General features: G+C 66.0%; 51 protein-coding genes and 2 riboswitches (2 of these 53 running past the window's edge). Of the genes, 37 read left to right on the forward strand and 14 right to left on the reverse strand.

Going from position 1 to position 56,677, the window contains the following annotated elements:
* On the forward strand, positions 1–155 hold the final stretch of the coding sequence (gene cobJ / locus I6F36_RS26365; protein WP_036005370.1) for a precorrin-3B C(17)-methyltransferase. 580 nt of this gene lie to the left of the window's left edge; only the last 155 of its 735 coding nucleotides appear in the window; its start codon lies off the left edge, out of view; its stop codon occupies positions 153–155.
* On the opposite strand, the gene I6F36_RS26370 is transcribed toward cobJ, so the two are convergent.
* The gene (locus I6F36_RS26370) at positions 131–877 is read right to left on the reverse strand and encodes a cobalt-precorrin-6A reductase (RefSeq protein ID WP_225172470.1); all 747 of its coding nucleotides are present in this window, start codon (positions 875–877) and stop codon (positions 131–133) included. The two genes, cobJ and I6F36_RS26370, sit on opposite strands and share 25 nt — an antisense overlap.
* Between I6F36_RS26370 and cbiE the strand changes: the two genes are divergently transcribed.
* The 8 genes from cbiE (at position 876) to cobT (ending at position 8,071) form a co-directional block, all read left to right on the forward strand.
* A complete protein-coding gene (gene cbiE / locus I6F36_RS26375; RefSeq protein WP_225172471.1) occupies positions 876–2,057 on the forward strand; it encodes a precorrin-6y C5,15-methyltransferase (decarboxylating) subunit CbiE in 1,182 nt (393 codons plus the stop codon). The genes I6F36_RS26370 and cbiE overlap by 2 nt on opposite strands.
* Positions 2,054–2,422: a cobalamin biosynthesis protein gene (locus tag I6F36_RS26380; protein ID WP_192893258.1), complete on the forward strand. Its 369-nt coding sequence runs from the start codon at positions 2,054–2,056 to the stop codon at positions 2,420–2,422. Before cbiE ends, I6F36_RS26380 begins: the two co-directional genes overlap by 4 nt.
* Positions 2,419–3,201, forward strand: coding sequence for a precorrin-4 C(11)-methyltransferase (cobM, locus tag I6F36_RS26385; protein ID WP_036023536.1), 783 nt, complete (start codon positions 2,419–2,421; stop codon positions 3,199–3,201). Before I6F36_RS26380 ends, cobM begins: the two co-directional genes overlap by 4 nt.
* A complete protein-coding gene (locus tag I6F36_RS26390; RefSeq protein WP_225172472.1) occupies positions 3,201–4,511 on the forward strand; it encodes a cobyrinate a,c-diamide synthase in 1,311 nt (436 codons plus the stop codon). Before cobM ends, I6F36_RS26390 begins: the two co-directional genes overlap by 1 nt.
* Complete coding sequence (gene cobA / locus I6F36_RS26395; protein ID WP_225172473.1) at positions 4,508–5,239, forward strand: uroporphyrinogen-III C-methyltransferase; 732 nt, start codon at positions 4,508–4,510, stop codon at positions 5,237–5,239. Before I6F36_RS26390 ends, cobA begins: the two co-directional genes overlap by 4 nt.
* A gap of 45 nt (positions 5,240–5,284) precedes the next feature.
* A riboswitch (cobalamin riboswitch) is annotated at positions 5,285–5,504 on the forward strand.
* A gap of 36 nt (positions 5,505–5,540) precedes the next feature.
* Positions 5,541–6,218 (forward strand): energy-coupling factor ABC transporter permease, encoded by a 678-nt coding sequence (locus tag I6F36_RS26400; protein ID WP_225111828.1) that lies wholly within the window; start codon positions 5,541–5,543, stop codon positions 6,216–6,218.
* 45 nt (positions 6,219–6,263) lie between these two features.
* A complete protein-coding gene (gene cobF, locus I6F36_RS26405; RefSeq protein ID WP_225141387.1) occupies positions 6,264–7,013 on the forward strand; it encodes a precorrin-6A synthase (deacetylating) in 750 nt (249 codons plus the stop codon).
* Between the two features lie 5 nt (positions 7,014–7,018).
* Positions 7,019–8,071 (forward strand): nicotinate-nucleotide--dimethylbenzimidazole phosphoribosyltransferase, encoded by a 1,053-nt coding sequence (gene cobT / locus I6F36_RS26410; protein ID WP_225172474.1) that lies wholly within the window; start codon positions 7,019–7,021, stop codon positions 8,069–8,071.
* A gap of 6 nt (positions 8,072–8,077) precedes the next feature.
* Here cobT and I6F36_RS26415 read toward each other — a convergent pair whose 3' ends face one another.
* On the reverse strand, positions 8,078–8,650 hold the full coding sequence (locus tag I6F36_RS26415; protein WP_225172475.1) for a histidine phosphatase family protein: 573 nt from the start codon (positions 8,648–8,650) through the stop codon (positions 8,078–8,080).
* A gap of 72 nt (positions 8,651–8,722) precedes the next feature.
* Positions 8,723–8,926: riboswitch (cobalamin riboswitch) on the forward strand.
* A gap of 112 nt (positions 8,927–9,038) precedes the next feature.
* Here I6F36_RS26415 and I6F36_RS26420 point away from each other — a divergent pair.
* The 8 genes from I6F36_RS26420 to I6F36_RS26455 all read left to right on the forward strand — a co-directional run bounded on the left by I6F36_RS26420 (position 9,039) and on the right by I6F36_RS26455 (position 21,581).
* Complete coding sequence (locus tag I6F36_RS26420; RefSeq protein WP_225172476.1) at positions 9,039–11,396, forward strand: TonB-dependent receptor; 2,358 nt, start codon at positions 9,039–9,041, stop codon at positions 11,394–11,396.
* Between the two features lie 12 nt (positions 11,397–11,408).
* Positions 11,409–12,845, forward strand: coding sequence for a PepSY domain-containing protein (locus I6F36_RS26425; RefSeq protein WP_225172477.1), 1,437 nt, complete (start codon positions 11,409–11,411; stop codon positions 12,843–12,845).
* A 463-nt stretch (positions 12,846–13,308) separates the two neighbouring features.
* The gene (locus I6F36_RS26430; protein ID WP_225143898.1) at positions 13,309–15,318 is read left to right on the forward strand and encodes a hydantoinase/oxoprolinase family protein; all 2,010 of its coding nucleotides are present in this window, start codon (positions 13,309–13,311) and stop codon (positions 15,316–15,318) included.
* Positions 15,315–16,895 (forward strand): hydantoinase B/oxoprolinase family protein, encoded by a 1,581-nt coding sequence (locus tag I6F36_RS26435; RefSeq protein WP_225143896.1) that lies wholly within the window; start codon positions 15,315–15,317, stop codon positions 16,893–16,895. Before I6F36_RS26430 ends, I6F36_RS26435 begins: the two co-directional genes overlap by 4 nt.
* A 10-nt stretch (positions 16,896–16,905) precedes the next feature.
* Positions 16,906–18,201, forward strand: coding sequence for an aminotransferase class III-fold pyridoxal phosphate-dependent enzyme (locus tag I6F36_RS26440; protein WP_225143894.1), 1,296 nt, complete (start codon positions 16,906–16,908; stop codon positions 18,199–18,201).
* Positions 18,198–19,880: a long-chain-fatty-acid--CoA ligase gene (locus tag I6F36_RS26445; RefSeq protein ID WP_225143892.1), complete on the forward strand. Its 1,683-nt coding sequence runs from the start codon at positions 18,198–18,200 to the stop codon at positions 19,878–19,880. The genes I6F36_RS26440 and I6F36_RS26445 overlap by 4 nt, the downstream gene beginning before the upstream one ends.
* A gap of 103 nt (positions 19,881–19,983) precedes the next feature.
* Entirely contained in the window at positions 19,984–20,916 is a 933-nt protein-coding gene (locus I6F36_RS26450; protein WP_225143890.1) for an N-carbamoyl-D-amino-acid hydrolase, read from the forward strand.
* A gap of 5 nt (positions 20,917–20,921) precedes the next feature.
* The gene (locus I6F36_RS26455) at positions 20,922–21,581 is read left to right on the forward strand and encodes a flavin reductase family protein (RefSeq protein WP_225143888.1); all 660 of its coding nucleotides are present in this window, start codon (positions 20,922–20,924) and stop codon (positions 21,579–21,581) included.
* Here the strand turns inward: I6F36_RS26455 and I6F36_RS26460 are convergent.
* A complete protein-coding gene (locus tag I6F36_RS26460; protein ID WP_036023560.1) occupies positions 21,578–22,240 on the reverse strand; it encodes an aspartate/glutamate racemase family protein in 663 nt (220 codons plus the stop codon). The two genes, I6F36_RS26455 and I6F36_RS26460, sit on opposite strands and share 4 nt — an antisense overlap.
* Positions 22,241–22,296: 56 nt before the next feature.
* On the opposite strand from I6F36_RS26460, the gene hydA reads away from it, so the two are divergent.
* The 13 genes from hydA (at position 22,297) to I6F36_RS26525 (ending at position 37,899) form a co-directional block, all read left to right on the forward strand.
* Positions 22,297–23,766, forward strand: coding sequence for a dihydropyrimidinase (gene hydA / locus I6F36_RS26465; RefSeq protein ID WP_225143886.1), 1,470 nt, complete (start codon positions 22,297–22,299; stop codon positions 23,764–23,766).
* Between the two features lie 16 nt (positions 23,767–23,782).
* Positions 23,783–24,757, forward strand: coding sequence for an NAD(P)-dependent oxidoreductase (locus tag I6F36_RS26470; protein WP_225172478.1), 975 nt, complete (start codon positions 23,783–23,785; stop codon positions 24,755–24,757).
* Position 24,758: 1 nt separating this feature from the next.
* Complete coding sequence (locus I6F36_RS26475; RefSeq protein WP_225128932.1) at positions 24,759–25,508, forward strand: SDR family oxidoreductase; 750 nt, start codon at positions 24,759–24,761, stop codon at positions 25,506–25,508.
* Positions 25,505–26,941, forward strand: a complete 1,437-nt coding sequence (locus I6F36_RS26480; RefSeq protein ID WP_225172479.1) for an NAD(P)-binding domain-containing protein — start codon at positions 25,505–25,507, stop codon at positions 26,939–26,941. Before I6F36_RS26475 ends, I6F36_RS26480 begins: the two co-directional genes overlap by 4 nt.
* 119 nt (positions 26,942–27,060) lie before the next feature.
* Positions 27,061–28,680, forward strand: a complete 1,620-nt coding sequence (locus tag I6F36_RS26485; protein WP_225172480.1) for an ABC transporter substrate-binding protein — start codon at positions 27,061–27,063, stop codon at positions 28,678–28,680.
* Between the two features lie 28 nt (positions 28,681–28,708).
* Complete coding sequence (locus I6F36_RS26490; RefSeq protein WP_036005288.1) at positions 28,709–29,743, forward strand: ABC transporter permease; 1,035 nt, start codon at positions 28,709–28,711, stop codon at positions 29,741–29,743.
* The gene (locus I6F36_RS26495) at positions 29,740–30,588 is read left to right on the forward strand and encodes an ABC transporter permease (RefSeq protein ID WP_225172481.1); all 849 of its coding nucleotides are present in this window, start codon (positions 29,740–29,742) and stop codon (positions 30,586–30,588) included. Before I6F36_RS26490 ends, I6F36_RS26495 begins: the two co-directional genes overlap by 4 nt.
* Entirely contained in the window at positions 30,585–32,255 is a 1,671-nt protein-coding gene (gene nikE, locus I6F36_RS26500) for an ABC transporter ATP-binding protein (protein WP_225172482.1), read from the forward strand. Before I6F36_RS26495 ends, nikE begins: the two co-directional genes overlap by 4 nt.
* A 150-nt stretch (positions 32,256–32,405) precedes the next feature.
* Positions 32,406–34,010: an ABC transporter substrate-binding protein gene (locus I6F36_RS26505; protein WP_225127728.1), complete on the forward strand. Its 1,605-nt coding sequence runs from the start codon at positions 32,406–32,408 to the stop codon at positions 34,008–34,010.
* A gap of 17 nt (positions 34,011–34,027) precedes the next feature.
* Positions 34,028–34,969 (forward strand): ABC transporter permease, encoded by a 942-nt coding sequence (locus I6F36_RS26510; RefSeq protein WP_036023577.1) that lies wholly within the window; start codon positions 34,028–34,030, stop codon positions 34,967–34,969.
* On the forward strand, positions 34,966–35,889 hold the full coding sequence (locus tag I6F36_RS26515) for an ABC transporter permease (RefSeq protein ID WP_036005259.1): 924 nt from the start codon (positions 34,966–34,968) through the stop codon (positions 35,887–35,889). Before I6F36_RS26510 ends, I6F36_RS26515 begins: the two co-directional genes overlap by 4 nt.
* A gap of 31 nt (positions 35,890–35,920) precedes the next feature.
* Positions 35,921–36,910, forward strand: coding sequence for an ABC transporter ATP-binding protein (locus tag I6F36_RS26520; protein WP_225128938.1), 990 nt, complete (start codon positions 35,921–35,923; stop codon positions 36,908–36,910).
* Positions 36,907–37,899 carry an ABC transporter ATP-binding protein gene (locus I6F36_RS26525; protein ID WP_225172483.1) on the forward strand — a complete coding sequence of 331 codons (993 nt, stop codon included), beginning with the start codon at positions 36,907–36,909 and terminating at the stop codon, positions 37,897–37,899. The genes I6F36_RS26520 and I6F36_RS26525 overlap by 4 nt, the downstream gene beginning before the upstream one ends.
* Before the next feature lie 249 nt (positions 37,900–38,148).
* Here the strand turns inward: I6F36_RS26525 and I6F36_RS26530 are convergent, their stop codons facing one another.
* The 11 genes from I6F36_RS26530 to I6F36_RS26580 form a co-directional block, all read right to left on the reverse strand.
* Positions 38,149–38,436, reverse strand: coding sequence for a YciI family protein (locus I6F36_RS26530; protein WP_036005205.1), 288 nt, complete (start codon positions 38,434–38,436; stop codon positions 38,149–38,151).
* Between the two features lie 76 nt (positions 38,437–38,512).
* Entirely contained in the window at positions 38,513–39,487 is a 975-nt protein-coding gene (locus tag I6F36_RS26535; protein WP_036005202.1) for a sugar ABC transporter substrate-binding protein, read from the reverse strand.
* Positions 39,488–39,528: 41 nt separating this feature from the next.
* A complete protein-coding gene (locus tag I6F36_RS26540; protein ID WP_225172484.1) occupies positions 39,529–40,506 on the reverse strand; it encodes an ABC transporter permease in 978 nt (325 codons plus the stop codon).
* Positions 40,503–41,453 (reverse strand): ABC transporter permease, encoded by a 951-nt coding sequence (locus I6F36_RS26545; RefSeq protein ID WP_036023591.1) that lies wholly within the window; start codon positions 41,451–41,453, stop codon positions 40,503–40,505. The genes I6F36_RS26540 and I6F36_RS26545 overlap by 4 nt, the downstream gene beginning before the upstream one ends.
* Entirely contained in the window at positions 41,446–42,969 is a 1,524-nt protein-coding gene (locus I6F36_RS26550; protein WP_225172485.1) for a sugar ABC transporter ATP-binding protein, read from the reverse strand. The genes I6F36_RS26545 and I6F36_RS26550 overlap by 8 nt, the downstream gene beginning before the upstream one ends.
* Positions 42,970–42,979: 10 nt before the next feature.
* A complete protein-coding gene (locus tag I6F36_RS26555; RefSeq protein ID WP_225143868.1) occupies positions 42,980–44,374 on the reverse strand; it encodes an FAD-linked oxidase C-terminal domain-containing protein in 1,395 nt (464 codons plus the stop codon).
* 55 nt (positions 44,375–44,429) lie between these two features.
* Positions 44,430–45,314: an intradiol ring-cleavage dioxygenase gene (locus I6F36_RS26560; RefSeq protein WP_225143867.1), complete on the reverse strand. Its 885-nt coding sequence runs from the start codon at positions 45,312–45,314 to the stop codon at positions 44,430–44,432.
* Positions 45,315–45,328: 14 nt separating this feature from the next.
* Positions 45,329–46,231, reverse strand: coding sequence for an NAD(P)-dependent oxidoreductase (locus I6F36_RS26565; RefSeq protein WP_225172486.1), 903 nt, complete (start codon positions 46,229–46,231; stop codon positions 45,329–45,331).
* Positions 46,232–46,251: 20 nt separating this feature from the next.
* A complete protein-coding gene (locus tag I6F36_RS26570; RefSeq protein WP_036023601.1) occupies positions 46,252–47,616 on the reverse strand; it encodes an amidohydrolase family protein in 1,365 nt (454 codons plus the stop codon).
* A 4-nt stretch (positions 47,617–47,620) separates the two neighbouring features.
* On the reverse strand, positions 47,621–48,700 hold the full coding sequence (locus I6F36_RS26575; protein WP_036005176.1) for a maleylacetate reductase: 1,080 nt from the start codon (positions 48,698–48,700) through the stop codon (positions 47,621–47,623).
* Positions 48,697–49,020, reverse strand: coding sequence for a Dabb family protein (locus tag I6F36_RS26580; RefSeq protein WP_036005173.1), 324 nt, complete (start codon positions 49,018–49,020; stop codon positions 48,697–48,699). The genes I6F36_RS26575 and I6F36_RS26580 overlap by 4 nt, the downstream gene beginning before the upstream one ends.
* A 107-nt stretch (positions 49,021–49,127) precedes the next feature.
* Here I6F36_RS26580 and I6F36_RS26585 point away from each other — a divergent pair, with 107 nt between their 5' ends.
* The 7 genes from I6F36_RS26585 to I6F36_RS26615 all read left to right on the forward strand — a co-directional run.
* Positions 49,128–50,051 carry a LysR family transcriptional regulator gene (locus I6F36_RS26585; RefSeq protein ID WP_036023604.1) on the forward strand — a complete coding sequence of 308 codons (924 nt, stop codon included), beginning with the start codon at positions 49,128–49,130 and terminating at the stop codon, positions 50,049–50,051.
* Positions 50,052–50,062: 11 nt separating this feature from the next.
* Positions 50,063–51,508, forward strand: a complete 1,446-nt coding sequence (gene xylB, locus I6F36_RS26590) for a xylulokinase (RefSeq protein WP_036023606.1) — start codon at positions 50,063–50,065, stop codon at positions 51,506–51,508.
* 138 nt (positions 51,509–51,646) lie between these two features.
* The gene (locus I6F36_RS26595; protein WP_036023608.1) at positions 51,647–53,170 is read left to right on the forward strand and encodes a sugar ABC transporter ATP-binding protein; all 1,524 of its coding nucleotides are present in this window, start codon (positions 51,647–51,649) and stop codon (positions 53,168–53,170) included.
* Positions 53,163–54,203 carry a ribose ABC transporter permease gene (locus I6F36_RS26600; protein WP_225128960.1) on the forward strand — a complete coding sequence of 347 codons (1,041 nt, stop codon included), beginning with the start codon at positions 53,163–53,165 and terminating at the stop codon, positions 54,201–54,203. The genes I6F36_RS26595 and I6F36_RS26600 overlap by 8 nt, the downstream gene beginning before the upstream one ends.
* 101 nt (positions 54,204–54,304) lie before the next feature.
* Entirely contained in the window at positions 54,305–55,252 is a 948-nt protein-coding gene (locus tag I6F36_RS26605) for an ABC transporter substrate-binding protein (RefSeq protein ID WP_036023609.1), read from the forward strand.
* Positions 55,253–55,402: 150 nt separating this feature from the next.
* Positions 55,403–55,870: a MarR family transcriptional regulator gene (locus I6F36_RS26610; protein ID WP_225172487.1), complete on the forward strand. Its 468-nt coding sequence runs from the start codon at positions 55,403–55,405 to the stop codon at positions 55,868–55,870.
* A 67-nt stretch (positions 55,871–55,937) separates the two neighbouring features.
* A protein-coding gene (locus tag I6F36_RS26615; RefSeq protein WP_225172488.1) for an FAD-dependent oxidoreductase crosses the window boundary here: on the forward strand, positions 55,938–56,677 show its 5' portion. Its footprint extends 967 nt past the window's final position; the window shows 740 of its 1,707 coding nt (coding positions 1–740); its start codon is at positions 55,938–55,940; the stop codon falls past the right edge of the window.

Below are 56,677 nucleotides of genomic sequence, written 5' to 3' on the forward strand. Positions count from 1 at the left end.
CGCGCGCGATCAGCGCGGCTGATGAAAAGATCGAGATCGTGACGCTGAACCAGGCGACGCCCGAGATGGCCGACATGCGCACGCTTGTCATCGTCGGCAATTCGCAGACGCGCCGCATCGGCCGCTGGGTCTATGCGCCGAGGCGCGCAGAATGACCGAGCCATTGCATCACGTCAGTGACACTCTCGACCCTTTGGCGCTCGGGCAGCTCTGGTCGCGAGATCATGATTACGGGAAGGCCGAGCATGCGCGCCGCGTCGATCTTGGAGCGCGCGCCGTCGCCGCCGGAATTGCGGGCGACGATCCAGGCGATGCCGCGCGTGTGCAGCATCTCCAACTCGCCGTCGAGGGTGAAGGGGCCACGCGATACGATCACATCGGCCGCGAAGGGCAGCGACGCTTCGGGCGGATCGACGAAACGCAGCGTGTAGGCATGTTGCGGCTTGGCCGCGAACGGCGCGATGTGCTGACGGCCGATGGCGAGGAACACGTTTGTCGGCACCTCGGGCAGGGCCGCAACGGCGGCGTTGACGTCGGCGACCTCGATCCAGTTGTCGCCGGACACCCTGGTCCAGGGCGCGCGCTCCAGCGCGATCAGCGGCGCATTGGTGTCCGCGCAGGCCTCGACCGCATGACGGCTCATTTCGGCAGCGAACGGATGCGTCGCGTCGATGACATGCGTGATGCCTTCGCGGCGGATGTAGTCGGCCAGCCCGCTCACGCCGCCAAACCCGCCGATGCGCGTCGGCAGCGGCTGATCGGCGGGCGCGCGGGTGCGGCCGCCATAGGAATAGACGGCATCGATGCCGGCGCGCGCGATCTCCGCGGCGAGCAGGCTCGCATCGGCCGTTCCGCCCAGAATGAGGGCGCGAATCATGTCTGATCCCTGGCTGACTATCATCGGTATCGGCGAAGATGGCCTTGCCGGGCTGTCGGAGGCAAGCCGAAAGGCGCTTGCCAAGGCCGAAACCGTGTTCGGCGGCGAGCGCCATCTTGCGCTTGCCGAAATTGGCAGCCGCGGTCGTCCATGGCCGGTGCCGTTCGATGCGGATGTCGTGCTGAGCTGCCGCGATCGGCCGACGGTGGTGCTCGCCTCCGGCGATCCGTTCTGGCATGGCGCCGGCGCAAGCCTCGCCGAGAAGCTCGATAGCGGCGAATGGATCGCGCATCCCGCACCTTCGACCTTCTCGCTTGCGGCCGCGCAGCTGGGGTGGCGACTCGAATCCACCGTCTGCCTCGGGCTTCACGCCGCACCGTTCGAACGTCTCGTTCCGTATCTGACGCGCGGTGCGCGCATCATTTGCCTGGTACGCGATGGCAAGGCCGGCAGCGATCTTGCGAAATGGCTGACGGAACGCGGCTGGGGCTCCTCGACATTCTGGATTCTCGCCGCGCTCGGCGGGCCGCGCGAAAGTGTCCAGGAGTATCGCGCCAAGGATTTTTCTGATGATCTCACTGGAAACCCAGTGGCAGTAGCCGTGGAGGCGAGGGGCGCACATGGCATTGCTCGCAGCTCGGGCCTGCCGGACGACGTCTTCGTTCACGACGGCCAGATCACCAAGCGGCCGGTGCGCGCGCTTGCGCTCTCGGCGCTGGCGCCGCGTGCCGGCGAGCGGCTGTGGGATATCGGCGCTGGTTCAGGCTCGATCTCCGTGGAGTGGGCGCTGGATGGTGGGACGGCGATTGCGGTCGAGGCGCGCGAGGATCGCGTCGCGAACATTCGCAAGAATGCAGCCGCCTTCGGTCTGGCACATCGGATCACAATCGTCACGGGCAGGGCACCGGAAGCTCTTGCCGGCTTGGAAGCGCCGGATGCCGTCTTCATTGGCGGTGGTCTCGACGAAGTGTTATTTGATGCGATCTGGCCGCGGTTCTCGCCGGGTGCGCGGCTCGTGGCGCATGCTGTGACGCTGGAGACGGAAGCTCTGCTCGGCGAGCTGCATCGGCGTCACGGCGGCGAACTGATGCGGGCCGAAATTTCGCATGCCGCCCCGCTCGGCCGCTATCGGTCGTGGGAGGCAGCACGCCCCGTGGTGCAGTGGAGTGTGGTGCGATGAAGGTCGCCGGACTCGGCTTCAAGCGCGATGTGACGCTGGCTTCGTTGCGCGAAGCGTTGCTCGCTGCGGGCGGTGCGGAAGGGCTTGCGGCGATGGCAACCGTCAGCGACAAGGCCGATACCGAGGCGCTGAAGCAGCTCGCACGCGAATGCGGCGTGCCGATCAGGGCCGTTCCGGTCGCGACACTGGCCGGCATCGACACGCCCACGCAATCGAAGCTCATCGCGGAGAAATTTGGCACCGGATCTGTAGCCGAGGCTGCTGCGCTCGCGGTCGCCGGTCCGCGCGCGCGGTTGATTGCAGCACGGGTTGTCTCGCAGGATCGCACCGCGACCGCCGCGATTGCCGAAGGAGACGGCCCATGACGGTGCATTTCATCGGTGCCGGGCCGGGCGCACCCGATCTGTTGACGTTGCGCGGCCGCGATCTGATCGCGGCCAGTCCGGTTTGTCTCTATGCCGGCTCGCTGGTGCCGGAGGGCGTGCTGGCGCATTGCCCGCCCGGCGCACGTATCGTCAACACCGCGCCAATGTCGCTCGACGAGATCATCGCCGAGATCGCAGGCGCGCATGCGGCAGGCCTGGATGTCGCGCGGCTGCATTCCGGTGATCTCTCAATCTGGTCGGCGATGGGCGAGCAGCTCCGCCGTTTGCGTGCGCTCGGGATTCCCTACTCGGTGACACCCGGCGTTCCCTCGTTCTCGGCTGCCGCGGCCGCGCTGGAGGCTGAGCTGACGCTGCCCGGTCTTGCTCAGACGGTCGTGCTGACGCGCACGCCGGGCCGTGCCAGCGCGATGCCCGAGGGCGAGAAGCTCGCCGCGTTCGCTGCGACCGGCGCGGTGCTCGCGATCCACCTGTCGATCCATCTGCTCGACCAGGTCGTCGCCGAGCTGACGCCGCATTACGGCGCGGATTGCCCGGTCGCGATCGTCTGGCGCGCGAGCTGGCCGGAGCAGCGCATCGTGCGCGCGACGCTTGCAACGCTCGGTGCGTTCGTGGGTGGCGAGATGGAGCGCACGGCGCTGATCCTGGTCGGCAAGACGCTTGGCGCTGCCGATTTTGACGAGAGCCGCCTCTATGCCGCCGATTACGACCGCCGCTACCGGCCGGTCGGTGCCGAGCCGCGCTTTCCGGAGGCGTCGTGATGCCGGCGAGCCTCGTCATCTCCGCGCCGGCCTCCGGCGTCGGCAAGACCACGCTGACGCTGGCGCTCGCCCGCGCCTGGCGCAATCGCGGCTTGAACGTGCAGTGCTTCAAGAGCGGCCCCGACTATATCGATCCCGCCTTCCACGCCGCAGCCACGGGACGCGCCTCCGTCAACGTCGATAGCTGGACGATGGATCATAGCACCATCGCGCATCTCGTCAGCCGTGCTGCCGATGCCGATGTCGTGCTCGCCGAGGGATCGATGGGCCTGTTCGACGGTGTCGCTGCGCGCGGCGTCTCCGGCACGGGAGCGACCGCCGACATCGCGGAAATGCTGGGCTGGCCCGTGGTTCTGGTGATCGATCCCTCCGGCCAGGCGCAGACTGCGGCAGCAATCGCCGCTGGCCTTCGCGATTACCGCGCCGGCGTGCGCTTCGCTGGCGTCGTGCTCAATCGAGTCGCCAGCCCGCGCCATGAGGATCTGGTGCGACGCGCGCTGAACGAGGCCGGCATCGAAGTGTTCGGCGCACTGCCGCGCCATGCCGAGATCAGTCTGCCGAAGCGGCATCTCGGCCTCGTGCAGGCCGAGGAGCAGGCGGAGATCGGCAAGCTGATCGACGAGGCCGCGCGCTTTGTCGCCGAGCACGTCGATCTCGATGCGGTGCTCCACGCGGCAGGCAAATGGTCGCCGCAAGCTGCGGCGAACGGCTTGAACGTGACGCCGCCAGGCCAGCGCATCGCGCTCGCCCGCGATGCGGCGTTCTCGTTCGTCTATCCGCATATGCTGGAAGCCTGGCGCGCGGCGGGCGCCGAGATCGTGCCGTTCTCGCCGCTGGCCGATGAAGTGCCCGACGCGAGCGCCGACGTGTGCTGGCTGCCCGGCGGCTATCCCGAGCTTCATGCAGGAAAGATCGCGGCCAATGCGCGCTTTCGCAGCGGCTTGCGCGCTTTCGCCGAGACGCGGCCCGTGCATGGTGAATGCGGAGGCTATATGGTGCTGGGCGCAGGCCTCACCGACGCCGACGGTATCCGCCATGAGATGTCGGGACTGCTTGGCCTCGAGACCAGCTTTGCCAAGCGCCGCATGCATCTCGGCTATCGTCTTGCCGAACTGGCCGCACCGATGCCGGGGCATCAGCCTGGCGCGCGCCTGCGCGGCCACGAGTTCCACTATTCGACCATTCTCGCCCAGCCCGATACGCCGCTTGCGGTCGTGCACGATGCCACCGGAGCGGTGATTGCCGAAACCGGCTCGCGCCGTGGCCATGCCACCGGCACGTTCTTCCATCTGATCGCGGAGGACCGGTGAGCGGCTTTGTCTCTTTCGTTTCCGCCGGTCCCGGCGATCCCGAGCTCCTCACCGTGAAGGGCGCCGCGCGGCTGCGCGAGGCCGATGTCGTGCTCTATGATGATCTTGCCTCCGGCGCGGTCCTCGATCTCGCCCGGCCCGGTGCCAATCTCGTGGCAGTGGGAAAGCGGGCCGGGCGTCCTTCGACCAAGCAGCACCACGTCAACCGTCTCCTGGTCGACTATGCCGTCACAGGTGCACGCGTGGTGCGGCTGAAGTCCGGCGATGCCGGCATTTTCGGCCGGCTGGAGGAGGAGATCGAGACGCTGCGCGAAGCCGGCATCGGCTACGAGATCGTTCCCGGCGTCACCTCCGCCTGTGTCGCCGCCGCCCAGGCCGGCATTCCCCTGACCCGCCGGTATACCTCCCGCCGGGTGCAGTTCATCACCGGCGCTGACGTCACGGGCGAGCTGCCGCCCAATCTGAATTGGGCGGCACTGGCCGACCCCGAGGCCACGACCGTGGTCTATATGGGCCGGCGCACCTTTCCGGCGCTTGCCGCAAAATTGATCGCGCACGGCCTCGCTCCCAGCACTCCGGCGCTGTTCGCCGAATCTCTCGGGCGTCCCGACGAACGGCTGGTCCGCACCACGATTGCCGAGCTCGCCGAGCAGCTTGGGCGCGGCGGCGCCGCTTCCACTGCGGCCGTCATCCTGTTCGGCGCGCTGGCGCGAGAATATCCGGCATGACGGCTCCGGCAGCGGTTCGCCCCTTGACGCCCGCGATGCGAAAGGGGCACACAAGAGCGGCATGGTGCTCGACGCGGCGCAAAGCGCCGGAGCATAATCGGGAATGGGGATGGGCGGACCCAGTTGCGGCGCCCCAAACCCCAGCCGCCCCCGCGACTGTAAGCGGTGAGGGGCTCCGAACCGCCACTGGACCGCAAGGTCCGGGAAGGCCGGAGAACCCAGTGAACCGCGAGCCAGGAGACCGGCCGTGCACGTTTTGAGGCCAAGGCCGTCGGGTGTGACGGCGGAAAGGAATTGAGCCATGCATATCGAACCCGGGATCGTGACGGGCGCCAAGCTCGTGTTGAGTTACGCAACCGGCATCGCCGCAGGCGGCGTTGCCTTGAAGCTCGCGGTCGAGACCGTGCGCGAGCAGGGCGCCGGCTCGTTCGCGGCGCGGACACTGGCCACCACCGCTCTCGTCTTCGTCTTCTTCGAGATCCTGCCGCACTTCCCGGTTGGGGTATCAGAGGTGCACTTCATCCTCGGCTCGACCTTGTTCCTGCTCTTTGGTGCTGCGCCCGCCGCCTTCGGCCTTGCATTTGGCCTGCTGCTTCAGGGCATGCTGCTGGAGCCAGTCGATCTGCCGCAATACGGCATGAACGTCACCACGCTGCTAGTGCCGCTGTTCGCGATCCAGGCGATCGCCACGCGGATCATCCCTCGCAACACCGCCTATGTCGATTTGAAATACGGTCAGGCGCTGGCGCTTTCGACGACCTACCAGGCCGGCGTGATCGCATGGGTGGCGTTCTGGGCGCTCTATGGCTCCGGCTTTGCGATGAGCAACCTCGCCAGCGTCGGGACGTTCGCTGCCGCTTATGCGCTGGTGATCGTGATCGAACCGCTCGCCGATCTCGCGGTGCTGGCGCTGGCGAAGTCGCTGCGCGGCGTCACCGCGCCCGGCCTCGTCACCCCGCGCCTGCACAACGCGGCGTAAGAGATCAGCGATGGGCGGCCGGTGTGGCCGCCCATCGCGCTCGCGATGCTCACGCTCTCCCTGATCGGCATCGGTTGCGGCGATCCCGCGCAGCTTACGCGCGCCGCCGTTGACGCCATCAACGCCGCCGATCTCATCCTGATCCCGCGCAAGGGGACTGCGAAATCCGATCTCGCCGATCTCAGGCGAACGATCTGCGCCGGTGTGCTCACCAACAAAACGACGCGCATCGCCGAATTCGATCTTCCCGTGCGCGATGCGACCGAGGCGGACTACCGCAAGGGCGTCGACGATTGGCACGATGCGGTGGCCGCGATTTGGTCGCAGACGATAGCTGGGCATCTCGAAGATGAGGGCAAGGTCGCGCTGCTGATCTGGGGCGATCCTTCGCTCTATGATTCTTCGCTGCGCATTGCGCGGCGGCTCGATCCATTGCCGACAATCGAGGTCGTGCCTGGGATCACCTCGATCCAGGCGCTGTGCGCGGCGCATGCGCTGCCGCTCAACGACATCGGCGAGCCGTTTCTGGTCACGACGGGGCGGCGCTTGCGCGAAGGCGGCTGGCCGCAGGGCGTCGATACCGTCGTCGTGATGCTCGATGGCGGCACGGCGTTCCAATCGCTGGATCCAGAAGGCCTGCAGATCTGGTGGGGTGCCTATCTCGGCATGCCCGATCAGATCATCATGTCCGGCGCGCTGGCTGAACTGGGCGCGCGCATTGCCGCCGTGCGGCAGGACGCACGCGAGCGGCACGGCTGGATCATGGACAGCTACATCATCAAACGCAGGCGTTGAGCAGCATGCTTCCCGAATGGGTTACCCAGAACTGCCCCGAGGTCTCCGCTGTTCATCGCGAGGCGGCCATTGCGCGGCAGGCGCAACTGACGAAGCCGACCGGCGCGCTCGGCCGGCTCGAGCAGCTCGCAATCGAGCTTGCGGGCCTGCAGGCCACCGAGCAACCGCGCGCCGCGCGGGTGCCGATCATCATCTTCGCCGGCGACCACGGCATCGTCGCGCAGGGCGTGTCGGCCTATCCGCAAGCCGTCACCATCGCGATGATGACGAATTTTGCTGCCGGTGGCGCCGCGATCTCGGTGCTGGCGCGCGAGCTGGGTTCGAGCCTCGAGGTGGTCGACGCCGGCACGCTGACCGAGGCGCAGATCGCGGGAATCGTCACCGACAAGCCGCGCAGCGGCACCCGCGATTTCAGTGTCGAGGCCGCGCTCACGCCCACGGAATTGGCCTTCGCCTTCGAGGCCGGCCAGCGCGCGGTGGCGCGCGCCGAGGCCGGCCGGCCTGATCTCTTGATCTTCGGCGAGATGGGGATCGGCAACACCACGACCTCAGCAGCGATTGCTGCGAGCCTGCTCGGTGTGAGTGCCGACGAGATCGCGGGCAGCGGCACCGGCGTCGATGCGTCGGGCCGCGCGCACAAGGTGCGGGTGATCGATGCGGCGATCGCGCATCACGGCGTTGCGGGGGCGTCACCCGAAAAAATCCTGTGCGCGGTCGGCGGCCTCGAGATTGCGGCGATCTCGGGTGCGATCATCGCGGCCGCGCAACGCCGCATCCCCGTGTTGATCGACGGCTTTATCGTCTCGGTGGCGGCGCTGACGGCGGTGCGCCTCAACCCGTCCTGCCAGCCGTTCCTGTTGCCCTCGCATCAATCGGCGGAGCAGGGACATCGGCTGGTGTTGCGCGCGCTGAATGTGCAGCCGCTGATCAGCCTCGATCTCAGGCTCGGCGAGGGGTCGGGGGCGGCGATCGCGCTGCCGCTGGTGCGCTCGGCCTGCGCACTTCACAACGGTATGGCGACGTTCGCGCAGGCCAATGTGCCGGATCGGTCTTCTTGATGCGGCTCAAGCCACGCGCTGGTTGACCGACACGACGCGCCAACCGCCCGCCAGCCGGTCGATCCGGGTCAGCGACAGCGGATCGACGACGAAGCGCAGCGCGGCCTCCGGTGTGAGATCGAGCGCGATGCAGAGCGCAGCGCGTATGGTGCCGGAATGGACGACCAGTGCTGCGGAGCCTGCGCCAATCTGGGCCAGGCCCAGGCGGACGCGGGCGACCTGATCCGCAAAGCTCTCGCCGTTCGGCGGCCGTCCGTGCGCGGGATCGCGCCAGACCTGCGCGTAGGCCTCGCCGCCGGTCGCGGCGAGCTCGTCATGCCGATGACCGGTCCAGTCGCCGAAATCCTGCTCTCCGAATTCGCTGACCAGCTCCGGTTCGAGTCCCAGGGCGCGCGCCGTCTCGACCGTGCGCCGCGATGGGCTGGCATAGCCGGCGACATCCGCGGGCAAGAGGCGCCTCAGGGCCGCCAATGCAGCGTGATCGCCGAGGTCGGCCCGCGCATCGGCCGCATGGATCGTCCCGGGCACGCCCGCGACGGCCGCATGCCTGATCAACCAGAGGAAGGTCTCGCCTTCCATGCTCATCTCCAAGGAAGTTGGTTGCTGTGGCCCCAACGCCGCAACTGGCACATTGACTCTGTCTTGGTGGTAATCCTAGATGCTCGCGACGGTTTTCCCGAGAGGGAATGAAAAGGGAATGCGGTGCGGGGAAAATTGTCCCCAATGCCGCGGCTGCCCCCGCAACTGTAAGCGGTGAATCCTTCGTCACGAGCCACTGGGTCCTCGGTCCCGGGAAGGCGACGAAGCGGTCACGACCCGCGAGCCAGGAGACCTGCCGTCAGCCGTGGTCACACGCGAAGATGTCGGTCGGGGAGTACAGACATTCGGCTTCATCGGACGGCTAAGGCCGAAGGTGAAACCTCGTTCGCTGTGACGTGCCACTGACGTCATACCGAGGTTTTCACCTGTGTCTTCCATCCGTATCGCACGACCGCGCCGCGTTCTGCTGGTTTCCGCCGCGTTCACGTCCTTTGCCGCTCTTGGTCCGCCTGCCGCTCTGGCGCAGCAGGCCCGAGAGCCGCTGCCGCCCATCGAGGTGTCGCCCGCCCAGGCCCGCAAGCCGGCCAAACCGGCAGCAGGAACGGCGCAGAGCGCGCGCCGCGCGGCAGCGCGCAGGCCGGCGGCTGTATCCGCAGCGCCAAGACCCGTCACGCCGGATTCGACGCCGCAAACGCCGCTCAACTCCAACGCCGTTGCCGAAAGCGCCTCGCGGCTCGGCCTGACGGTGCGGCAGACGCCCGCGACCGTCGAAGTTGTCTCCGCCGAAACCATGCGCGAGCAGGGCTATCGCACCGTGTCCGAGGTGGCGCAGGGCGCCGTCGGCGTCACCTCCGGCGACAACCCGGCCGAACCTTCCGCCTTCTCCATGCGCGGCTTCACCAACAGCCAGATCAACACGCTCTACAACGGCATCAAGATCGGTCCGCAGAACATGACCTCGCGGATCGTGGATACCGCCAATCTGGAGGCTGTGGAATTCCTCAAGGGCCCGGCCTCGCTGATTTCGGGCGAGGGCGCCGCGGGCGGTGCCATCAACTTCGTCACCAAGCAGCCCCACACCGGACCTGTCCGTAACGATGCCAATTTCTCCTGGGATTCGCTGAACTCGTTCCGTGCCCATTACGGCTCCGGCGGCAGCACCAATGTGCAAGGCCTGGACTATCGCTTCGACATCAGCCGTTCCGCCCTCAACGGCTTTGCCGATGACACCAATGTCAAGACGTTCGGCACGTCCGGCCAGCTCAACTACCGTGTTTCCGACAGCCTCAGGATCTGGGGTGCGGTCGAATATCGTGAAGACCGCTCGAAGGCCTATTGGGGCGCGCCGCTGGTGCCGGTGGCCTTCAGCGGTTCGCATGCGACGACGGGGATCGTCTCCGGCAATTACGTCTCGAATTACAACGGAACGAATCTCGGTGCCGTCACCATCGACGACCGCACCTTCAACACCAATTACAACGTTCTCGATAACCGCAACGTGGCGCAGGAAGTGTGGCTGCGTGGCGGCTTCGAGCTGAAGCTCGCGCCTGACCTCACGCTGAAAAGTCAGGCCTATGGCTATGGCGCGGAACGAACCTGGTTCAACAACGAGATCGAGGCGTTCAATTCCACCACGAACCTGGTCGATCGCGAGCGTTTCTATGTCGCCCACAGCCAGCGGCTGGTCGGCAACATCACCGACCTGATCTGGGATACAAATATTGCGGGCTTCGACAATCGGCTCGTGACGACGCTGTCGTCGAGCTATCTCGATTTCGTCAGGCCCGGTGCGGCAAACTTTCCCGGCGATTCCGTTTCGCTGGTCGACCCCAACCGCGGTTTCTACGGCTTGCTCACGACACAGCAGCAGACCGCGCGCATCGACAACGAGGCGCTGTCATTCGAGGACCGGCTCAAGCTGACGCGCAGCTTCGCGCTGATCGGCGGCCTTCGTGTCGAGCACATCGGGCTCGACCGCAACTCGACCGACAAGAACGGTGTGGAGAAGGTGGGCTTCCCATTCAGGAAAGACTGGGCGCCGGTGACGGGCCGCATCGGCTACACCTGGGAGGCCGTTCCCGGCCTCACCTTCTTCAGCCAGTACGCCACCGGCGCCGACGTCGCAGCCAACAATATCTTCCTGCTCTCGCCCACCCAGCCGCTCGATCTGACCACCGCGCGCACCTATGAGACCGGTGTCAAGCACCTGTTCTGGGACAATCGGGCGGAGTGGTCGTTCTCGGCCTATGACATCCTGCGCAAGAACGTCTATGCGGCCGCCGGCGGCATGCAACTCAACATCGCCGGACGACAGGAGTCGAAAGGCGTCGAGCTTGCCGCCTCGATACGCCCGATCGAGCCGCTGCGGCTGTGGGGCAACATCGCCTATGTCGATGCGCGCTATGCCGACTACAATTTTGCCGGCGGCTCGTTCTCCGGCAACACGCCGCCAAACGTGCCGCGTATCGTCGCCAACGCCGGCGCGTCGTATCGCTTCTTCACACCATGGCCGGTGGAGCTTGGCATCACCGGCCGTCATGTCGGCGACCGCTACAACACCGATGCCAACGTCGTGACGATGAAGGCTTACACCGTGGCCGACGTCTACGCCTTCGTCGACATCCCCAAGACGGCGTTCAATGCGGTCGACCAGGCCCGCCTGACCTTCCGTGTCCGCAACATCACTGATAAGCGCTATGCGATCTGGGGCGATCCGTTCTATCCGGACCAGATCCTCCTGGGCGCGCCGCGCACCTACGAGATCTCGGCCGCGTTCAAATGGTGAGGCCCTGAGCGCATGATGGGCGCGATCGTCCTCACGCATCGCTGGCTCGGCATCGCGTTCTGCCTGCTGTTCGCGATGTGGTTCGCGACGGGAATCGTGATGCACTTCGTCCCGTTTCCGTCGCTGACGGAAGCGGAGCGATTTGCCGGACTTGTGCCGGTCGATCGCGACGGGACGAAGATCTCGGTCGCGGACGCCGTTGCGGCGAGCGGGATTGCCGATGCCACGCGTGTTCGGCTGATCCAGCGGAGCGATGGACCGGTCTACGTCGTCTCGGGCTCCACAGGTTCGCGAGCGGTTCGCGCCTCCGATGGAGGAGACGCGCCGGTAACATCAGCCGATGTCGCGCTCACCATCGTGCAAGCTTATTCACGTCAGCGCGGGCTCGACGCGCCGCGCGCCGCGATCGTCGCGCAGTCGGACTACGATCAGTGGAGCGTGCCGAACGGTTTTGATCGGCATCGCCCCTTGTTTCGCGCCGCTCTCGGCGATGCCCCTGGAACGGAGGTCTACGTTTCGTCGCTGACCGGCGAAGTCGTCCTGGATACGACGCGCAGCGAGCGCGCGTGGAACTGGGCCGGCAGCGTGCTGCACTGGATCTATCCGACAATTCTCCGCAGCAGCTGGGCGCTGTGGGATCGCGTGGTCTGGACGCTGTCGCTGCTGGCCCTGATCGCAGCATTGCTTGGCGCGGTGCTCGGAATCGTGCGTGTGAAAATGCGGGGACGCCAGCTCTCGTCGCCCTATCGTGGCTGGCACGCCCTGCATCACATCATCGGTCTCGTCGCGACCGTGTTTGTGCTGACCTGGATCTTCAGCGGCTGGCTGTCGATGGATCACGGCCGCCTGTTCTCGCGCGGGCAACTGACTCCGACAGAGGCCGGCGTGGTCGATGCCGCCCCGGATTGGCGAGACGCGTCGTCGCTCGATCCGCAGCCAATATCGCCGTTGGCCCGCGAGGTCGAATGGTTCGCCTTCAACGGCCATGTCTATCGGCGCGACCGGGTTGGTCTCGGCCGTCAGGCGTTGATCAGGGCAGGGGACGCGCCGCGCGATGGACCGGCGTCATACCTGGATAGGCAGGAGATCGGCGACCTGACGGCGCGCCTTGGCGCCGGCTGTGCCGCACCGCTTCTGCTCGCCGGCAACGACGGCTATCCGGCGCAATCCGCACTTCCGGGGGCTCCAGTCTACCGCACGACCTGCGGCGATCTCTGGTTCGATGTCGATGCTGCCGATGGCAAGCTGCTGCAAAGGCTGGACCCGTCGCGCCGCGTCTATCGCTGGCTCTACAGTGCGCTGCACACGCTCGACTTCCCGATTCTGCTGGCTCATGCGCGGCTGCGTGACGCTCTCATTGTCGGGCTCTGTACGCTCGGGCTGATGTTCTCCATCACCGGCATCGTCATCGGTTGGCGGCGCTTGCGGGCATGGCTGGCGAGCGCATAGCCAGTCGCGAAATCTCCGTACCCGGCGCGACCCGTTCGGCGCGCCGGGTTATCCACCAGCGGCCGGTGATGTCCTCGCTTACCGACCGTACAATAAAGAGAGGCTGAGCCGACCTGCGTGCATAGCTCTTGGTCAGTGCTGTCTCCCGCACCGCCGACCGATCGCCTGCAAATTAGACAAATGGCCTTGTGCGATCCGATTGCAGTGCAACGGGCGCTTCTATTTGCCTCGAAGAATCCAAGGGTGCGCTGCACATTTTGACTTCGCGGCCTTCTGCTCTCTGCGCGAGCAGCGCTGCACGGAAACGTGCAGCCGATGCTGCGCCGCGCAAGGCCGGTGGCTTGCTAGCGCTTTGGTTTGCGACAACTCTGACCCTATCCCGCGGCCATCGCTCTGTCGCACGCTCGCACGTGATGGCATGACAGGGAATGATGATGAACGTCACGCGTAGCTGATTGTGCAGATGAGCGATCCCGGCAATCATTGGGAGGTCGGCACCGATATCGGTGGCACCTTCACCGACATCATCGCGATCCGGCGCGATTCCGCGGAAGCGCGGATTGCGAAGGTGCCGTCGCGCCCCGACGCACCGGTGCAAGCGATGCTGGAGGCGATCGAGGCGGTCGGCCTGCGCAAGAGCGAGGTGAAGCGCTTCGTCCACGGCACCACGCGCGTGACCAACGCGATCGTCGAGAACCGGCTGCCGAAGGTGGCGCTGGTCGCGACCGAAGGCTTTGCCGACGTGCTCGAGATCGCGCGCTATCGCCGCCGAGACCTCTACCGGCTCGACATTCCGCCGAAATCGCCGCCTCTGGTGCCGCCTGAACGCTGCTTTGGGCTCGCCGAGCGCCTCGATCATGAGGGGCGGGTGCTGAAGGCGCTCGAGGAAGCGGAGGTCGAACGCCTGGTGGCGTGGCTGAAGGGGACCGGCGTGCAGAGCGTCGCAGTCGCGCTCCTTCACGCTTATGCCAATCCGGTGCATGAAAAGATGCTGGGCGAGCGGCTCAAGGATGTGGTCGCTCACGTCTCGCTCTCACACGAGGTCAACCCCGAGGCGCGCGAATATGAGCGAACCTCGGCGACCGTGTTCAACGCCGCCGCGATGCCGATCGCGGTGGAATATCTCAGCGAGCTGGAACAGCGGCTGCCGATCGGGCCCGGCCTGCAGGTGTTTCACTCCGCCGGCGCCATGGTGCCGATTTCGGCGGTGAAGCAGCGTCCGCTGGTGATGGCGATGTCGGGCCCGGCGGCCGGCGTCTCGGCGTCGGTCAGCATTGCGCGCCAGCTCGGCTGCGCGCGGATGCTGACCTTCGACATGGGCGGCACCACGACGGATGTGTGCCTGATCGTCGACGGCCAGGCCGAGATGACCGACGGCCGCATGCTCGGCGACAAGCCGCTGCGCCAGCCGATGCTCGCGGTGCACTCGATCGGTGCCGGCGGTGGATCGATCGTGCGCAACGGTCCCGGCGGGCTGACGGTCGGGCCGGAGAGCGCCGGTTCCGAGCCGGGCCCGGCCTGCTATGGCCGTGGCGGCACGGAGCCGACCATCACCGATGCCAATGCGGTGCTCGGCTATCTCAATCCTGAGACCAAGCTTGGCGACCGTATCGGCATCGACATCGCGGCCGCAAAGCGCGTCATCGCGCCGATTGCCCGCGCGCTCGGGCTGAGCCTGACGGAGACGGCGCTCGGCATCATCAAGGTCGCGAACGCGACCATGGCCCGCGCGCTCCGCCGCGTCACGGTCGAGCGCGGCATCGACGGGCGCGATTGCACGCTGCTGGCCTTCGGCGGCGGCGGCCCGATGCATGCCGCGGGCCTTGCCGATCTCTACGGCATTGCGGAGGTGGTCGTGCCCAGTGCCTCGAGCGCATTCTCGGCGCTGGGCTGCCTCACCGCCGATTTCAGCTTCCTGCAGCAGCAGACCCTTCGCGCCGCCCTCGACGGCATCGATCTCGCCCGCGCCTCGGAACGGATCGAGGCCCTGATTGCCGATGCCTCGGCGCCGCTTCTCGCCAACAATGTTGCGAAGGCCGAGATCCAGGTCGAGCCGGTGGCCTTGATGCGCTACGCGGCGCAGAACGACGCCATTCCGGTATCCTTCACGCTGCCGCTCGACGTCGCCAGGCTGAAGCAGGACTTCCTGACGCGGCATCATGAGCTGTTCGGCTATGCGACCGGCGAGCCCTGCGTCATCGAATCGGTGCGGGTGCAGGCGCGTCGCCCGTCGACGACAATTGTCAGCCGGCCGGCGACTGCGGCGAGGGCAGTGTCTATGAGCACGCGCACCTGCTCGTTCGACGGCTTCCACGATATCGCAACCGAGATCGTCGACCGCGCCTCGCTCACCGAGACCATCAATGGTCCCGCCATCATCGAAGACGCCTGGTCGACAGTGGTGGTGCCGCCGGGCTGGCAGGCAAAGCCCGATACATCAGGCAATTTGTTCCTGACGCGGAGGGCGGCATGAAGCTCGATCCGTTCGTCGTCGAGGTCATCAGGCACGGGCTCTCCGCCGCGGCCGAGGAGATGAGCCTCGTCATGACGCGCTCGGCGCGCTCGCCGCTCTTGCGCGAGGCGGGCGACCTCTCGTCGGCGATCACCGACGGCCACGGCGGCCTGGTCGGGCAGGGCCGCGACATTCCGATTCATCTCGGCGCGATGGCCTACACCATCCCCGAACTCTTGAAGGTGATGCCGCGCGATGGCCTGAACGACGGCGACGTCGTCATCTACAATGTCGGCGCGCTCGGCGGCAATCATCTCAACGACGTCAAGGTCGTGCGTCCCGTCTTCTTCGACGGCGAGATCGTCGCCTTTGCAGTCAGCCTCGCGCATTGGCCAGACATCGGCGGCACCTGGCCTGGCAGCTATTTCGCCAAGGCGGTCGATACGTTCCAGGAGGCGATGCGGATTCCGCCGGTGCTGATCGCAACCGCAGCCGGCCTCAACGCGCCGATCGTGCAGCTGCTCAAGGCCAATGTCCGCGATGCCGAATCCTGCGAGGGCGACCTTCTTGCCCAGATCGCGGCGACCAAGGCCGGCGAGAAGCGCATCGTCGAGCTCTGCCGCGAGCATGGCAAAGCGGTCTTCATGGCGGCGCAGTCGCGCCTGCACGACCTCTCCGAAATCGAGATGCGGGAAGCGCTGCGCGATCTGCCGGATGGCATCTATGAGGGCGAGGATTATCTCGACGACGGCAGCGCGAACAACGCGCCGGCGCGCATCCATGTCAAGATCACCATCCGCGGTGACGAAGCGACCTTCGACCTTTCCGGAAGTTGCGACCGCGTCTCCAATTTCTGCAACACGACGCCATTCATGGCGCGCTCGGCGGTCGCCTATGCCGCGCGCATCATGAGTGGGCGCGACATGCAGCAGAATGCCGGCGCGCTGCGGCCGCTGACCATCATCACGCGCCCGGGCTCGATCCTCGAGCCCGGCTGGACCGCCTCCGTTGCCGCCGGCAATCACGAGACCTCCATGCGCATCGTCGATGCGATTTTCCGTGCCATGCAGGACACCATTCCCGAGCGCCTGTCCGCGGGCGGTGCGACCACCGCGGGTGTGCTGTTCTTCGCCGAGCCGCGGCCGAACGGGTCGTGGAAGATGCTCTATGAAGTCCATGGCGGTGGCGAAGGCGCGCGGCACGATCGGGCCGGCACGTCCGCGACCCGCGTGCATCTGTCCAACACCTCGAACACGCCGGTCGAGGTGATCGAGGCGAATTACGCGATCCGGCTCGAGCAGCAGGCCATCCGCCGGAATTCCGGCGGCGCGGGCGCGCATCGCGGCGGTGACGGCTCGGTCCGCACCTACCGCATCCTGGCGCCCTCGATGCACCTGACCACCTGCGTCGAACGCATGGTGATGGCGCCGTGGGGCATGCAGGGCGGCTCTCCCGGCAAGGCCTGCCGCATCTCGCTGGTCCGGCAGGGCGCCAACGTCGCCATCGACGGCAAGTCGAACCTGGTGTTGCAGCAAGGTGATCTCGTCACGATCGAGATGTGCGGTGGCGGTGGCTACGGCGCCGTTCCGGCGGAGTGAGGCAGTGGCGATGAGCAGATTGTTGCGAACTGGGCTGAATGCGGGCGAGGCTGCGCCGATGGCCGTGGTCGGCGGCGAGGGCGTCTACTTTCACCTTGCGGACGGCCGCAAGCTGATCGACGGCAGCAACACCGGAGGCGGTCTCGGCCATCGCCATCCCGCCATGGTGGAGGCGATCCGCCGTGCGGCCGATACGCCCGTCGTCAACGAGGGGTGGACCTGGGTCGGCCGCGAGCAGGCCGCCGACGATCTGATGGCCACCGCCTTCAAGGGCGAAGAGGACTGGGTCGGCGCGGTGCGCTTCTGCATCAGCGGCAGCGAGGCCAATGACATGGCGCTGTCGCTCTGCCAGGCGCTGACGCAGCGCTCGGCGCTGGCAACGCGCGAGCGCGCCTATCACGGCATCACTGGGCTGTCGCGCAGCATGACGGTGCAGCCGCAATGGCACGGTGGCCTCGCGGTGCACGCCGGCGGCTCGAAACTACCGGCACCCATGGCGCCGGTGCGGATCCTGCCGGCGCCGGATGGGGCGATCTATGGCGCGCCGGCCAACAACACCCCGCCCAGCGAATATCTCGCGGACGCCCCGCGCCTGCTCTCGGACACGGCGGCGACGATCATCGACTACACGCAAGGCGGCATCTATTACGACGGCGCCTATCAGGATGAAGTGGCAAAGCGCGCGCGGCAGGCCGGCTCGTACTGGATCGCGGACGAGGTCGTCACGGGCGCCGGCCGCGCGGGCCGCTGGCTCGCGTTCCAGGGCGCGCAGAGCCGGCCCGATATCGTGACGCTCGGAAAGTCGCTCGGCGGCGGCGCGGCGGCCGTTGCCGCTGTCGTGGTGTCCAAAGACATCGTCGAGCGGCTGAAGGGCACGAGCTGGCAGAACTACGGCACGCTGCGTGGCCATCCGATTAGCATGGCGGCGGTGAGCGCTTATCTGAAGGTCATCAGTGAGGACAGGATTCTGGACCACGTGCAGAATCTGGAGAAGCTGTTCACCCGCCGCCTCCTCGCAATAGCGCAAAAGCACCCCAGCGTGCAGCGCGTGGCCGGGCAGGGGCTGCACTGGACGGTGGAGCTGCATGGCCCGGATTGGCGCAGCTGGCATGCCGACACCACCGAGGTGCCGATCGCTTCGCGCGTCGCGGAGCGCGCACTGGAAGCCGGAGCCGTGATCGGCACCAGCGGCGAGCAGACCTCGCTGTTCCTGGCGCCGCCGCTGGTGATCTCCGAGCGCGAGGCGACGCTGCTGCTCGATGCGCTCGACCACGGCCTCGAAATTGCCGATAAGGAGCACGGGTGATCGCGGACCACGCAGCACCTCGTCGTTCGCCGGCCTGGCCGGCGGATGAGCCGTGGCATCTCGCGATGCCGGAGGGGACGCTCTACGACGCGCTGGCGCGCGCTGCAGGTGAACGGCCAACGCATCCGGCCACAATGTTCTACGGGGCGAGCCTGAGCTACGCCGAGCTGCGCGACCGGGTCGATGCCATGGCCGGCTTTCTGCAAGGCGTTTGCGGAGTGAAGCGCGGCGACCGCGTCATGATCGCGCTGCAGAATTCGCCGCAATACGTCATCGCTTACTATGCGACGATGCGGGCGAACGCCGTGATCGTGCCGGTCAATCCCATGAACAAGACCGCCGAGATCGCGTATCTCGCCGTGGACAGCGGCGCCAGGGTTGCAATCATCGGCAGCGAGCTAAGCGATGTGTTTGCACCGCTGGTGGGCGAGGCGATTACGCATGCGATTGTCGCGCAGTACCGCGACGAAGTTCCAGCCGCGACGCCCTACACACTGCCATCATGCGTGACCGAAGCGCCGTTGGAGCCGCCGTCATCGCCGGGCTGGTATTCGTGGTCGCCCGCGATAGTGCAGGGCCTGCAGCCGGGTGCGATGGAGGCGGGGCCGGACGATCTCATGATCCTGCCCTACACGTCCGGCACGACGGGTAAGCCCAAGGCGTGCATGCACACCCATCGCAGCGCGCTGTTCACCGCCGTGTTGCAAGCGCGCTGGTATGGGCTCAATGGCAGCGACGTGATGACCGGCTTCATGCCGCTGTTCCATGTCGCGGGCATGCAGGGCTCGATGAATGCCGCCATCGTCTCCGGCGCCACGCTGCTGCTGATGGCGCGTTGGGACAAGGATCTGCTGCCGGATTTGTTCGAGACCTATGGCGTCACGTTCTGGAACGCTGCGCCGACCATGATCGTGGATGTGCTCGCCAGCGCCAGCTTGCGCGACAAATGTTTTGCGAAGCTCAAGGTGCTGACTGGTGGCGGCGCGGCGATGCCGACAGCCGTCGCGGAACGGCTGAAGGGGCGGTTTGGGCTCGATTTCGTCGAGGGCTACGGCATGACCGAGACGATGTCTCCGACGCACCTCAATCCGATGGCGGCGCCGAAGCGGCAGTGCCTCGGCATCGCCGTGCACGAGACCGACGCCAGGGTGATCGATCCCGAGAGCCTGATCGAGCTCGACGACAATGTCGTCGGCGAGATCATCGTGCACGGGCCGCAGGTGCTGCAGGGTTACTGGAACAGGCCGGAGGCGGATGCCGAAGCCTTCATCGAACGGGACGGCAAGCGGTTCCTGCGCACGGGCGATCTCGGCTACCGCGATGCCGACGGCTATTTCTTCGCCGTCGACCGCCTCAAGCGCATGATCAATGTCAGCGGCTTCAAGGTGTGGCCGGCCGAGGTCGAGGCGACGATGTACCAGAACCGCGCCATCCGGGAATGCTGCATCGTTTCCGCGCCGGACGGCTATCGCGGTGAGACCGTCAAGGCGCTGGTGGTGCTCGATGACGCCGCGCGCGCGACGACGTCGGAGGGCGACATCGTCGGCTGGGCGCGCAGCGCGATGGCGAGCTACAAGGCGCCGCGCGCCGTCGTCTTCGTCGAGTCCCTGCCGCGCACCGCCAGCAACAAGATCAACTGGCGGCTGTTGCAGGATGCCGAATGGGGGCGGACGGCATGAAAGCTGCTTGGCTGGAATATCGGCACGGAGCCGCGTTATGCTCGGCGCTGCGGAAGATCCTGCAAGCCGACGCTTCCCCCCAGACATCACCAGGAACTCGCTGATGCGCATCGTCAATGTCGCCGCCGCCCAGATGGGCCCGATTCAGAAAGCCGACAGCCGCGAGGCGGTGGTCAAGCGCATGATCGCGCTGATGGACGAAGCCAAGAGCAAGGGTGCCGACCTGATCGTCTATCCCGAGCTGGCGCTGACGACGTTCTTCCCGCGCTGGTACGTCGAGGACCGCGCCGAGTTCGACATCTGGTTCGAGCGCGAAATGCCGAACGCGGCGACCAGGCCGCTGTTCGAGCGCGCGGCGCAGCACGGAATGGCGATGAATTTCGGCTATGCCGAGCTGACGCCCGATGGCCACCACTTCAACACCGCGATCCTGACCGACAGAACCGGCAGGATCGTCGGCAAATACCGCAAGGTACATCTGCCTGGCCATGTGGAATACGACAGCAAGCGCTCGCATCAGCACCTGGAGAAGCGTTATTTCGAGCCGGGCGATCTCGGCTTCAAGGTCTGGCGCGAGCTCGGCGGCATCATCGGCATGGCGATCTGTAACGATCGCCGCTGGCCCGAGACCTATCGCGTCATGGGCCTGCAGGGCGTCGAGATGGTTCTGATCGGCTACAACACGCCGTCCGTGAATGCGGAGAAGAGCGAGGAGGGCGTCGAGAAGCGCCTGTTCCACAACCGCCTTTCGGTGCAGGCCGGCGCCTATCAGAACGCGACCTGGGTGGTCGCCGTCGCCAAGGCCGGCGTCGAGGACGGTCATCCCCTGTTCGGCGGCAGCCTGATCGTCGATCCCAATGGCGAGATCGTTGCCGAGGCCAAGACGGATGACGACGAGGTGCTGGTCCATGCCTGCGACCTCGATGCGACGGCGTTCGGCAAGACCACCATCTTCGATTTCGCCCGGCATCGCCGCATCGAGCATTACGGTCTGATCACCAGCCAGACCGGCGCGGTGCCGCCGCCGGAGACGTGACGCCGATGGCTGACAAGGGCATATCCTTGCGTGAACTCGATCCGCGCGATCGCTACAAGCTGCTTTGCGGCGTGGTGGTGCCGCGGCCGATCGCGCTGGTGACGACGCTGGATGAGAACGGGGCGGCGAATGCCGCGCCATTCAGCTTCTTCAACGTGTTCTCCGAAAGTCCCGCGCTGATCGTGCTCGGCCTGCAGCACAAGCCGGATCACTCGCCGAAGGACACCACCCGCAACATCCATCGCGACGGCGAGTTCGTGGTGCACATGGTGGACGAGGCGCTGTCGGTCGCGATGAACGACTGCGCGGTCGATTTCCCCTCCGGAGACAGCGAGGTCGCCGCGACCGGCCTGGCGACGCTACCTTCGGTCGACGTGAAGGTGCCGCGTCTCGCCGCGGCGCCCTTCGCGCTGGAATGCCGGCGCCATGTCGTGATGACCTTCTCGCCCGATCGCGAGCTCCTGGTCGGCGAGGTCTTGCGGGTTCACGCCCGCGAGGGGCTAGTCGACACCGCCAACATGTATGTCGATCTCGACGCTTACCGGCCGATTGGCCGCATGTTCGGCAATCTCTACACCACGCAGCGGGATACGTTTGCCCTTGTCCGCGAGAGCCATGCGCAATGGCTCGCGCGCCAGGACACCAACGAGCTGAAGGACGCCTAGTGAGCCGAGAACTGCACCGTACCCAGCGCCATGCTGACGGCCGCCTGTGTCGGGTCGATGACGGGAATCCGCAGCGCGTCTTCCAGCGCACGGCGGTGGCGGGCCATGCCGGCGCAGCCCATCACGATGGCACGGGCGCCGTCCTCGTCGCGCAGCGCGCGGCCGACCTCGATCATCTTGGCGAGTGTACCTTCGCCCGAAGCGGTTTCGGCGACGCTCATGTTCAGCGGCCGCTCGCCGGAAAAGCGGTCGGTCAGGCCCATCTGCCTGAGATAGCGCATGTGACGCGGGATCGAACGCTGGGCGATCGCGATGACGCCAAAAGTCTCCGCGCGGGAAAGCGCCGTCAGCACGCCGCACTCGGCGATGCCGAACACGGGGCGGTCGGTGCCTTCCCGGCAAACTTGCAGCCCGGGATCGCTGTAGCAGGCGATGACGAAGGCGGCCGAGCTGTTGTCGCTTTCGACCAGCTTTCGCAGTGGGATCGCAACGCTGTCTGCGTCCGCCTGGCTTTCAATGCCGAACGGACCTTCGGCCAGCGTCTGGCAGACCACTTCCGGCCCGCCCTCGAAATCGAGCGGCTTCAACGCATCCTCCAGCCCCTGCGTGACCTTGTGGTTGGAGTTCGGGTTGATGACGAGAATGCGCGGCCGGGACATGATGATCTTCCTGCGAGATTTAGCGAACGTACCTTGAGCCTATCACGGAGTGCCTCATGACTGAACCCGCTTACGACATGATCATCCGCGGCGGCCGCGTCGCCACCACCACAGACGTCTTCGAGGCCGACGTCGCCATCTCCGGCGAGACCATTGCGGCCATCGGCCGCGGGCTTCCGCCCGCAAAGCGCGAGATCGACGCGCGCGGCAAGCTGGTGCTGCCCGGCGGCGTCGACAGCCACGCGCATATCGAGCAGCTGTCGGCCGCCGGCATCATGAACGCCGACACGTTCGAGAGCGCGACCGTCTCTGCCGCTTTCGGCGGCACCACCACGGTGATTCCGTTCGCGGCTCAACATGTCGGCATGAAGCTGCCTGAGGTCGTCGCGGACTATCACGCCCTGGCGAAGAAGGGTGCGGTGATCGACTACGCCTTTCACATGATCATTGCGGACGCGACCAAGGAGACGGTCGAGGAACACATTCCCGCGCTGGTGAAGCAGGGCCATGCCTCGATCAAGATCTTCATGACCTATGACCGCCTCAAGGTCGATGACGAGCCGCTGCTCGACATCCTGCTCGCGGCGCGTCAGTCCGGCGCGATGTTATGCGCCCATGCCGAGAACCACGGCATCATCGCCTGGATGGTGAAGCGGCTGCTGTCGCGCGGCTACACCATGCCGAAATACCACGCCGTCAGCCACGCCCGCGTGTCGGAAGCCGAGGCCTTCACCCGGCTGATCGGCATGGCGGCGTTGATCGACCAGCCGATCATGATCTTCCATGTCTCGACCGCCGAAGGCGCCAAGGTGATCCGCGACTCGCGCGGGCAGGGGCTCAAGGTCTTTGCCGAGACCTGTCCGCAATACCTGTTCCTGACCGCCGCTGATCTCGACAAGCCCGGCGCGGAAGGCGCCAAATGGATGTGCAGCCCGCCGCCGCGCTCGCATGCCGACCAGAAGGCGCTGTGGCAGGCGCTCTCGCTCGGCGATCTCCAGACCATCTCGTCGGACCACGCGCCGTATCGCTATGACGAGACCGGCAAGCTGCGCGCCGGCCCCAATCCCACCTTCAAGCAGGTCGCCAACGGCCTGCCGGGCCTGGAGCTGCGGCTGCCGCTGTTGTTCGACGCGATGGTGTCGAAGGGCCGGCTGGGCCTGGAGAAATTCGTCGAGCTGACCGCGACCGCGCCCGCAAAGATCTACAACCTGCATCCGCGCAAGGGCTCGATCGCCGTCGGCGCCGACGCCGATATCGCGATCTGGGATCCCAACCGCGAGGTCACCATCGCCGACGAGATGATGCACGACCTCGCCGGCTACACGCCGTTTGCGGGGCGCAAGCTGAAGGGCTGGCCGGTGTCGGTGCTGTCGCGCGGCCGCGTGATCATCGAGGGCGACAAGTGCCTCGCAAGCGCCGGCAGCGGAAAATTCCTGGCGCGCAGCGGCGGCGAGGCGGCCACGCCGACCGGTCGGCTCGTTGCCGACATGGATCCGGAGCGGAATTTCGGAGCAAACCTGCTGTGACGGCGGATCGCGCGCGATGAGGATCGTTATCTTCGGCGGCACCGGCTTTGTCGGCCTCAATCTCGCCGAGGTGCTGCTCGCGCGCGGGCATGAGGTGACGCTGTATGATCGTAAGCAACTGCCGGCTGGAGCGGAGCGATCCTTTGCCGACTACCGGGAGCGGCTCACGATTATTCAGGGCGAGATCTCGGACGTCGAGAGGATCGAAACGCTTGTAAAGCAGGGCTTTGACGCGATTGTCCTTGGCGCTGCCATAACTGCCGGGGATCAGCTCGAGCGGTCCACGACCTCGAGCATTCTCGAGATCAATGTGATGGCTCAGTTCCCGATTCTGAGCGCTGCGATCCGCCGCGGTGTTCGGCGTGTGATCAATCTGTCGTCAGCATCTGCCTATGGAGCCGCGGGGCAACGCTATCCGATATTGGACGAGGAGACGCCGTGCGATCCCGTCTCCTTCTACGCCGTCAGCAAATTCACGTCAGAGAGATCCGTGGCGCGGCTTGCCGAGTTGTGGGGAGGCGATTTTCTGAGTGTGCGCTTAAGCGCAGTGTTCGGTCCGTGGGAACGCATCGGGAAGGTGCGCGATACGCCCAGCCTCCAGTTCCAGATCCTTGCTGCATTCGCTCGCGGCGAACCGGCGCTGCTGCCGGCGCCAGGCATCAAGGATTGGACCTACGCGCCGGACGCTGCCGAGGCCGTGGCTGTGCTGATCGAAGCTGAGCGACCGCGCCACCGGCTCTACAATATCTCCAGCGGCGCGGCCTGGTCGGCGCTGCAATGGGGCGAGGCTTTTGCGGCCCTGCATCCCGGGCTGGAGTGTCGGCTGGCGGAGCCGGGCGAGAAGACCTTCATCAAGCTTCATGGGGGCGATCGCGCGCCGCTCTCAGTGACGCGAATGGCCGACGAATTCGGCTGGCGCGCGCGGTTCGGCTGTGCGGAGTCAGCTGCCGCGATGAGCGCCTGGTGGATGCAGTACAGGGAGGGGATCTGAGATGCGGCTGCAGGGGCGCACGGCCATCATTACCGGCGCAGGCTCGGGCATCGGCCGCGCCAGCGCAAAACTGTTCGCGGAGGAGGGCGCGCGCCTTGCTTTGGTCGATCGTGACGCCGCGGGCCTCGAGGAAACGCTGAGCCTTATCGGCGAAGCGACGACGCATATCGGCGACGTCGGCGATGGCGCATTCGCCGAAACCGTCGTCGGCGACGTCGTGGCCCGGCATGGCCGGCTCGATATTCTCATGACGGCGGCTGGCTTCTCCTGTGGTGGCACGGTGCTGACGACGAGCCTGGACGACTGGGATGCGGTGTTCCGCGCCAATGTCGGCGGCACCTGGCTGTGGGCGCGGGCCGCGGTGCCGCAGATGCAGCGGCAGAACAGCGGCTCGATCATCACGCTGGCATCGCAGCTCGCCATTGCCGGCGGCAAGGGTAACAGCGCCTATATCGCCGCCAAGGGCGCGATCGTCAGCCTGACGCGCACCATGGCGGTGGATTTCGCCGCCGACGGCATCCGCGTCAACGCGATCGCTCCCGGTGCGATCGACACGCCGATGCTTCGCCGCAGCTTTGCCCGCCACGCCAATTCGGACGAGGTGCGCGAGGCCTCGCGCAACCGCCACGCCATGAAGCGCTTCGGCGTGCCTGAGGAGATCGCGCAAACCGCACTGCATCTCGCGAGCGATGCTTCGTCGTTCACGACCGGCACCGTGATGGTGGTCGACGGAGGCTGGCTCGCGGCATGAGTGAGACGCTGACCCAGCTCGAAGCCGACATTCACGCCGATCTCGCTCGGATCGCGCATCCCGGCGCGGCGTGGCTCGAACCGAAAGCGGGGCCAGACGGCAAGCCGGCGCTGGATGTTCTCATCATCGGCGCCGGCCAGTCCGGCATCGCCATCGGCTTCGGCCTGCTGCGCTCGCGCGTCAGCAACATCCTGCTGATCGACAAGGCCGAAGAGGGCAAGGAGGGCCCGTGGCTCACCTACGCCCGGATGCCGACGCTCCGCAGCCCGAAGGACTACACCGGGCCCGACCTCGACATCCCCGGCCTGACGTACCAGTCCTGGCACGAGGCCCGCTTCGGCAAGGCGAGCTGGCAGGAGCTCGGCCTGATCGCGCGCGAGCATTGGGCGGAGTATCTGCTCTGGCTGCGGCGCACGGTCGGCTTGCCGGTGCGCAACGCTTGCGAGCTCAAGGAGATCGCGCCGGCGGCTGACGGCCTGCTCGCTGCGCGCGTGAAACGGGCAGGAGAGGTCGAAACGCTCTATGCGCGGAAGATCGTGCTTGCGACAGGGCAGGAGGGCATGGGCGGCTGGATGATTCCGGAGCAGCTGGTGCATCTGCCGGCGAGCTCTGTTGCAACCGTCGCCGACGACATCGATTTCGAAAGCCTGCGCGGCAAGCGCGTCGCCGTGATCGGTGCCGGCGCCTCCGCTTTCGACAATGCGGCGACTGCGCTGGAGGCCGGTGCCGCTGAAGTGCGCCTGCTGTGCCGACGCGCTCAGATCCAGGTGATCCAGCCCTATCGCTGGCTGACCTTTCGCGGCTTCCTGCGCCATCTCAGCGATCTCGACGATGCCTGGCGCTGGCGCTTCATGCGCAAGATCCTCGAGATGCGGGAAGGATTTCCGCAGCCGACCTATGACCGCTGCGCGCATCACGCCAACTTCACACTGCACGAGGGCGCGCCGGTCGAAGCCACGCGCAAGACCGATAACGGCGTTGAACTCCAGACGCCGCGCGGCGCCATCACCGCCGATTTCGTCATCTGCGGCACCGGCATCGACATGGACTTTGCCGGCCGCGGCGAGCTCGCCCAATGTGCCGCCAACATCGCGACCTGGGCCGACCGCTACCAGCCGCCGGAAGACGAACGCAACGAACGGCTCGGCCGCTTTCCCTATCTCGCCGACGACTATGCCTTCACCGAGCGCGAGCCGGGAATGACGCCGTGGATCGCCGACATCCATCTGTTCGCCATCGCCTCGACCATGAGCTTCGGTCCGTCGGGATCGTCGATCAATGCGATGACGACCGCCGTTCCAAAGCTGGTCCACGGCCTGACGCGCGGCCTGTTTCGCGCCGATGTCGAACGGCACTGGGATTCGCTCAGCGCCTATGACGTGCCGCAGGCCGTGGTGACGCGTCATGCGCGAGAAATGGGGGAATCGCTGTGATCACCCATGCGCCGTCGCGACCTCGCGTCCCTCGAAATGTCCGATCGGACTGGCGCGCAACTTGCTTCCTTCTGAACCTGCCTTGCTGGCGTTCTCGTTCGAAATTCAGGGAAAAACCAATGCGTTTTGTGTCTTTCAGACTGGCGACCTCAGTTCTCGCCACCACTGCGCTGCTGCTCATCGCCACTGCGCCGTCGCAAGCGCAAACCAGGGCAGAGACCTTGCGCTACGTCACCGGCGCCTCCGTCAACACGCTCGATCCCAACATCCCCGGCTCGACCCGCGAATCCTTCGCGTTGAGCATGAGCACCTATGACAGGCTGGTGGCATTCGGCCGCAAGCAGCTCAACGGCAAATGGGTGTTCGACCTCGACACGATCACCGGCGAGCTCGCCGAATCCTATGACGTCAGTCCCGACGGCCTTAAGATCACCTTCCGCCTGCGCAAGGATGCAAAGTTCCAGGACGGCTCGCCGGTCACGGCCGAGGATGTCAAGTGGTCGCTCGACCGCTGCGTCACCGCGCCGATCCTCGGCAAGGCGCAGCTGCTGACGGGCTCGCTGACGTCGGCCGATCAGTTCAAGGTGATCGATCCCCTCACCATCGAGGTGACGCTTCCAAAACCCGACAAGCTTGCGCTGCCTAATCTTGCCACCGTCTACCCGATGATCATCAACTCGAAAGTGGCAAAAGAGCACGCGACGGCTGACGATCCCTGGGCCACGGCCTGGCTGAAGGAGCACACCGCTGGCAGCGGCGCCTATGCGGTCGAGAGCTTCAAGCCGGGCGAGCAGGTGATCATCAAGCGCAACGAGGCCTGGAACCGCGGATCGCCCGGCAAGCCGGCGTTCTTCAAGCGCGTCATCGTGCAATCGGTGCCGGAGCCGGCGACCCGCGCCAACCTCGTCGAGCGCGGCGATGCCGATCTCGTGCTCGACCTGCAGGCCAGCGACGTGCAGTCGCTGGAGGCCAAGGGCAAGCTCAAGGTAATCTCGACGCCGCAATACAACGCGGTCACCTACGTCTCGATGAACAACCAGATCCCGCCCTTCGACAACGTCAATGTCCGCCGCGCCATCGCTTCCGCGCTGCCCTATGAGGACATGTTCAAGGCGGCCCTGTTCGGCCGCGGCGCGCCGCTGTTCGGCGCGACTTGGCCGGACGGCAAGCCGGCGAACGGCATCTATCCGTTCCAGCAGCCGGTGAAGATGGATCTCGACAAGGCCAGGGAATACCTCAAGGCTGCAGGTCTGCCCGAAGGCTTCTCGACTACCTTCAGCTTCAATGTCGGCCAGGCCGCGACGGCCGAGCCGATGGCCGCCCTCGTCAAGGAGTCTCTTGGCAAGATCGGCATCAAGGTCGACATCCAGAAGCTGCCGGACGCGCAGATGTCGACGCAGATCAACGAGAAGAAGCTGCCGTTCTTCACCGAAGGCATCGTCGCCTGGCTGCCGTCGACCGACTATTTCTACCGCAACTTCTACACCGGCACTCAGCGCTGGAATTACTCTTCGATCAACAATCCGGACCTTGCCGCGATTGCGCAGGAGGCCCGCTTCGAGCCGGATAAGGCCAAGTACGAGGAAGCCGGCCGCAAGCTCAACGCGATGCATGTCGACCTGATGCCGCAGATCATGCTGTGGCAGCCCAATCAGGACGCGGTGATGGCGCCGTCGATCGAAGGCTACACCTATGAGTTCCACCGCCAGGTGGATTATCGCGATGTCAGCCGTAAGTGACATCCGCGGCGAGCAGGGACCCTGAATGGTGACGACCGGTCTTGGTGCAACGATGGTGCGGGCGGGCAGGCGGCTCTTGTCGTCGCTGCCGGCACTGTTCGGTGTGCTGGTCTTCACCTTCCTGTTGATGCGCGTTCTGCCCGGCGACCCCGCGGTGTTCTTCGCCTCGGGACCCAATGCCGGCAAGGAGGAGATCGAGCAGATCCGCAAGCAGATGGGGCTCGACAAATCCGTGCCGGAGCAGCTCGTGTTCTATCTCTCCGACATCGGCCACGGCAATCTCGGCCGCTCGATGATGACGGGACAGCCGGTGCTGAAGGACCTGCGCGAGCGATTGCCGGCCTCGCTCGAGCTCACCTTCACCGCACTGTTGATCGCGCTCATCGCGGCCGTGCCGCTCGGGGTGCTGGCGGCGCTGCGGCCGGGATCAATCATCGATCACGGCGTGCGGCTGTTCTGCGCACTCGGCGTCTGCGTGCCGACCTTCGTCTCGGGCCTGCTCTTGATCTATGTCTTCTATTATCTGTTCGGGCTGGCCCCTGATCCGACCGGTCGGATCGACGTCTTCACCTCGCTGCCGCCGCAGCGCACCGGCTTCCTCTCGATCGACTTCCTGCTCGCCGGCGACGTCGAGGGCTGGTGGGCGGCCTGCAGGCAGTTGATCCTGCCGGCGGTGAGCATGGCGCTGTTCGTGATCGCGCCGCTGGCGCGGATCACGCGGGCCTCGATGCTGGTCTCGCTCGGCAGCGATTTCGTGCGCACTGCGCGCTCGGTCGGATTGTCCTGGCGCAAGGTGGTCGTCACCTATGCGCTCCGCAATGCGATCCTGCCCGTCATCACCATCGCCGGCATCGTGTTCTCGACCATGCTGGGCGCCAACGTGCTGGTGGAGAAAGTGTTCTCCTGGCCGGGCGTGGCCTCCTATGCGCTCGACGCGTTGCTGTCCTCCGACTATGCGCCGGTGCAGGGTTTCGTGCTGCTGATGGCCAGCCTGTTCGTGCTGGTCAATCTCGTCGTGGACATCTGCTACGGCATCGCCGATCCCAGGGTGTCGATCGAATGACCAGCGCCACACTTCGCCATACGGTCTGGATCCTGCGCGGCAATCCGCTCACGGCGGTGGCCGCGGCCGGGGTGACGCTGTTCGTCCTGGTCGCGATCTTCGGACCCTGGATCGTGCCCTACGATCCCGTGGCCTCGAACGTGTCGCAGGCCCTGCTGCCGCCGAGCGCGGCGCACATCGCCGGCACGGACCAGCTCGGCCGCGACGTGTTCAGCCGTCTCATCATCGCTGCACGGCTCGACCTTGCCATCGCAGTCTCCGCGGTCGGAATCTCGTTCGTGATCGGGGCCGTCGTCGGCGCGTTCTGCGGCTATGCCGGCGGACGGCTCGATCGCGCCGTCGGCCGCTTCGTCGACGTGATGATGGCCTTTCCGTTGTTCGTGCTGGCGATGGCGATGGTCGCCGCGCTCGGCAACCGGATCGAGAACATCGTGATCGCGACCGCGATCATCAATCTTCCGTTCTACATCCGCTTCGCACGGGCCGAGGTCAACGTCCGCCGCAATGTCGGCTGGGTCGAGGCCGCGCGCGCCTGCGGCGAGAGCCATTTCTCGGTGGTGCTGCGCTTCCTGCTGCCGAACATCCTGCCCGCAATGGCTGTGCAGATCTCGCTCAATCTCGGCTGGGCCATTCTCAATGCCGCCGGCCTGTCGTTCATCGGTCTCGGCGTCAAGCCGCCGACGCCGGAATGGGGCATCATGGTCGCGGAAGGGGCGCGCTTCATCTCGACCGGACGCTGGTGGCTGGTGGCCTTTCCGGGCCTTGCGCTGATGCTGGCGGTGCTGTGCTTCAACCTCCTCGGCGACGGGATGCGGGACATTCTCGATCCGCGGATGCGCACATGAGCGAGGACCTGCTCAGGATCGACGACCTCCACGTCGCGTTCTCGACGCGGCGGGGCATGGTCGAGGCCGTGCGCGGCGTCACGCTCACGGTGAAGGCCGGCGAGATGCTCGGCCTCGTCGGCGAGAGCGGCTCGGGCAAGTCGGTCACCGGCTTTGCGACGACGCGGCTGCTCGATGCAGCCGGCCGCGTCACCGGCGGCAAGATTCTGTTCCGTGGGCAGGACGTCACCAAGCTCCGCGGCGATGATCTGCGACAGCTGCAGGGCGCCGCGATGTCGATGATCTTCCAGAATCCGCGGGCGGCGCTCAATCCGATCCGCGCGATCGGCCTGCAGATCGCGGACGCGATCCTCACCCACAAGCGTATCTCGAAAGAGGCCGCGCGTGCCGAGGCGCTGGACCTGCTGCGCGCCGTCCAGATCCGCGATCCCGAGGCGCGGATGAACGCCTATCCGCACGAGCTTTCCGGCGGCATGTGCCAGCGCGTCATGATCGCGATCGCGATCTCCTGCAATCCCGCGCTGCTCATCGCGGACGAGCCGACCACCGGGCTCGACGTCACGACGCAGAAGGTGGTGATGGATCTTCTGGCGGACGTTGCCGCCGCGCGAGGCATGGCCACGATCCTGATCACGCACGACCTCGGCCTTGCGGCGCGCTATTGCCGCCGCATCGCCGTGATGGAGCGCGGCCGCATCGTCGAGGAGGCGAGCCCCGGCATTCTCTTCAGCGCGCCGCAGCACGCCTATACGAGGCGCCTGGTTGCGGCGTCGCCGACGGCGACGTCACGGATCGAAGATCTCGTGACGGAGGAGGACAGAGAGCGTTACGCCAACGTCGTCACCAGACCCAGGCAGGAGCGAGCGCACGGCACGCCGCCGCTCCTGGAAGTGCGCAAGCTCGCCAAGCGTTTCGATCAGGGCTCTGCTGCGGTTGCCGACTTCTCGATGACGATGGCGGGCGGCGAGAGTGTCGGGCTGGTTGGCGAGTCCGGCTCGGGCAAGAGCACGACCTCGCGCATGATCTGCCGCCTGATCGATCCGAGCGAGGGCGACATCGTGTTCGACGGGCAGTCGATCGGGCACGTGGCGGCGCGCGATTTCCACCGCTCGCCGTTGCGCAAAGACATCCAGATGGTCTTTCAGGACCCGAACGAGAGCCTCAACCCGCGCTTCACGGCGTTCGATTGCATCGCCCATCCCTTGATGCGGCTCGACGGCATGCGCGCGGGCGAGGCCCTGCGCAAACGGGTGGAAGAATGCGCCGAGCGGGTCGGACTGCCGCTCGATCTGTTGCCGCGGTTTCCGCATCAGCTCTCCGGCGGGCAGAAGGCCCGCGTCGGCATCGCCCGCGCCATCGCCTGCCGGCCGCGGCTGCTGGTGCTGGACGAGCCGACCGCCGCGCTCGACGTCTCGGTGCAGGCGGTGGTGCTGCAACTGCTCGATCGCCTCAGGTGCGAGAATGACATTGCGCTGCTGTTCGTCAGCCACGATCTCAACGTCGTGCGCATGCTGTGCGACCGCACCATCGTGCTGCGCAACGGCGGCATCGTGGAGCAGGGCGAGAGCCGGGCGTTGTTTGATAATCCAAAGACCGACTACACGCGCAAACTGGTCGAGGCGATCCCGCATATCGAGACCGGGCCGACGCTGGCGGCCGCTCTGTGAGCCCCGAACTCGCATTCCTGGACCGCCAAATGGCGAGATCCCGCTGGCGAAGCCGCATTTAGTGGCATACCATTTGCTTGCAAATGGGCTCGGTTTCACTTGCCCTTTGCCAATGAACAGCTGGCATCACGGCATTTCTGGGAGGACTTCATGGATCGCAGAACGGTATTGAAGGGACTGGCTGGCGCGGGCAGCCTGGCGTTGACGGGTGGCCTGTCGGCCCCGGCGATCGCCCAGGGTGCGGCGGCGCGCACCCTGCGATTCGTGCCCCAGGCCAATCTCGCCAATTTCGACCCGATCTGGGGCACGCAATATGTCGTGCGCAATGCCGCCGCGATGGTCTGGGACACGCTCTACGGCATCGATTCCTCGTTCCGGCCGCAGCGGCAGATGGTCGAGTCCGAGGAAGTGACCGACGACGGCACCACCTGGACGTTCAAGCTGCGGCCCGGCCTCAAATTCCACGATGGCGAGCCGGTGCTCAGCAAGGACGTCGTGGCAAGCCTGACGCGCTGGTCGGCGCGCGATCCGATGGGCCTGATGATCAAGGCGCTCCAGCAGGAGCTCACGGCCGTCGACGACCGCACCTTCAAATGGGTGCTGAAGCAGCCTTTCCCGAAATTGCTCTATGCGCTCGGCAAGAACAATTCGCCTTGCAGCTTCATCATGCCGGAGCGCATCGCGCAGACCGATCCGTTCAAGCAAATTTCCGAATATATCGGCTCCGGTCCGCTGAAGTTCGCCAAGAGCGAGTGGGTCCCCGGTGCGAAAGCCGTGTTCGAGAAATTCGCCGACTATTCACCGCGGCAGGAGAAGGCGTCCTGGCTTGCTGGCGGCAAGCAGGTGATGGTCGACCGCGTCGAGTGGGTGATCATGCCGGATCCGGCAACCGCGGCGGCCGCGTTGCAGAACGGCGAGATCGACTGGTGGGAGAACCCGATCGCGGATCTCGTTCCGGTTCTGAAGAAGAACAAGAATATCAGCGTCGATATCGGCGATCCCCTCGGCAATATCGGCTCGTTCCGCATGAACTTCCTCTATCCGCCGTTCAATGACGTCAAGGCGCGGCGTGCGGTGCTGATGGCGCTCAGCCAGGAAGACTACATGCGCGCGATCGTCGGCGACGATAATTCGCTGTGGAAGCCGCTGCCCGGCTACTTCACGCCGGATACGCCGCTCTACACCGAAGTGGGCGGCGAGATCCTGAAGGGCAAGCGCGATCTGGACGCCGCCAAGAAGCTGCTCGCCGAGAGCGGCTATTCCGGCCAGCCGGTGACGTGCCTCGTCGCGCAGGACCAGCCAATCACCAAGGCGATGGGCGACGTCACCGCCGATCTTCTCAAGAAGCTCGGCATGAATGTCGACTTCGTCGCAACCGATTGGGGCACGGTCGGCTCCCGCCGCGCGCAGAAGACACCTCCGGGACAGGGCGGCTGGAACATGTTCCACACCTGGCACGCAGGCGCGGATTGCGTCAATCCGGCTCCCTACACCGCCATCCGTGCTAACGGCGACAAGGCCTGGTTCGGCTGGCCCACCAGCGCGGCCACCGAAAAGGAGGTCGCCTCGTGGTTCGAGGCCAAGAACGTCGACGAGGAGAAGGCCGCCATGGGCCGCCTCAACAAGGCGGCGATCGATGACGTCGTCTACGCGCCCACGGGCTTCTTCCTGAGCTACACCGCGTGGCGCAAGAACGTCTCCGGCGTTGCTAAGGGACCGCTGCCTTTCTTTTGGGGCGTGTCGAAGTCCGCATGATCGTGCGCTGAGGCCAGATGCTCTCCTACATCCTCCGTCGCATCGTCGCGACCTTGCCAGTCATGGCCATCGTCGCGCTGTTCGTGTTCAGCCTGCTCTACATCGCGCCCGGCGATCCGGCCGTGGTGATCGCGGGCGATCAGGCAAGCCCGGAGGATGTGGAGCGCATCCGCCAGAGCCTCGGGCTGGACCGGCCCTTCCTGGTCCAGTTCGGAGGCTGGGTCTGGCGCATCCTGCACGGCGATCTCGGCACCTCGATCTTCACCAACCTGCCGGTCTCGGCGATGATCGGGCAGCGTCTCGGACCGACGCTGTCGCTGATGATCGTCACGCTGCTGCTGACGATCGTGGTGGCGGTGCCGCTCGGCGTGGTGGCGGCATGGAAGGCCGGCAGCCTGATCGATCGCGTCATCATGGGCTTTGCCGTGTTCGGATTCTCGCTGCCGGTCTTCGTGGTCGGCTACATGCTCGCCTACATCTTCGCGCTGGAGCTGGAATGGCTGCCGGTGCAGGGCTACACGCCGCTGGCCCAGGGTTTCTGGCCATGGCTGGAAAACCTGATCCTGCCGGCGATCGCGCTCGGCTGCGTCTACATCGCGCTGGTCGCCCGCATCACGCGGGCAGCCATGCTCGAAGTGCTGCAGCAGGACTATATCCGCACCGCCAAGGCCAAGGGCCTCGGGCAGGGCGGCATCCTGTTCATTCACGCCCTGAAGAACGCGGCGGTGCCGATCGTCACCGTGATCGGGATCGGCATCGCGCTCCTGATCGGCGGCGCGGTCGTCACCGAGAGCGTGTTCGCGATCCCCGGCCTCGGCCGCCTCACCATCGATGCCATCCTGCGCCGTGACTATCCGGTGATCCAGGGCATCGTGCTGCTGTTCAGCTTCGTCTACGTCCTCGTCAATCTGATGATTGACGTCGTCTACACGCTCGTTGACCCGAGGATCCGCTATTGACCGACACCACCGTTAATCCGCATTCGCTTCCGGCCGGCCTCGTCCTTGCACCGCAGCTGCCCGAGATCCTGCGGCCGGTCAGGATACGGCGCGGCTTCGTCGGCCTCCTGCGCGGCCATCCGACGGTCGCGATCGGCGGCGCGCTGCTGCTCATGCTGGTGCTGATCGCGGTCTTTGCGCCGTACCTCGGCACGGTCGATCCGACCGCGCTTGCGCCCGCCAAGCGCACCCGCGCGCCGTCGGCCGATTTCTGGTTCGGCACCGACGTGCTCGGCCGCGACATCTATTCGCGCGTGCTGTTCGGCGCGCGGGTCTCGCTCACGGTCGGCCTGTCGGTCGCGATCTGCGCCTCGGCGATCGGCCTTGCCATCGGCATGGTCTCCGGCTTCATCCGCTGGGCCGACGGCATCCTGATGCGGTTCATGGACGGGCTGATGTCGATCCCGCCGATCCTGCTCGCCATCGCGCTGATGGCGCTGACGCGCGGCAGCGTCGGCAACGTCATCCTGGCGATCACCATCGCCGAGATCCCGCGCGTCTCGCGCCTCGTCCGCAGCGTCGTGCTGTCCTTGCGCGAACAGCCCTATGTGGACGCGGCGGTGGCCTGCGGCACCCGCACGCCGATGATCATCCTGCGTCATATCCTGCCCAACACGGTCGCGCCAATGCTGGTCCAGGCGACTTACATCTGCGCCAGCGCCATGATCACGGAGGCGATCCTGTCCTTTATCGGCGCCGGCACGCCGCCGACCATCCCGTCCTGGGGCAACATCATGGCCGAAGGCCGCGCGCTTTGGCAGGTCAAGCCCTACATCGTGTTCTTCCCGGCAGCGTTCCTGTCCGTCACCGTGCTCGCCGTGAATCTGCTCGGCGACGGCCTTCGCGATGCGCTCGACCCGCGCATGGCCAAGAGTCTGTGATGTTGGCTGTGATGGATCGAGGCTGATCGCGATGGCTTTGCTCGAAGTCGAGAACCTCCAGACCCATTTCCGTACGCCCGGCGGCATCAACCGTGCGGTCGATGGCGTCTCCTTCCACGTCAACGAGGGCGAGACGCTCGCCATCGTCGGCGAGTCCGGCTGCGGCAAGTCGGTGACGTCGATGTCCCTGATGCGGTTGATTCCGGAGCCGCCGGGACGGATCGCAGGCAGCATCCGCTTCGCGGGCAGGGATATCCTGAAACTGTCCGACCGCGAGATGCGCGCGATCCGCGGCAACGACATCTCGATGATCTTCCAGGAACCGATGACGAGCCTGAACCCGGTGCTGACCGTTGGCCGTCAGATCCGCGAGACCTTGATGATCCATCAGGGCCTCGACAAGCAGGCGGCGGAGGCGCACGCGGTCGAGATGCTGACGCTGGTCGGCATTCCCGAGCCGAAACGGCGCGTCGGCGAATATCCGCACCAGCTGTCCGGCGGCATGCGCCAGCGCGTGATGATCGCGGTTGCCTTGGCCTGCAATCCCAAGCTTCTCATTGCGGACGAGCCGACCACCGCGCTCGACGTGACGATCCAGGCGCAGATCCTCAAGCTGATGCTGGATCTCAAGCGCCGGGTCGGCGCCGCCATCATCCTGATCACCCACGATCTCGGCGTCGTCGCCGAGATCGCCGAGCGTGTCATGGTGATGTATGCCGGCCGCAAGGTCGAGGAGGCGCCGGTGGCCGAGCTGTTCCGTTCCCCGCGCCATCCCTATACGCAGGGCCTGTTAGGCGCGGTGCCGAAGCTCGGCTCTTCGCTTGCGGGCACCGCGACGCGGCTCGCCGAGATTCCCGGGCAGGTGCCTGATCTGCGCAAGCCGATCACGGGCTGCGTCTTTGCCGGGCGCTGTGCGCTCGCGACCGATCTGTGCCGCCAGTATGCGCCGGGGCTGGAAGAGAAGGGCCCCCGCCACATCGCTGCGTGCCATTACGCCGCCAAGGGAGCGATCGCGGCATGAGTGTTCCGCTGCTCCACGTCAACGACCTCAAGAAGCACTTTCCGATCAACAAGGGCCTCTTCGGACGGCAAACCGAATTCGTCTACGCGGTGGACGGCGTCTCCTTCGAGATCGCGCGCGGCGAGACGCTGTCCCTGGTCGGCGAGTCCGGCTGCGGAAAATCGACGGTCGGCCGCGCCATCCTGCGACTGTTCGAGATCACCTCGGGCCAGGTCATCCTCGATGGCCAGAGGATCGACGACGCAGCACCTGGCACGATGCGCCAGATGCGCCGCCGCGTGCAGGTCGTGTTCCAGGACCCGTTCTCCAGCCTCAATCCGCGCATGCGTGTGCGCGACATTCTCGCCGAGCCGATCCGCAATTTCGGCCTCGCCAAGTCCGCAGAGGATCTCGAGGTCCGTGTCACATCACTGATGGACACGGTGCGCCTGCCGCGCGAGGCGCTGAACCGCAGGCCGCACGAATTCTCCGGCGGCCAGCGTCAGCGCATCGGCATTGCGCGGGCGCTGGCTGCCGAGCCCGAGCTGATCGTCTGCGACGAGGCGGTCTCCGCGCTGGACGTTTCGGTCAAGGCGCAGATCGTCAATCTACTGCAGGATCTGCAGCGCGAGTTCGGGCTCGCGCTGCTCTTCATCAGCCACGATCTTGCCATCGTCGAGCACATGACCCATCGCGTCGCCGTGATGTATCTCGGCAAGATCGTCGAGGTGGCTCCGCGCCGCGAGATCTTTGCCGCGCCAAGGCATCCCTACACCAAGGCGCTGCTTTCGGCCGTGCCGCTGCCGGAGCCCGGAGCCCAGCGCAATCCCATCATCCTCAAGGGCGACGTGCCGAGCCCGATCAATCCGCCGAAGGGATGCCGCTTTCACACCCGTTGCCCGTTCGTGTTCGATCGTTGCCGGACCGAGGAGCCGACGCTGCGCGCGGCCGGAGCCGAGCAGTGGGTGGCGTGTCACCTGGAAGAGGCTGCGCCGGCAGTCAGCGGTTAAGGACCTGACTCCAGTCCGCGTCGCACACCGCGCCGACGCTGGGCAGGTGCCTGGATGGCGGGCGCAACTGACATCGGGTGATGATTACATTATGCCCCTGTTTTGCCCGACGAGTCAAAATCCACCGCCGATCCGGGTTGGCATTGGCCTCGGATGCGAGGTCGCGCGGTGCATCGGAAATTCGTAAGCGAAAACAAGCCCCGTTCTACTGTGCATGGGGTTGTTTTCGCACTTTGTCGTGGCGGACCCTCAACCCTGCCGGCGCAGGAAGCCGGTGATCGTCACCTTGTCCCAGATGCCGGCCGCGGCAAACGGATCGGCGCGATTGAAGGCCTCGACCTCGCTACGGCTAGGGGCCTCGATCAGGAACAGGCTGCCGATCATGGTCTGGCCGTCGTCGGAGACGAGCGGACCGGACATCACGATCTTGACGCCGAAGCGCGAGGTGTCGCTGAGGAAAGCCTTGTGGGCATCGTAATTGGCGAGCCGGGTCGGCAACGCGCCGGTGCGGTCGAGGGCGTGAATGGCGAACAGCATGCTGTCTCCGTTTCTTGGCTTCATTCTTGGGACGGCCGCAGGCTGCGGCCGTCCGGTCTTGATGTGGGGGGATGGCCTACTTCGCGCTGAGCTTGCCGGCGTCCTCGAAGGTGGGGCAGGTCCGCTGCTCCAGCGGCACGTCGAACGGCCCGTAATTGTCCTTGGTGATCACCGTCGGCTTCAGCACGATCTCGCTGATGACAGGCTGGCCCCGCAAGGAGCGGATCGCCATCATGGTGCCGAGGCAGCCTTGCGCAAAGCCGTTGTAGTCGCCGCTCGCCAGCAGCTTGCCGGACTTGATCGCGTCGATCGCCTCCTTGGTGCCGTTGATGCCGATCACCTGCGCCTTGCGGTTGGCGCCGTCGAGCGCCTCGATCGCGCCGACCGCCATGGCATCGTTGGCCGCCAGCACGCCGTCGATCTGTGAATTCGACTGCATCAAATTCTCCATGACCTGAAGCGCCTGCAGCCGCTGGTAGTTGCCGGGCTGCGAGGCCAGCAGCTTGGCGCCGGGCGCTTCCTTCAGCGCGTCGTTGAAGCCGCGGACGCGGTCGACATTGGTCAGCGAGCCCTTGACGCCTTCGATGATGACGATGTTGCCCTTGCCGCCGAGCGTCTTCAGCAGGAAGCGCGCGGTCTCCAGCCCAAGGCTGTAATCGTCGGCGCCGACGAAGGACAGGAACTTGCCGCCGGCCGAACGGTCGGTGATGTTGACGACCGGGATCTTGGCTTCGTTGATCTTCTCGACCCCGGGGACCATCGCCTTGTAGTCGACCGGCGTGAACACGATCGCGCTCGGCTTCTTCACCACGACGTCCTCGATCTGGCTGAGCTGCTCGGGGATCGAGTCCGGCTTGGTCGGGATGTACTGCAGCGTCTTCGCGTTCAGCACCTTCGCCATGTTGTCGGCGCCGACCCGCACCGTCTGGAAGAACGGATTGGTCTGGTTCTTGGTGAAGACGGCGATGGTCTCGCCGTCGGCACGTGCCGCAGTGGTGAGCGCGGTCGCCATCAGCAGCGGCAGCGCCACATAGCCAATTGTCTTTCTCATATTGCCTCCATCCCTCATTTTGCTTGTTGGATTGCTGGAACTCATTGCGCGCGGCGGCGGGTCTTCATGTCGAGCCAGACCGCGAGAATGACGATGACGCCGGTGACGAGCGGCTGCCAATTGGCGCTGACCGCGAGCAGGTTCATGCCGTTCAGCACCAGGGTCAGGATCAGCGCGCCGATGAAGGTGCCGAACACGGTGCCGACGCCGCCGAACAGCGAGGTGCCCCCGATCAGAACGGCCGCGATCGCCGGCAGCGTCAGGCTCTCGCCGATATCGGCCTCGGCCGAATTGAGCCGCGACAGGAAGATGATCGAGGCAAGTCCCGCCATGGTGCCTGAGACCGCGTAGACCAGCAGCAGGCGGCGTGCGACGGGAATGCCTGATAGTCGTGCGGCGACAGGATTGGCGCCGATCGCGTAGATCTCCTGGCCCCAGACCGTGCGCTGCGCGAAGAACGTCCCGATGCCGAGGAACACCAGGAGCAGGTAGACCGGAATGGGCAGGCCGAACAGATAGCCGCTGCCGACCTGGCGGAAGCCGGCCGGGAAGCCGTGCAGGGTCTCGCCCGCCATGTACCAATAGGTGAGGCCGTTCAGCACCCAGAGCATGCCGTAGGTGGCGATGAAGGAGGGGATGCGGAGCGCCGTGACCATGACGCCGTTGATCAGGCCGACGAGCCCGCCGCAGGCAAGTCCGGTGAGGATGCCGAGCGCAGGCGAACCGGTCGTGTGGATCACGGTACCGGCGAGGCAGGCGGACAGCGCGACATTGGCGCCGACGGAGAGATCGAGGCCTGCGGTCAGCACCACCAGCGTCAGGCCGGAGGCGATGAAGAAGGTCAAGCTTGCCTGCCTCAGCACGTTGAGGATGTTGCCGAGGCTCAGGAAGGAATCGCTGAGCACGGCCAGCACCGCGCAGATCAGGAAAGCCGCGAGCAGGCGATAGAATAGCTGGACCGCGTCCTGCGACAGGAAAGAGCGGGGCGGCGCCATGGCGCCCTTGGTGATGTCGGTCATGTGCGGCTCCTGAGGCCGTCGAGGAACAGGGCAACGATGACGAGCACGCCGACGCTGGCGACCTGCACCGAGGAGGGGAGCGAGATCAGGTTCAGGCCGTTGCGCAACACGCCGACGGAAAGGACCCCGAGCAGCGTACCGAGTAGCCAGCCATTGCCCCGCTCGAACGAGGTGCCGCCGACGGCGACGGCCGCGATGGCATCGAATTCCAGGCCGAGGCCGGCGGTGGGATGGCCGGAGTTCATGCGTGCGGTCATCAACAGGCCTGCGATTCCGGCCATGGCGCCACCGATCGCGTAGACCGCGATCAGCAGCCTGTTGGGCGAGAGCCCGGCATAGCGCAGCGCCTCGCGGTTGCCGCCGAGGGCGAAGATGTAGGTGCCGAAGCGGGTGTGATAGAGCAGGCCGTGAAAGGTCGCATATGTCACCAGCGCCATCACGATCGGCACGGGAATGCCGAGCAGCGTCGCCGAATAGATGTCGCGCACGCTGTGGGGAATGCCGACCACGCTCTGGCCGTCGCTGACGATCAGCGACAGGCCCTGCGCCATGCCGAGCGTGCCGAGCGTCGCGACGAAGGGCGGTATGCCGAGAATCGCGACCAGCCAGCCGTTGGCGAGGCCGAAGGCGGTGCCGACCAGAAGGCCGGCGCCGAGGCCCAGCAGCATCGACTTGGTCGCAAGCGACACGATCGCGACGCAGAGCGAGGTCAGCGTCAGCACCGCGCCCATCGACAGGTCCAGCCCCTCCGTCATGATGATCAGGGTCATCGGCAGCGCGAGCATGGTCAGGATGGTCGACTGCACCAGCACGTTGGAGAGGTTGGCGACCGACAGGAAGCCGGGCGCGATCACGCTGAACAGCGCGATCAGTAGCACCAGCACCATGGCAACGCCGGGAATGCGCTGCAGCGGATTGGGTTGAGCGACGACCGCGACCTCACGCATGATGCATCCCCAATCGCACGATGTTCTCCTCGGTCAATTCGTTGCGTGACAAATGTCCCGCGATGCGCCCCTCGCGCATCACATAGGCGCGGTCGCAGACATGGCAGATCTCGACCTGCTCGGACGAGATCATCAGGGCCGCGGCGCCGTCCGCGACGAGGCGGTCGATCAGCGCGAAGATCTCCGACTTGGCGCCGATATCGATGCCGCGCGTCGGCTCGTCGAAGATGAAGAGCTTCGAGCCGGCTGCCAGCCATTTGCCGATCACGACTTTCTGTTGGTTGCCGCCCGAGAGCAGTCCGACGGTCTGGCGTGCGCTTGGTGTCGCGATGCGGAGCTGCCGGATCAGGCCGTCGGCGGTACGCTGGGCCGAGCGTTGGTCGAACAGCCCGCTCGGGAACAGTCTTCTCAGCGCCGACACCACCAGATTGTCGCTGACGGATCGCAGCAGCGCGAGGCCTTCGCTCTTGCGGCTCTCCGGGATCAGCGCGATGCCGCGGCGGGCGGCGAGATCCGGCTCGCCGGAAATGCTCTTGCCGTCGAAGATGATCTCGCCCGAGGTCACGGGATCGGCGCCGAAGATGGCGCGGGCGACCTCGCTGCGGCCGGAGCCGACCAGGCCGCACAGCCCGACGATCTCGCCCCGGCGCACCTCGATGTTGATGTCGGAGATGCCGGTCGACGCGCTCAGGCCCTTGACCTGGAGCAGCACCTCGCCGGGCTTGTCGGCGAAATGGCGCGGATAGGTCATGTCGATGTTGCGGCCGACCATCATGCGCACCAGCTGGTCCGGCGTGACGTCGGCGGGCCGGACGCCGTCGATGCGGCGGCCGTCGCGCAGCACGGTGATGCGATCGCCGAGCGCGAACACCTCGGCCATGCGGTGCGAGATATAGACGATGGACACGCCGTCGGTCTTCAGCCGCGCGATGAGCGCGAACAGGAGCTCGGTCTCGCGGTCGGACAGCGCCGCGGTCGGCTCGTCCATGACGAGGATGCGGGCGTTCTGGCTGATCGCCTTGGCGATCTCGACCATCTGCTGCTGGGCGACGCCGAGCTTGTCGACGGTGGTGGCGGGATCGATGTCGAAGCCGATGGTGTCGAGCACGCGCCTTGCGTCAGCCAATATCCTGCGGCGGTCGATGGTGCCGGGAATGCGGCCCTTCGGCTCGCGTCCCAAGAAGATGTTCTGGGCGATGTCGAGATGGGGGACCAGCGAGAATTCCTGGAAGATCACGGCGATGCCGAGCTTCTGCGCATCCGCGGTGGAATTGATCGCGACCTTCTCGCCCTTGTAGTAGAATTCGCCGGCGTCGGCGCGATAGGCGCCGCACAGCACTTTCATCAGGCTCGACTTGCCGGCGCCGTTCTCGCCCAGCAGCATATGGACCTCGCCGGGGTAGACGGCGAAGGACACGTCGTCGAGCGCCTTGACGCCGGGAAACTCCTTGCTGATGCCGCGCAGCTCCAGCAGCGGCGTGGGTGAGGTGACCTCGATCGGGAGCGCGTCGCTCATGGCTTGTTGCTCATGTTGTGGCTCTGCCAGAAAAGATCTTTCCGGGGTTCATCAATCCGTCGGGATCGAGCGCCGCCTTGATCGATCGCATCACGTCCACGGCCTCGCCGAGCTCGTCGGTGAGATAGTCGATCTTGCCGAGCCCGATGCCGTGCTCGCCGGTGCAGGTGCCGTCCATGGCGATGGCGCGCGCGACCATGCGGGCCTGCAGCGCCTTGGCGCCCTCGACCTCCTCCGGTCGTGTCGGGTCGATCAGGATCAGCATGTGGAAATTGCCGTCGCCGACATGGCCGACGATCGGCGCGGTGAAGCCGTGCTCGTCAGAGTCGCGACGCGTCTCGATCAGGCATTCCGCCAGACGCGAGATCGGCACGCAGACGTCGGTGATCACAGCGCGCGCGCCGGGCCGCAAGCCAAGGCCGGCGTACAGGGTGTTGTCGCGGGCATGCCAGAGCCGGCTGCGGTCTTCCTGCGCCTTAGCCCAGGCAAAGCCATGGCCGCCATGCTCGGCCGCGATCGCCTGCGCGGCTTCGGCCTGCTCGGCGACGGAAGTCTCTGAGCCATGGAATTCGAAGAACAGGGTGGGAGCCTCGCGATAGCCGAGCTTTGCGTAGGCATTGATGCCGCGCATCATGACATCGTCGAGCAGCTCGATGCGGGCCACGGGGATCGCGGACTGGATCACGGAGATCGCGGTGTCCACCGCATCGTGCAGGGTGTCGAAGCTGCAGACTGCCGCCGAGATCGCCTGCGGCACCGGGTGTACCTTCAGCGTGATCTCCGTGATGACGCCGAGCGTGCCTTCCGCACCGACGAACATGCGCGTCAGGTCGTAGCCGGCCGCCGATTTCCGCGCGCGCCGGGCGGTACGGATCACGCGGCCGTCGGCCAGGACGACCTCGAGCGCCATGACATTGTCCTTCATGGTACCGTAGCGCACCGCCATCGTGCCCGAGGCGCGCGTCGACGTCATGCCGCCGATCGAGGCATCGGCGCCCGGATCGATCGGGAAGAACAAGCCGGTGTTGCGCAGCTCCGCATTGAGCTGCTTGCGCGTGATGCCGGGCTGCACCACGACGTCCATGTCGCTGTCGTGCAGGCTGAGCACCTTGTTCATGCGCGCGAAGTCGAAGCAGACGCCGCCGGCGACCGCGGCCGCATTGCCTTCGAGCGAGGTCCCGGCGCCGAACGGGACGATCGGCATGCCCGCGCCGGCGCAGAGCTTGACGATTTCAGCGACCTCCTGCGTCGTCTCAGGGAAGACGACGATGTCCGGCGGCAGGCTGCGATAATGCGACTCGCTCTGCCCATGCTGATCGAGCACGCCGCGCGCGACGCTCGCGCGCGGTCCGATCATGCCGGCGAGGCGCTCGGCCAATATGTCCGTGCTGACCCGCGGTCCCATCCGTAAGCTCCCGTTTGCTCCCTGTCTCCGGACTCTTGTTGGTCCGTCGTTCAGCTTAAGCGGCTCTTGCGTTGCTCGCGAGCTGCTTCAGGCCGAAGTCATAGTTGAGATGAAAATAGTCGCGCTCCACCATGCGACCATCCGGCGCACGGCCGGCGGGATGACGGACGAACTCCCGGATCAGGCTGTCCTTGACGCCGAACACCACGTCGCTGTCGAGATATTGGTCGCCGGCAACGAACACGTGCGTAACTAGCTGCTCGAAACCTGGCGCTGAGATCATGAAGTGCACGTGCGCCGGGCGCCAGGGATGGCGTCCCTGCACCTCCAGCATCTCGCCGACCGGTCCATCATGCGGAATCGGGTAGGCGGCCGGCTTGATCGACCAGAAATGGAAGCGGCCGTTGGCGTCGGTATGGAAGCGGGCGCGCATCGCGAGATCGCCGATCTTGTCGAGCTGCTGCACGTCGTAATAGCCGTCGTCGTCGGAATGCCAGACGTCCACGATCGCGCCGGCGAGCGGCTTTCCGTCCACGGTCGAGACCGAGCCGGTGACCAGCATGGGATCGCCATCCATCGGCCCGGAGATGTCAGCGCCGCTGTCCTTCTCGGGCGCAGCCTGGACGAAGAAGGGGCCGAGCACCGTGGTCTCGGTCGCGCCTTCGGGCACCGGATGGTTGATGGCATCGACCAGCATGGAGACGCCAAGCGTGTCCGAGAGCAAGATGAATTCTTGGCGCTTGTCGTTGCACATGTGCCCGGTGCGGGTCAGGAAATCGATGCCGAACTCCCATTCGTTCTGGGTGGGCCGCACCTCGCGGACGAAGGCGTGCAAGTGCCGCACCAGCGCTTCGCTCACCTGCTTGATGCGCGGGTCGGTCGCGCCCGCGATCCGCTCCAGCACCGCATCCGTGATCGTATTTTCGTTGAAGTTACGCATGTGTATCTCCGCGATCAGGGTTTTGGTTCGCCGAGGCCGGACAGCCGTTCGAGATGCTTGACGGTCGCGATGAAGTCGGTATCGCCGTCGCCCTGCGCGACCAGCGCGCCATAGGTCTCGCGCACTTGGGCGGCGAGCTGCAGCGGCACGCCGACGGCATGGCCGGCGCCCAGGATCAGGTCGAGATCCTTGGCCATCTGCTTGCAGGAGAAGGTGGACTCGAAATCGCGGGTCCGCAGCGGCGCGGTCTTGTACTTGACCATGGGCGAAGCGACCGCGCTGTCGTCGAGCACCTTCAAGATGTCCTGCCAGGCGATGCCGCCCTTGCGCGCCAGCGCCAGGCTCTCCGCCATCATTGCCGCCGACACCGCGATCATCAGGTTGACCGAGAGTTTTGCATAGCGCGCTTCCTCGGCGGAGCCGAGATAGGTCTGAGCGCGGGTGAAAGCTGCGAACAGCGGCTTGGCGCTCTCGAAGGCGTGCTTCGGCCCCGAGACGAAGCAGGTCAGCGCCCCCGTGTGCACGATGCTGGCATTGCCGGAAACCGGCGCGCGCAGATAGGCAATGCCACGCGCCTGCGCGGCGGCTGCAACCTCAGCCGAGGCGTCGACACTCACGGTGCTGGTTTCGATCAAGACGGCACCGGGCGCCATCGCGGCGATCAGGCCGGCGGAGCCGAGCAATGCGCCGCGCAAAGCGGCGTCGTCGGGCAGGGACGTGATCACGGCGGCCTTGCCGCGCACGGCCTCGGCCGGCGAAGCGGCAATCGCAATGCCCTGCGCGCGTGCCTCGTGGATGCGCGCCGCGCTCTGGTCGAACGCGGTAACGGCAAAGCCCGCCTTGGCGACGAGCACCGACATCGGCAGGCCCATCTTGCCGATCCCGATGAAACCAACTGTTTTCAGAGCGTCAGTCATTGTTCTTGTCCATTGGCGCCTCAGGCGGCGCGTCCCTGTCGTTCAATATCCTGCACCAGCCGCCGGCCGGATTGCGCCAGCAGCTCCTTCTTCGTCTCGAGTCCCTCGACCAATAGCCGCCCGTTCTGCTTCTTCCAGGCACCGCCGATCATGACGGCCTCGATGTTGGCGAGGCTCGTCTGCATCACGACGGTTGCGACGGGATCATGCACTGGATGGAGATTGAGGTCGGAGGCGTTGATGATCACGAGGTCGGCGAGCTTGCCCGGCGTCAGCGAGCCGATCTGGTGCTCGCGGCCGAGCATGCGGGCGCCTTCCGTCGTGATCCAGCGCAGCGCTTCGCGCACGGGAATCGTGGTCGTCGCCGGAATGGCGCCACTTGCTTTGCGCGATTCCACATTGTCCAGTGCCCGCTGCATCGACAGCGCAACGCGCGCGGCGGAGAGGAGATCGCCGGCCAGCACGGACTCCAGGTCGATGCCGATGGTCGGCCGCACGCCGCGCTTCAGAAGGCGGCCGGTGATCGGAAAGCCATGGCCCTGGATCATCTCGTTCTCGGGCGTCACCGAGAACGATACGCCGAGATCGACGAGACGATCGAGCAGATCATCCGGCAGATCGTTGCCGTGGACGATGTTAATGCCGGGGCCGACGAGGCCGGCCTCGAGCAGCTTCTCCCAGCCGCCGGGCGTCTTGGCCGGACCGCCGCCCTGATGCATCGATGCGATCAGCTTCAGCTCCCGCGCCAGGCGGAAATCGTGCATGGCGACGTCGAGCGTCGAATAATGCGGACCGAGGATGGCGAGCCCGAGCGTGACGAGGCCGTCGCGGTCGGCGAGGGGCCCGGCCAGCAGCCGCTCGACCTCACGGCGCGGATGCGGCACTTCCGAGAAATGCGGCTCGCCCGGCTTCGGCTCGGGCTTCGGTGAGCCGTGGAAGAACGCGGCGCAGACGCCGCTTTCGATCAGGCCGCGCACGGCGGCGTCGGTATGATCCGGCGTCGGGTTGTTGTGGCACCAATCGACCAGCGTGGTGACGCCGTGATTGATCTGGTTCAGCGCGCCGACGAGGGTTGCGATGTAGATATCGTCGGGCCGGAACACGGTGGCGAGGCCCGCATGCATGCGGCGGAAATATTCCAGCAGCGTCCAGTTCGCGGCAAAGCCGCGCAAGCCGGTCTGCCAAGTGTGCATATGTGCGTTGATCAGGCCGGGAATGACGATGCGGCCCGTGCCGTCGACGACCGCCGTGTCGGCCGCAGCGTCGATCGACGGGCGCACCTCGGCGATCCGGCTGCCCTCGACCAGCACATCGCCGGTCGAGAGATCGCCGATCGCGTCATCCATGCTGATGACGGTGGCGGATCTGATCAGGGTGCGCCGCATCGCTTCAAGCTACCGCTTTGATGGCGCCGGGTGGCTCGCCGGTCCAGGCGCGCGCGATCAACTCGCGAATGGCGCCTCGTTCGAGCGGCCGCGGATTCCAGTAGGCATTCGTGACTGCGAGGTCAGCCGCCTTGTCGATCCCGCCCTCGGGCATGCCGACGTCGCGTAGCGCGACCTTCGCACCCAGCCGTTTCGCAAGTTCGAAAAGCCCCCGAGCTGCATCGGCTGCCCCGATCGCGCGCGCGATCCGCACCATCGCGTCGGGCACGGCCGGCGCGTTGTAGGCCAGCGCATGCGGCAGCACGATGGTGTGCGTTTCGGCGTGCGGCAGGTCGAAAGTGCCGCCGAGCGTGTGACAGAGCTTGTGATGCAACGCCATGCCGACCGTGCCGAGGCAGACACCGCACAGCCAGGCGCCATAGAGCGCCTCGGTGCGGGCCTCGCGATCGTCGCTCTTCGCGGCAATGGCGGGCAGGGCGCGCGCCAGCGCGCGGATGCCTTCTTCGGCCATCAGCGAGGTGACAGGATTGGCATCGCGCGCGTAAAGCGCCTCGACGGCATGGGCGATCGCGTTGATGCCGGAGGTTGCGGCGAGGCTCGCCGGCAGCGTCAGCGTCAGGTCGACGTCGTAGATCACGGTCTCCGGCAGCACGGCTGCATCGCGCACCGTGGTCTTCAGTCCGTTCTCGGTCTGGCCGACGATCGGCGTCATCTCCGAGCCGGCATAGGTGGTGGGAATGCAGAGCTGGTTGACGCCGGTGCGCAAGGCCAAGGCCTTGCCGAGCCCGGTGGTCGAGCCGCCGCCGAGCGAAACGACGCAATCGGCTTCGCATGCCTTCATTGCCGCGAGCGCGCGTTCCGTGACCTCGACCGGCGTGTGCATGGTGGCGCCGGAAAAGATGCCGGCATAGAGCGGGCCGAGCGCGGCTCCCAAGCTCTTGCCTTGTGCCTCCTGCTGCGGCGTCGTCAGCACCAGCGCACGCTTGCCGCCGAGCCGCTCGACCTCGGCCTTGGCTGAGGCAAGCGTGCCGCTGCCGAACACGACGCGGCAGGGCAGGTTTTCGAAGGTGAACGAGCCGATCATGCGCCGGTCTCTTTGATGGGATAATCGACCTGGAAGCGCCCGATCCGCAAGTCGCCCAGCGCCTCGCGCACGCGCAGATGCTCCGGGTGGTTGGCATAGGCGGCGAGCGCCGCCTGGTCGGTGAATTCGGAGAACAGCACCACGTCGCAGGCATAATCAACCGCGCTGACGTCCATGCCGACTTCGATATGGGTGAGGCCGTCGATCCGGCCCTTGAGGCCCTCGAACAGGGTCTTGACCTTGAGCCGGGCGGCCGAGCGCTCCTCAGGGCTCTCCCCGCGCAGTCGCCACATCACGATGTGCCTGATCGGGCCCGACATTTCCTGATTTCCTCGCCTGCAATGGTGCTTTGTTGGCGCCATTTTGCCTTGCAGAAAACGGAAATAAAGGTCAAAATTTGTAAGTCTCTTTTCCTTATTTCGTAAAAATGGACCGGCTGCTTCAACTCGAGGTGTTCTCCAAAACCGCTGAGCTCGGCAGCCTTTCCAAGGCCGCCGAAATCCTGCGGATGTCGAACGCCGCTGCGAGCCGCCATCTCAGTGCGCTGGAGGAGCGGCTTGCGGTCCGGCTGATCGAGCGCAACACGCGCCGGCAATGGCTGACCGAAGCGGGACAGGAACTGCTGCAGCGGTGCAGCACGCTTCTGAACGAGCTCGCCGAGGCTGAGGACGCCGTCTCCGACCGCGCGCTGTCGCCGAAGGGCATGCTGCGCGTGACGAGCTCGCTCTCCTTTGCGATGATCTACCTCGCACCGATGCTGCCAGCCTTCCGTGCGCTCTATCCTGATCTCAGCGTGCAGATCATCAGCGCGAACCGCTACCTCGACTTCATCGAAGCCGGCATTGACGTTGCGATTCGTACCCGCGAGCACGAACCGGATTCCAACATCATCGTCCGGCGCATCGGGCAAATGCACCGCGTGCTCGCGGCCGCTCCGTCCTATCTGGAGAAGCACGGCCGGCCCGAGCATCCCGCCGATCTCGCCCGGCACAACATGCTGATCTACAATCTCGCCAATGATCCCTATTCGCTACGGCTGAGCCAGGGCAGCACGACGCAGACGATCCGGATCGCGCCGACGCTCGACAGCAACGACGGCCAGATCATCTGTGGTGCGGCGCGCGCGGGGCTCGGCATCCTGATCCAGCCGCTCTATATCGTGCAGGGCGATATCGCGGCTGGGCGGCTGGTGCCTGTCCTGAGCGATTGGCAGCTGCCGTTGCTCACCATGAACATCGCCTATCAGAACCGCGTCAGGCTGCCTGCCAAGATCAGGGTGTTCTCCGACTTCCTCGTCAGCTACATCCGGGAGCATTCAGAGCCGGGGATCTGGATCGACGCGGCGAAGTGAGCGGAAGCAGCATGTATCTCGGCATCGATCTCGGCACGTCGGCGGTCAAGACGGTTCTCGTCGATGATGCCCAGCGCGTGATCGCAAGCGAGAGCCGGTCGCTCGCGACCGTCTCGCCGCAACCGGGCTATTCCGAGCAGGATCCGGCGCAGTGGATCGATGCGACCTTCGCCACGCTGGATGCTCTCAAGGCGTCGCATGCCGATGCGTTAGCAGCGGTCGCAGGCATCGGGCTGTCCGGCCAGATGCATGGCGCCACGCTGCTCGATGCAAGCTTGAGGCCGCTGCGGCCCTGCATCCTCTGGAACGACGGACGCTCTGCGACTGAGTGCCGTGTCCTGGAGCAACGCTGGCCCGCCTTGCGCGAGGTGACGGGCAACAAGGCGATGCCGGGCTTCACCGCGCCAAAACTGCTCTGGATCGCCGCGCACGAGCCCGAGATCTTCGCGGCGACGAAACTCGTTCTTCTGCCAAAGGCCTATCTGCGACTGGTGCTATCGGGCGAGGCTGTCGAGGACGTCTCGGATGCCTCGGGATCCCTATGGCTCGACGTTGCGCGCCGCGATTGGTCGGACGCCGCGCTGGCAGCGAGCGGCTTGTCGCGCGAGCACATGCCGCGCCTGGTCGAGGGATGCGCGCCCGCAACCACGCTGCGCAGCGAACTCGCGCGGCGCTGGGGGATGATCAGGCAGCCGGTGATCGCGGGTGGGGCCGGCGACAATCCCGCGGGCGCCATCGGCATCGGCGCAATCCGGCCGGGAGCCGCTTTCGTGTCGCTGGGAACCTCGGGTGCGCTCATGGTCCCGACCGACCGGATCGCCGCCAATCCCGACCGTGTCGTGCACACGTTCTGCCACGCCATTCCAGGGATGTGGATTCAGGCCGGCGCGATCCTCTCGGCCGCTTCCTGCCTTGCCTGGCTCGCGCGCCTGTTCGGCGCCGCCGAGGCCGAGCTGCTGGCGCCGCTTGGAGCACGACCGCAGGCGCCGTCGCCCGTGAGCTTCCTGCCTTACCTCGCCGGTGAGCGGACGCCGCACGACGATCCCGTTGTGCGCGGCATGCTGGATGGCCTGAGCCATGGCACCGATCGCGCGGCGATCGTGCAGGCGGTGCTCGAAGGCGTTACCTTCGCGCTTGCCGATTGCCGCGATGCGCTCGCGGATGCCGGCATCGGGATTGCGGAGGCCGACGTGATTGGCGGCGGTTCACGCTCTACCTTCTGGCTCTCGGTGCTGGCGAACGTGCTGAGCATTCCGATCCATCGCTTTGCCGGAGGTGAAACCGGCGCCGCGTTCGGTGCGGCGAGATTGGGGCGGCTTGCTGTCACGGGTGAGGCAATCGGTGACGTATGCATGCAGCCGCAGCGCATCGAAACATTCGAGCCCGACGCTGCACTGGTCGATGCCTACGCTGAACGGCTTCCCGCCTGGCGCGACCTGTATCGGCCGCGCCACTAGCTGGCCCAATCTGGTTTGCATACTTCGGTATATTCGCCTTCGGTATTGCCCTGCGTCACCCGCTTTTGTTTAATGACCAAACCGCGTTGCCGAGAAACGAGACGCGGGTGGGAAACGCATTGTGCGCCGGGAGGCACGATGAACGATCCGATCCTCGAGATGCGCGGGGTCTCGAAGACCTTCTTCGGCATCAAGGCGCTGCGGGCCGTCGATCTCACCGTCTATCCCGGCGAAATTCACGCCCTGATGGGTGAGAACGGCGCCGGCAAGTCGACGCTGATGAAGATCCTGTCCGGCGCCTACCGGCCCGACGCGGGCGGCGAGATCCGCATCGAGGGCAGGGCGGTGCGGATCGAAGGCCCGCTCGGCGGCCGCGCGGCGGGCATCTCCATCATCTACCAGGAGCTGTCGCTCGCTCCCAATCTCAGCGTTGCCGAGAACATCTATCTGGGACGGGAGATATCGCGGTCAGGCTTGCTGGCGCGCGGCACAATGCGCGAGGGCGTCGGCCCGATCCTGAAGCGCCTGGGCGCGGACTTCCTGCCCTCGACGCTGGTGGCGCATCTGTCCATGGGGCAGCGGCAGCTGGTCGAGATCGCCCGTGCGCTGCACGTCAGATCGAAAATCCTCATCATGGACGAGCCGACCACCTCGTTGTCGGCCGCCGAAAGTGAGCGGCTGTTCGCGTTGATCCGCCAGCTTCGCGCCGAGGGCCTTGCCATCATCTACATCTCGCATCGCATGGACGAGGTCTATGCGCTCGGCGATCGCGTCACCGTGCTGCGCGACGGCCGCCTGGTCGGCTCGCTCGACAAGCCCGAGATCCGCGCCGACACCATCGTGCGCTTGATGGTCGGTCGCGACGTCTCCTCGTTCTACAAGAAGGACCATGATCCGGAGGCGGGGCGGGGGCATCCCGTGCTCGCGGCGATCGACATGGCCGATGGCGGGCGCGTCAAGGGCTGCTCCCTCACCGTGCATGCGGGTGAGGTGGTCGGCCTCGCCGGCCTGATCGGCGCCGGTCGCACCGAGCTTGCGCATCTCATCATCGGCGCGTCGCCAAAAACCTCCGGCCGGCTCGAGCTGGAGGGGCGTCCGGTCGAGATCCGCACGCCGGGCGAGGCGCTCGAGGCCGGCATTGCCTATCTGACCGAAGACAGGAAAGCGCTCGGCCTGTTTCTCGACATGTCGTGTCTGGACAACATCAACCTCGCCGTGCTCGGCCGCGATGCGAAGCTCGGCTGGTTTCTCGATCGCGACAAGGCCCGCGAGCGCGCCGACCGCGCCTTTGCCGGCCTCAGCATCCGCGCCGCGAATGCCGGCGTTCCCGCCGGCGGCCTGTCAGGGGGCAACCAGCAGAAGGTGCTGCTGTCGCGACTGCTCGCCATCGCGCCGAAGGTCCTCATTCTCGACGAGCCGACGCGCGGCGTCGATGTCGGTGCCAAGTCGGAAATCTATTCGATCATCGACAATCTCGCCAAGGCCGGCACCGCGATCCTCGTCATCTCGTCCGATCTGCCCGAGATCATCGGCATCTGCGACCGCGTCATCGTGATGCGTGCCGGGCACATTGCCGGCGAGGTCAGCCGCGGTCCGAATTCGCCGCTTGCGCAGGAAGACATCATGGGGCTTGCCACGGGGATGGAGCATCTCGATGCCTGACAATGGTGCTGCGGAGGCAAAGCCGGCATCGACGACGACCAATGGCGCTGCCGCGGAGACAAGACGCCAGCGGATGAGGATGCTGATCAGCGCGCTCGGCATGTTGCCGGTGCTGCTGATCCTCTGCATCGGCTTCAACGTGCTGTCGGAAGGCCGCTTCTTCACCGGACAAAATCTCGGCATCGTATTGCAGCAGGCCGCGGTGAACACCGTGCTCGCCGCCGGCATGACCTTCGTCATCCTCACCGGCGGCATCGACCTGTCGGTCGGCTCGATCCTGGCGGCCTCCGCGATGGCGGGTTTGACGCTCTCCAAGATGCCGGAGCTCGGAATGCTGTGGCTGCCGGCCGCACTGCTCACCGGCCTCGTCTTCGGCATCGTCAACGGCGCGCTGATTGCGCTGCTGCGCCTGCCGCCCTTCATCGTCACGCTCGGCTCGCTCACCGCGGTGCGCGGCCTGGCGCGGCTGCTCGGGGCCGACACCACCGTGTTCAATCCCTCCATTCCCTATGCCTTCATCGGCAACGGCTCGTTGACGCTCATTCCCGGAGTCGCGTCGATCCCATGGCTCTCAGTAATCGCCTTGCTCGTCATTCTCGTCTCCTGGCTGGTGCTGCGCCGGACCGTGCTCGGCGTGCATATCTATGCCGTGGGCGGAAACGAGAGCGCAGCGCGGCTTGCCGGCATCAAGGTCTGGGCCGTCCTGATCTTCGTCTACGGCATCTCCGGACTTTTCGCCGGGCTCGGCGGCGCCATGCAGGCGGCGCGGCTCTACGCAGCCAACGGACTCCAGCTCGGCCAGTCCTATGAGCTCGATGCAATCACCGCGGTGATCCTCGGCGGTACCTCGTTCGTCGGCGGCATCGGCTCGATCTGGGGCACGCTGGTCGGTGCGCTCATCATCGCCGTGCTCTCGAACGGGCTCATCCTGATCGGTGTCTCCGACATCTGGCAATATGTGATCAAGGGCCTGGTGATCATCGGTGCCGTGGCGCTGGACCGCTACCGGCTGCAAGGCTCCGCGAGAACGTGAAAGGTCTGGCGCGCAACGGCGTGCGCATGGCTTGAGACGAGATTCCGTTGCGGCAACTGGTCTGCCGCGCCGGGGACGAAGACAGACCAGGGAGGAAGTCCATGTTGAAGACGATCATGCTCGCCGGCGCCGCCATGGCGCTTGCCCTCACCACCGCACCATCCTTCGCCAAGGAGCTCAAGTCGATCGGCGTCTCGCTGGGATCGATGGGCAATCCGTTCTTCGTCGCGCTGTCGAAGGGCGCCGAGTTCGAGGCCAAGAAGACCAATCCCAACGTGAAGATCACGACGGTCGGCTTCGAATACGACCTCGGCAAGCAGGTCACCCAGATCGACAATTTCATCGCCGCTGGCGTCGACCTGATCCTGCTCAATCCCGGCGATCCCAAGGCGATCGGGCCGGCCATCAAGAAGGCGCAAGCCGCAGGCATCGTCGTCGTCGCTGTCGACACCGCGGCCGAAGGCGCCGATGCCACCGTGACCACGAACAACGTGCAGGCCGGCGAGATCTCCTGCCAGTACATCGTCGACAAATTGGGCGGCAAGGGTGACGTCATCATCGAGAACGGGCCGCAGGTCTCCGCCGTGATCGACCGTGTGGTCGGCTGCAAGAACGTGTTCGCGAAGAATCCCGGCATCAAGGTGTTGTCGAGCGACCAGGACGGCAAGGGCTCGCGCGAGGGCGGCCTCACCGTCGCGCAGGGCTATCTGACCCGCTTCCCCAAGATCGACGCCATATTCGCCATCAACGATCCGCAGGCGATCGGCACCGACCTTGCGGCACGCCAGCAGAACCGAACCGGCATGATCATCACCGCCGTCGACGGCGCGCCCGATATCGAGGCCGCGCTGAAAGATCCGCAGTCGCCGCAGATCCAGGCATCGGCGTCGCAGGACCCGTTCTTCATGGCACGGCGGGCCGTGCAGGTCGGCGTCGGCATTCTCAACGGCCAGAAGCCGGCTTCGACCGTCGAGCTGCTGCCGTCCAAGCTGGTGACCAGGGACAACGTTGCCGCGTACAAGGGCTGGACCTCGGATCGCTCGCAGTAAGGCATCGGGGCGTTCGAAGCACGAGAGCTGGCGGGTGGCGGTTCGATCGCGCCGCCCGCCGCCGATACCTCGCGTGCTCACCAGTAGCACGCAGCAATGCCTGTGCTAGCTTTCCACGATCTCGTTCGGTCGATTCGGAAAGCAGATCCGGTGAAATCCACGACGTCAGGCACCGCGTGGCGGCATGCCAATATCGGCCGCCTGCTCAATAACGCGGTGCGGCGCTTCGAAGGCCGTGTGCTCGAATTGATGACCGAGCGGGGCCACGACGAGACGCGCATCGCCCATGTCAGCCTCACGCGCAATCTGGACGTGGAGGGGACGCGGCTCACCGAGCTCGCCCGCCGCGCCTCCATGAGCAAGCAGGCGATGGGCGAGCTGGTCGACCAATGCGCCGCGCTCGGCCTCGTCGATCGCATCGCCGATCCGACCGACCGGCGCGCGCGCATCGTCGTGTTCACGCCGGCCGGACGTAAATGGCTCGATGCGTTCCGTGATGCCGTCGACATCGCCGAGCGGGAGATGCGCGTCGAGCTCGGCAAGGCCACGATGGATGCAATCCTGAAGGGGCTCGCGGTGTATGGCACGGAATCCGACACGCTCGATGATCCGGATTAGTCAGGCAGCTTGACGAAATAGTCAGGTGTCCTTACCATGCAGGTTGGTGTTGGTAGGGAGAAGCATCTTGGAAATTCGTCTGACGGCCGCGGTGCTCATCGTTGGCGGGGGCCCTTGCGGGCTGATGCTGGCCAACGAGCTCGGCCGCCGCGGCGTGTCCGCGATCCTGGTCGACGAAAAGCCGGGCACGGCCTTCAACCCGCAAGCCAATGCGACGCAGGCGCGCTCGATGGAGCATTATCGGCGGCTGGGCTTTGCCGACGAGATCAGGCGCGAAGGTCTGCCCGCGGACTACCCGACCGATGTCGCATATTTCACGCGCTATACCGGATACGAGCTGGCGCGGTTCGCGCTGCCGTCAGCGTCGCGGGCGGGTGAGCTGATCAAGGGCATGTCAGGCTCCTGGAGCGCGGCGGAGCTGCCGCATCGGGTCTCGCAGAAATATGTCGAGGCGGTGCTGCGCCGCCACGCCGAACGGCTGCCCGGAATCCAGCTCAACTACGGTCACCGGCTGATCGGCTACACGGAAAGTGATGACGGTATCGCCGGCAATATCGAATGTCTCGACGATGGCAGCCGCTTTCGGGTCCGCGCCGACTTCCTGGTCGGGGCCGACGGGCCGCGCTCGATGGTCCGGCAATCGCTCGGGATCGTCTATGGCGGCGAGAGCGGGACGCAGCGCGACTTCATGGGCGGCCGCATGCTGGCGGTCTATCTCCGCTCGCCCGATTTCTACGCGCGCGTTCCCCACGCGAAAGCGTGGATGTACAATTGCTTCAACGGCGACCGCCGCGCCTTCATGGCTTC

It is taken from the genome of Bradyrhizobium sp. BRP19 (assembly GCF_020194195.1).
GTDB lineage: Bacteria > Pseudomonadota > Alphaproteobacteria > Rhizobiales > Xanthobacteraceae > Bradyrhizobium > Bradyrhizobium yuanmingense.

What these genes read in the sequence shown, in the direction of transcription:
- hydA (WP_225143886.1), top strand. Translation starts at nt 22,297, where the DNA reads ATGACTGAACCCGCTTACGACATGATCATCCGCGGCGGCCGCGTCGCC.
- I6F36_RS26560 (WP_225143867.1), bottom strand. Translation starts at nt 45,314, where the DNA reads ATGCGTAACTTCAACGAAAATACGATCACGGATGCGGTGCTGGAGCGG.
- I6F36_RS26550 (WP_225172485.1), bottom strand. Translation starts at nt 42,969, where the DNA reads ATGAGCGACGCGCTCCCGATCGAGGTCACCTCACCCACGCCGCTGCTG.
- I6F36_RS26520 (WP_225128938.1), top strand. Translation starts at nt 35,921, where the DNA reads ATGGCTTTGCTCGAAGTCGAGAACCTCCAGACCCATTTCCGTACGCCC.
- I6F36_RS26580 (WP_036005173.1), bottom strand. Translation starts at nt 49,020, where the DNA reads ATGTCGGGCCCGATCAGGCACATCGTGATGTGGCGACTGCGCGGGGAG.
- cobM (WP_036023536.1), top strand. Translation starts at nt 2,419, where the DNA reads ATGACGGTGCATTTCATCGGTGCCGGGCCGGGCGCACCCGATCTGTTG.
- I6F36_RS26535 (WP_036005202.1), bottom strand. Translation starts at nt 39,487, where the DNA reads ATGAGAAAGACAATTGGCTATGTGGCGCTGCCGCTGCTGATGGCGACC.
- I6F36_RS26425 (WP_225172477.1), top strand. Translation starts at nt 11,409, where the DNA reads ATGATGGGCGCGATCGTCCTCACGCATCGCTGGCTCGGCATCGCGTTC.
- I6F36_RS26545 (WP_036023591.1), bottom strand. Translation starts at nt 41,453, where the DNA reads ATGCGTGAGGTCGCGGTCGTCGCTCAACCCAATCCGCTGCAGCGCATT.
- I6F36_RS26510 (WP_036023577.1), top strand. Translation starts at nt 34,028, where the DNA reads ATGCTCTCCTACATCCTCCGTCGCATCGTCGCGACCTTGCCAGTCATG.
- I6F36_RS26470 (WP_225172478.1), top strand. Translation starts at nt 23,783, where the DNA reads ATGAGGATCGTTATCTTCGGCGGCACCGGCTTTGTCGGCCTCAATCTC.
- cbiE (WP_225172471.1), top strand. Translation starts at nt 876, where the DNA reads ATGTCTGATCCCTGGCTGACTATCATCGGTATCGGCGAAGATGGCCTT.
- cobF (WP_225141387.1), top strand. Translation starts at nt 6,264, where the DNA reads ATGCTCACGCTCTCCCTGATCGGCATCGGTTGCGGCGATCCCGCGCAG.
- I6F36_RS26605 (WP_036023609.1), top strand. Translation starts at nt 54,305, where the DNA reads ATGTTGAAGACGATCATGCTCGCCGGCGCCGCCATGGCGCTTGCCCTC.
- I6F36_RS26415 (WP_225172475.1), bottom strand. Translation starts at nt 8,650, where the DNA reads ATGGAAGGCGAGACCTTCCTCTGGTTGATCAGGCATGCGGCCGTCGCG.
- I6F36_RS26440 (WP_225143894.1), top strand. Translation starts at nt 16,906, where the DNA reads ATGAGCAGATTGTTGCGAACTGGGCTGAATGCGGGCGAGGCTGCGCCG.
- I6F36_RS26435 (WP_225143896.1), top strand. Translation starts at nt 15,315, where the DNA reads ATGAAGCTCGATCCGTTCGTCGTCGAGGTCATCAGGCACGGGCTCTCC.
- I6F36_RS26370 (WP_225172470.1), bottom strand. Translation starts at nt 877, where the DNA reads ATGATTCGCGCCCTCATTCTGGGCGGAACGGCCGATGCGAGCCTGCTC.
- I6F36_RS26455 (WP_225143888.1), top strand. Translation starts at nt 20,922, where the DNA reads ATGGCTGACAAGGGCATATCCTTGCGTGAACTCGATCCGCGCGATCGC.
- I6F36_RS26530 (WP_036005205.1), bottom strand. Translation starts at nt 38,436, where the DNA reads ATGCTGTTCGCCATTCACGCCCTCGACCGCACCGGCGCGTTGCCGACC.
- I6F36_RS26525 (WP_225172483.1), top strand. Translation starts at nt 36,907, where the DNA reads ATGAGTGTTCCGCTGCTCCACGTCAACGACCTCAAGAAGCACTTTCCG.
- I6F36_RS26485 (WP_225172480.1), top strand. Translation starts at nt 27,061, where the DNA reads ATGCGTTTTGTGTCTTTCAGACTGGCGACCTCAGTTCTCGCCACCACT.
- I6F36_RS26390 (WP_225172472.1), top strand. Translation starts at nt 3,201, where the DNA reads ATGCCGGCGAGCCTCGTCATCTCCGCGCCGGCCTCCGGCGTCGGCAAG.
- I6F36_RS26505 (WP_225127728.1), top strand. Translation starts at nt 32,406, where the DNA reads ATGGATCGCAGAACGGTATTGAAGGGACTGGCTGGCGCGGGCAGCCTG.
- I6F36_RS26400 (WP_225111828.1), top strand. Translation starts at nt 5,541, where the DNA reads ATGCATATCGAACCCGGGATCGTGACGGGCGCCAAGCTCGTGTTGAGT.
- I6F36_RS26565 (WP_225172486.1), bottom strand. Translation starts at nt 46,231, where the DNA reads ATGACTGACGCTCTGAAAACAGTTGGTTTCATCGGGATCGGCAAGATG.
- I6F36_RS26595 (WP_036023608.1), top strand. Translation starts at nt 51,647, where the DNA reads ATGAACGATCCGATCCTCGAGATGCGCGGGGTCTCGAAGACCTTCTTC.
- I6F36_RS26460 (WP_036023560.1), bottom strand. Translation starts at nt 22,240, where the DNA reads ATGTCCCGGCCGCGCATTCTCGTCATCAACCCGAACTCCAACCACAAG.
- I6F36_RS26600 (WP_225128960.1), top strand. Translation starts at nt 53,163, where the DNA reads ATGCCTGACAATGGTGCTGCGGAGGCAAAGCCGGCATCGACGACGACC.
- I6F36_RS26380 (WP_192893258.1), top strand. Translation starts at nt 2,054, where the DNA reads ATGAAGGTCGCCGGACTCGGCTTCAAGCGCGATGTGACGCTGGCTTCG.
- cobT (WP_225172474.1), top strand. Translation starts at nt 7,019, where the DNA reads ATGCTTCCCGAATGGGTTACCCAGAACTGCCCCGAGGTCTCCGCTGTT.
- I6F36_RS26475 (WP_225128932.1), top strand. Translation starts at nt 24,759, where the DNA reads ATGCGGCTGCAGGGGCGCACGGCCATCATTACCGGCGCAGGCTCGGGC.
- I6F36_RS26570 (WP_036023601.1), bottom strand. Translation starts at nt 47,616, where the DNA reads ATGCGGCGCACCCTGATCAGATCCGCCACCGTCATCAGCATGGATGAC.
- I6F36_RS26480 (WP_225172479.1), top strand. Translation starts at nt 25,505, where the DNA reads ATGAGTGAGACGCTGACCCAGCTCGAAGCCGACATTCACGCCGATCTC.
- I6F36_RS26585 (WP_036023604.1), top strand. Translation starts at nt 49,128, where the DNA reads ATGGACCGGCTGCTTCAACTCGAGGTGTTCTCCAAAACCGCTGAGCTC.
- I6F36_RS26495 (WP_225172481.1), top strand. Translation starts at nt 29,740, where the DNA reads ATGACCAGCGCCACACTTCGCCATACGGTCTGGATCCTGCGCGGCAAT.
- xylB (WP_036023606.1), top strand. Translation starts at nt 50,063, where the DNA reads ATGTATCTCGGCATCGATCTCGGCACGTCGGCGGTCAAGACGGTTCTC.
- I6F36_RS26540 (WP_225172484.1), bottom strand. Translation starts at nt 40,506, where the DNA reads ATGACCGACATCACCAAGGGCGCCATGGCGCCGCCCCGCTCTTTCCTG.
- I6F36_RS26575 (WP_036005176.1), bottom strand. Translation starts at nt 48,700, where the DNA reads ATGATCGGCTCGTTCACCTTCGAAAACCTGCCCTGCCGCGTCGTGTTC.
- I6F36_RS26450 (WP_225143890.1), top strand. Translation starts at nt 19,984, where the DNA reads ATGCGCATCGTCAATGTCGCCGCCGCCCAGATGGGCCCGATTCAGAAA.
- I6F36_RS26430 (WP_225143898.1), top strand. Translation starts at nt 13,309, where the DNA reads ATGAGCGATCCCGGCAATCATTGGGAGGTCGGCACCGATATCGGTGGC.
- I6F36_RS26555 (WP_225143868.1), bottom strand. Translation starts at nt 44,374, where the DNA reads ATGGGACCGCGGGTCAGCACGGACATATTGGCCGAGCGCCTCGCCGGC.
- nikE (WP_225172482.1), top strand. Translation starts at nt 30,585, where the DNA reads ATGAGCGAGGACCTGCTCAGGATCGACGACCTCCACGTCGCGTTCTCG.